We start from the raw sequence: 57,671 nt of genomic DNA on the forward strand, positions 1-57,671 counted from the left end.
TCGTAATACTTGTAATGTTTTTTGACTGATTGGCACTGTTGATTGCCATTGAAATTTGGTATAATCTCGGATTTGTTCCGTTTCCGGATTCCAGATTATTGTTGTTTAGATTAATTCTTCCGATTCCGCGAATGGCATAGTTTGAGCCATCATACCAATCAGAAATACTAATTCCGGTAAAGGGTTGTGTTGTCCCATCAGAAAAATTTACAATGGCATCTACTGTTGCGGCTCCACTTCCTCCCGTTGCAAGCATATATAAGCTTATTGCAGGAATCGGTGTTGTAAAAGCAAGGGTTCCTGAAGTTGTGGTATTGCTGAGACGAAGCGAATTATTCCCTGAATACGAACCTAATTGATAAGATAATCCGGTTGTTGCTGCAACTTCAGAATTAATCAATCCACCTATAGGCAGTCCGTAAGTAAGGGGTGAGTCGGCTGCTGTAAGTTTATAATCTTTAGATACAAATACATAGCTTACTCCGTCTACATCGTTCGTCGTAGAACTTGCTGATGTTCCGACACCGTTGGCAATAACGTCTGCATTAAAGCCACTTTGTACAGGCATAGTTTGATACTGTTGTGCATTTGTCTGATTAAAAAACAAAGCAAATGAAGCCGTTACAAAAACAGAATGTAATTTTCTTTTCATAGTTAATAATTATTGATTTGAATTCTGTGTGCTAATTTACATGATTGGTTGATAACTGTAAGGGATTATGGTGTAAAATTTAATAAATATTTAATTAAATTTTTCAAAAGTAAGTTATTTGATAAAATAGAAAAGACCAGTAAAGGAAATTACTGGTCTTTATTTTATAGTGATTAAAAATATTTATGCTAATCTGGGTTTTAAAAGTTTCGCCACCGTTGCAGTCCATCCTGTCTGATGCGAAGCTCCGACGCCTCTTCCGTTATCTCCGTGGAAATATTCGTAGAAAGTAATATAATCTCTGAAATGCTCATCATAGTTGAATTTGTAATTCCCACCGTTAAAGGCACGCTGTCCGCTTTCGTCTTTCATGAAAATGGAGCATAATCGTCCGCTGATATTCTGAGCAACTTCATCTAAATTTTTCTTTTCTCCACTTCCGGTCGGGAATTCCACCTTTAAGCTGTTTCCGTAATAAAAATGAAAACGCTGTAAACTTTCCACAATCAGGAAATTGATCGGGAACCAAATAGGACCACGCCAGTTACTGTTTCCACCAAACATTCGGCTGTCACTTTCTGCAGGAGTATAATAAACCACATTTTTGTTTCCGTGAACAGTAAAAACAAATGGATTTTCTTCGTAAACTTTCGACATCGCACGAATTCCGTAAGAACTCAGGAATTCTTTTTCGTCGAGCATTCGGTTCAAAACCTTAGTTAGCCTTGTTTTTCTGAGGATACTCATCAAATGTTTTCTTCCGCTTCCTTCTTCTTCCCAATGCGAAACCAAGGAAGTAAGTTCTGGCTTATTTTTTAAAACCCATTCCATTCTTTCACGGAAATTTGGCATTTTATCAAGCAAATGATGATCAATAATCTCTACAGCAAACATAGGAATCAGACCGACAATACTTCTCAATCGTAACGAAACACTTTCTCCGTTTCCTAACTGTAAAACATCGTAGAAGAAACCATCTTCTTCATTCCAGAGTCCCTCTTTTCCTTCTCCCATATTTTCCATGGCTTCTGCAATATAAAGATAGTGTTCAAAGAATTTGATTGCCATATCTTCATACACCTGATAATATTGGGCAAGTTCCATTGCTATTCGCATCATATTCAGCGCATACATTGCCATCCAGCTTGTTCCGTCGGCTTGCTCGAGATGTTCACCATCTTTAAGCTCCATATTCCGGTCAAAGGCACCGATGTTATCGAGTCCGAGGAAACCACCGCCAAAAATATTTTTCCCGTTTTTATCTTTTCGGTTAACCCACCAAGTGAAATTTAACAATAATTTCTGAAAAACTTTTTCTAAAAATAATAGATCGGGCTTTCCGTTTGTTTTTTCATCAATTTTAAAAACCCGGAAGCATGACCATGCATGAACAGGAGGGTTTACGTCACTTAAATTCCATTCATAAGCAGGCATTTGTCCGTTCGGATGCATATACCATTCTTTGGTCAATAAAAGCAATTGGTTTTTTGCAAACTCAGCATCAATAATCGCAAACGGAACACAATGAAACGCCAAATCCCAAGTCGCATACCAAGGATATTCCCATTTATCGGGCATCGAAATGATGTCTTTATTATGAAGATGCTCCCACTCTGTGTTTCTCACATAATTATTAAAATCTCTTGGAGCTTCATGATTAGGATCACCATTCAGCCATTTTCCTACATTATAATGATAGAATTGCTTATTCCATAAAAGTCCTGCGAAAGCCTGTCTCTGAACATTTTTCTCATCATCATTGTAGATATCCTGCTGAATTTCACTGTAAAATTCATTAGCTTCATTTATTCTTGCATTAAAAATATCGTCAAACTGATAAAAAGCGTCATCCATATCATAAGGCGACAATCGGAATTCAAACACTTCGGATTGCTGTGCTTCAATCATTTCATCGATAATAAATGCAGCTTTTGTTCCTCTTTTTTCGGGATTTATTGTGTTTTTTTGTTGAGTAACATAATCATTAATTCCGTCCTTGTAGTATGCGTTTTCTGCAATTGGAGTACCATGTAGCTTCGGATGATTGGTTTCATTGTCACAGAAAACCTGCTCTACATTTTTATTTTTTGAATAAAACTTTTTTATTGGAACACTGTCATGCAAAACATTAATACAGCCATCTTTTCCGGCTTCTACCTGACCTTTGTATTCGTTATAACCCCATTTCCAATTGTTTCTGTACCAGGTTGTAGGCAAAACAACAATCGGAGCAGCTTTATCACTCCGGTTACAGACAGTAACTCTTATTAAAATATCGTTAGCATCAGATTTACAATATTCTATGAAGATGTCAAAATATTCGTCGTTATCAAAAATTCCGGTGTCGAACAATTCATACTCCTGCTCTTTTTTCGAACGTCTTGCGTTTTCAGCAACAATATCATCGTACGGAAATTCATTAATAGGGTATTTGTACACCATTTTCATATAGCTGTGAGTTGGTGTATTATCTAGATAATAAAAAATTTCTTTAATGTCTTCCCCGTGGTTTCCCTGCGGATTACTCAATCCAAAAAAACGTTCTTTTATTCTTTTATCTTTTTTATTCCAAAAAGAAAGGGCAAAACAAAAGAGCTGTTTGGTGTCTGAAATTCCGGCAATACCTTCCTCTCCCCATCGATAAGTGTGGCTTTCTGCAATATCGTGGTTTGCAAAATGCCATGCATTTCCGTTCGGACTGTAATCTTCACGTACATTTCCCCATTGTCGGTTGCTTACATAAGGCCCCCAGTTTTTCCAGTCTTTATCTTGTAATCTTTGCTTTTCGATATTCATTTCCGGTTATTTTCATTGCTAAGTTAATTTTTTTGAAAACGAATTCCAATTTTTTAAATCTGAATAATTCTTAATAAACCCTGCAAAACCTTACCAATATTAAGTTTTTTGATGATTGTTAAATTTTTTTAATTTTTTAAAAGAAAAGTTCTATCTTTGCACCATTCGATCATTCAAATATTGAAAATGTTATCAAGAAAGGTTGAGGGATTAGACCCTGTGAAACCTTAGCAACCCTTTGCGCAAGCAATGAAGGTGCTACGTTCTACCAAAATTATTTTGGACAGATAACTTACTGAAGTTCTTTTCAGCCATTTCCTGTGGCATTTTCAATTGTATTATCAAAAAGTATAATAGAATTGAAAACAGAACTAAACTATATTAATCTTTCGTATCGTACAAATTCCCAAAAGGAATATCATATCCCGTTGAGCTATCAGCTTTTCGGGAAAGACTTGTTTTCTTCACCGATCATTTTAGTTAATCATGCTCTAACTGGAAACTCAGATGTTTCGGGAGAAAAAGGGTGGTGGAAACAATTAATTGGTGACAATCAGGTTATCGATACGACTCAATATACAGTTCTGTGTTTCAATATTCCCGGAAACGGATTTGATGATTTTTTAATTGATGATTACGAAGATTTCACGCCTTCGGATATTGCAAATATCTTTTTACAAGGTCTTGAAATTTTAAATATTAAAAGTTTACATGCCATTATTGGAGGTTCTTTAGGAGGCGGAATTGGTTGGGAAATGTTGGTGAAAAACCCAACTCTTGCCGAAATTTTCATTCCCATTGCCTGCGATTTTAAAACCCACGATTGGCTTCATGCACAATGTCTGGTTCAGAAATTTTTGTTAAATCAAAATGATGAACCATTACAAAAAGCCAGAATTCATGCGATGTTGTGCTATCGAACACCGGAATCGTTAAATGATAGATTTCAAAACAAATACAATCAGGAAAAACATAGATTAGAATCTGAAGATTGGCTCATTTATCACGGAAACGCTTTAAACGAAAGATTTAGTTTGAAATCCTATAAGCTGATGAATCATTTGCTGATGAATATTAATGCCAACGCAGATCATCTGGAGAAAATTCAGGCACGAATGCACTTGATCTCCGTTGATACTGATTTATTTTTTCCTGCTTCTGAAATCCGAATGTGCTTTGAAAAGCTGAAAGAAAAAAAGGAAAATGTTTTCTATCACGAGATCACCTCAATTCACGGGCACGACGCCTTCTTAATGGAATATAAACAATTAAATACTATCATAAAAAATATTTTGTAAAATGAGTAAGATTAATGCTAACGAAATAAAATTTTTAAAAAACAGATCAATCATCAAATTTGAAGGGGAAGATTTCTTAGGAGAAATCGGGATTGACGGACGAATTTTCAAAGCGCTTACTTTGGCGCGAATCAGTGTTGGAGTAATTTCTCAACAGGCCATCGAAAACGGAATTTCTATTCTTGTTCAGGAAAGCGATTCCGAAAAAGCAGTAAATTGTCTGATTGATGAATTTGAAGCAGAAAGAAAATCAGGGAAAGTTTCTCAGATTTACAGCATAAATAACGTGTCGGTTTTGGGTTTTGTTGCTGAAGATTTCAATAAAGTTCTGGCGGAACTGGCAAGAAATAACGTTTTTCCATTGCTTTTAAATCAAATTGCAGCAGAAAAAAGGGTAAATATCGTTGTAACATCTTCACAGGACGAAAAAGCGAAAAATATCATCGAGTCTGAAATTTCTAAAAAACCAAAAACGGTTCATTTAGCAATCATTGGTCACGGTAACGTTGGAAAGACTTTGATAGAGCAGGTTTTACAATCATCAGAAGAAATCAGAAGACGCAAAAAAATTGATCTGAAAGTGGTAGCAGTTGCCAATTCAAGAAAAATTGCTTTCAATAAGAAAGGTTTTGATAACAACTGGAACGATGAGGTTTTGACAGCCGAAAGTCCGTCAAGTGTCAATGAATTAATCAGATTCTCAAAAGAAAATCAACTGGAAAACCTGATTGTTGTTGATAATACAGCGAGTAAAGATTTTGTACATAACTATCATACGTTGGCAGAGAACGGTTTCGATCTGGTTTCTTCCAACAAAATTTTTAACACACTTCCGATCGAAGAATACCGTAAACTAAGATATACGTTGAACAAAAATAACAGACGTTATCTTTACGAAACTAATGTTGGAGCAGGTTTGCCGCTAATTGATACGATTAAATTATTACATCTTTCAGGAGAAAATATCACAAGAATCAAGGGTGTTTTTTCCGGAACATTGAGTTATGTTTTCAATAATTTTTCTTTAAGAGATGATAAATTTTCAACAATCATCAACGAAGCTTTGGAAAAAGGATATACAGAACCAGATCCAAGAGAAGATTTATCAGGAAACGATGTGGCGAGAAAATTATTGATTTTGGCGAGAGAATTAGATTTAATTAATGAATTCGACGATATCAACATCCAAAACTTAGTTCCAGAAAGTTTGCTTTCAGTTTCAAAATCGGAATTCCTTACAAGACTGAATGAACTGGATGAAGAATATCAAAAAATCAAGCAAAACCAAGAATCGGGTCATGTTCTAAGGTACGTTGGAGATCTTCACGGAGATTTGCAAAAAGACAAAGGTGAGCTTGATGTAAAACTAGTTTCTGTTCCTGCAACTTCAGCATTAGGACAGTTGAAAGGTTCAGATTCAATCTTCGAAATTTATACCGAAAGTTACGGTGAAAATCCAATCGTTATCATGGGAGCCGGAGCCGGAGCTAAGGTTACCGCAAGAGGTGTTTTCGGAGATATTTTAAGAGTAAGCGAAACGAAATAATTTTAAAATATAAACAGTCCCGAAGGGACGATTTAATAAAGGATAGGATGCAATCCTATCAACAAATAAATTAAATTAAAAACATAACAATATAGTAACGTATCAATATAATAATTTGAAAAAATCATTGTTAAATTGATGCGTTTCTAAAAAGATAAATAAGTTTATGAGTGATAACATTCAACCAGAAACTAGCAACGAGCAACTGTTAAACTTTGAAACACTTGCCATAAGAACACAAACTGAAAGAACGCAGTTTGACGAGCATTCTACACCATTGTATTTGACATCCAGCTTTGTTTTTGAAGATGCGGAAGATATGAGAGCGAGTTTTGCAGAAGAAAAATCAAAGAATTTATACAGCCGTTTTTCAAACCCGAATGTAACAGAATTCACCGATAAAATTGCAAAAATGGAAGGCGCAGAAGCAGGATATGCTTTCGCAACGGGAATGGCAGCGATTTATTCAACGTTTGCAACATTATTAAATGCAGGTGATCACATCGTAAGTTGCCAATCGGTTTTCGGATCTACGCACACATTGTTCACAAAATATTTCCCAAAATGGAATATTGAAACAACTTATTTCAAAGCCGGAGATTCCGAAAATGTTGAAAAATATATTAAGCCCAACACAAAGATTTTATATCTGGAAACGCCTACCAATCCGGCGATTGAGGTTTTGGATTTAGAATTTTTTGGACAAATAGCAAAAAAACATAATTTAATTTTCATTGTTGATAATTGTTTTGCAACACCATATCTACAGCAGCCCATAAAATATGGAGCAGATATCGTTGTGCACTCCGCAACAAAGTTGATCGACGGTCAGGGTCGTGTTTTAGGTGGAGTAGCGGTTGGTAGAGAAGATCTGATTCGTGAAATTTATCTGTTTGCAAGAAATACAGGTCCGGCAATGTCGCCTTTTAACGCTTGGGTTTTATCAAAAAGTTTGGAAACTTTGGCGATCCGTGTTGAAAAACATTGTGAAAATGCTTTAAAAGTTGCTGAATTTTTAGAAAACCACCCGAATGTAGAATTAACGAAATATCCATTCCTGCCATCTCATCCAAGCTATGAAGTTGCCAAAAAGCAGATGAAATTAGGCGGAAATATCGTCGCATTTGAAATCAAAGGCGGAATTGAGGGCGGAAGGAACTTTTTAGATAAAATTAAAATGTGTTCCCTTTCTGCAAACTTGGGAGACACGAGAACGATCGTGACGCACCCTGCATCTACAACACACTCGAAATTATCAGACGAAGAAAGAAATGAAGTAGGAATTACGGCAGGTTTGGTTCGTTGTTCGGTAGGTCTGGAAAATGTAGAAGATATTATTGCAGATTTAAAACAGGCATTAAATTAATAACGAACCCGAAGGGTTCAACAACAATAGCCATATGTGAAACGTATGGAAAAAGATATTAATCATTAATTCAACGATGAAAAATAAATAAAAATGAAAAATTCAGAACAACTATACAAAGCATTATCCGAAAGAATTTTAATTCTGGACGGAGCAATGGGAACGATGCTTCAGAGATACAAATTCGAGGAAGAAGATTATCGCGGTGATCGTTTTAAAGACTGGGAACATCCGGTGAAGGGAAACAATGATCTACTTTCGCTGACACAGCCTCAAGCAATTGAAGAAGTTCATAAAAAATACCTGGAAGCTGGAGCAGACATCATTGAAACCAATACATTCTCAGGAACAACCATTGCGATGGCTGATTACCACATGGAAGATTTGGTTTACGAACTAAATTATGAATCTGCAAAAATTGCAAGAAAAGTTTGTGATGAATTTATAGTTCAGAATCCTGACAAACCAAGATTTGTAGCAGGTTCTATCGGACCAACCAACAGAACGGCAAGCTTGAGTCCTGATGTAAACGATCCTGGGTACAGAGCCATCACCTTTGAAGAATTGAGAGTTGCTTATAAACAACAATGCGAGGCTTTATTAGACGGAGGCTCAGATATTTTATTGGTAGAAACCATTTTTGATACATTAAATGCAAAAGCAGCTCTTTTCGCAATCGACGAAATTCAGGATGAAAGAGGAATCAAAATCCCGATCATGGTTTCAGGAACGATTACCGATGCTTCAGGGAGAACATTGAGCGGACAAACCGCAGAAGCATTTTTAATTTCGGTTTCACATCTGAATTTATTGAGTGTCGGTTTCAACTGTGCTTTAGGGGCAAATCAGTTGACGCCCTATTTGGAAACATTGGCTCACAATTCAGAATTCCACGTTTCGGCGTATCCTAATGCGGGTCTTCCCAATGCTTTCGGGAAATATGATGAAACACCGGAAGATATGGCGGGTCAGATCAAAGAATACGTGGAGAAAGGATTAATCAATATTATCGGAGGTTGTTGCGGAACAACGCCGGATCATATCAAAGCGATTGCTGATTTGGTAGCACAGTATCCTCCAAGAAAATTGAATGAATTTGTCTGATTTGATAGATTTTTTTTATTGAATTGGTAAAAAAGGAAACGGTTTTTAATATTAACTTTAAATATCACACAAAATTTAAAGAAAATGGAAAAACCGATTTACCTTAAAAATTCAGAGGATGCAAAACTGTTTAATGAACTAAGAAAGAAAGTGAACCAGCGTGTGGAAGCCATTCCCGAAAACAGGGATCTTTATATTCAGATCAAAGCCATTATTTTGCCTTTGGTCTATTTTGGTTTATATGTTTTTGCGCTTTTTAATGTAGATAAACCGTGGATTTACATTTCGAGTTTTGTGCTGATGGGAATTTCTTTGGTTTTGATTTATTTAAATTTAATTCACGAAGCAGCTCACAACAATATTTACAAAAGCAAAAAATTAAACAGTCTGGTGTTGCAGATTTTTGATTTTGTAGGAGCAAATTCCTACATCTGGAAAAAAAGACATATTGCAGCGCATCACGCTTATCCAAATGTGGATGGTTGGGATACCGACATCGAGCAGAGCGGTCTTCTGTTGATTGTTCCCTGGATTAAAGCGAAAGGTGTTCAGAAATACCAGCATTTCTTTTTCTTTCTGGTGTATCCTTTATATCTGTTCAATTGGATGTTTATCCGTGATTTCAGAGATTTTTTCGATAATGAAAGGGTGATTCTGAAAACGCAGGGAGCAATTCCGACAAAAGAAAAAATTAAAATGGTTGCTTTTAAATTGTTTTATTTTTTCTATCAGATTGCAGTTCCGGTTTTGTTTTTTAAAGTATCCATTGGTTTGGCTTTAGAAGCTTGGTTTTTACAGGTTATTGCAGCGAGTATTTTTGCGCTTTTTGTGTTGTTGCCTCTGCATCCGCTTCCTGATAATGCTTTTCCTAAATTGAATGAAAAAAACGGACTGCCTTTCAGTTGGCTTCAACATCAGTTTGAAGTAACCAATGATTTACAGGAAAATAACTGGTTTGTGAGAAATGTATTGGGAAATTTCAACTTTCATGTTGCCCATCACTTATTCCCGAATTACAGCTATTTATATTATAATGAAATTACTGAGGAAATCGAAAAATTTGCCAAAGAACATAATTTGGCGTACAAAAGGTTTCCGATTTTCACCGCTTTGGGCAAACATGTGGATTTGCTGAAGCAAAATGCGAATAACGCATATTTTATTTTAGAAGAATAATTTGATGAAATATTTAAGATTATCGGGGCTTGAGCCTTTGATTATTACTCCGGAAACAAATTTTATCAATGTTGGTGAAAGAACCAATGTTGCCGGATCCAAAAAGTTTTTAAGATTAATTAAAGAAGAGAAATTTTCTGAAGCTTTAGATATCGCAAGAGATCAGGTAGATGGCGGTGCTCAGATTCTTGATGTCAATTTTGACGACGGATTGATCGATGGAAAAGCGTCCATGATTAAATTTTTAAATTTAATTGCTTCTGAACCTGATATTTCAAGAATTCCTTTGATGATCGACTCGTCAAAATGGGAGATTTTAGAGGCAGGATTACAGGTTGCACAGGGTAAATGTGTGGTAAATTCCATCAGCTTAAAAGGTGGTGAAGAAGAGTTTGTCAAACAGGCAAAAGCAGTTAAGAGATATGGTGCGGCAGTAATCGTCATGGCATTTGATGAGGTCGGACAAGCTGATACCTACGAAAGACGTCTCGAAATTTGTGAAAGAAGTTATAAAATACTGACGGAAGTTGTTCGTTTTCCTGCCGAAGATATTATTTTCGATTTAAATATTTTCCCGGTTGCAACGGGGATGGATGAACACCGCAGAAACGCAATCGATTTCATTGAGGCAACGAGATGGGTTCGCCAGAATCTTCCTTATGCTTCTGTGAGTGGGGGAGTTTCTAATGTTTCTTTCTCGTTCCGAGGAAATGATACGGTGAGAGAAGCGATGCACTCGGTTTTCTTATATCACGCTATTCAGGCGGGGATGAATATGGGAATTGTGAATCCCGCATTGCTTGAAGTTTATGATGAAATTAATAAAGAACTTTTAGAGCTTGTAGAAGATGTAATTCTCGATAAAAGAGAAGATGCCACAGAGCGTCTTTTAGATTATTCGGAACGAAATAAATCGGTTAAAAAAGAGAAAGTTGAAGAGCTGGAGTGGCGTAATCATCCTTTACAGGAGAGAATTACGCATTCATTAGTAAAGGGGGTCGATCGTTTTATTGAAGAAGATGTTGAAGAAGCAAGACTACAGTCTGAGAAACCTCTTCATGTGATCGAAGTTAATCTGATGACCGGAATGGGCGTTGTCGGTGACTTGTTTGGAAGCGGAAAAATGTTCCTTCCACAAGTGGTAAAGTCAGCTCGTGTGATGAAAAAAGCGGTGGCTTATCTACAACCATTTATCGAAGCTGAAAAAGATCAGACGCAGAAAGCCAACGGAAAAATTTTAATGGCAACCGTAAAAGGAGACGTTCATGATATTGGAAAAAATATTGTGAGCGTAGTTTTGGGTTGTAACAATTACGAAATTGTCGATTTGGGAGTGATGGTTCCTGCCGAAAAAATTATTCAGGCAGCGATTGATCATCAGGTTGATGTTATCGGTTTGAGCGGATTGATTACACCTAGTTTGGACGAAATGGTCTACATCGCTTCAGAATTGGAAAGACAAAATTTGGATTTTCCTTTGTTAATCGGTGGTGCAACAACTTCAAAAGCGCATACCGCCGTGAAAATCGATTTGAAATATAAAAATGCAGTTGTTCACGTGAATGATGCCTCCAGAGCAGTAAATGTGGTAAGTTCATTGTTGGGTGACAGAAATAAAGAATATGTTGAAGATTTAAAAAGTGACTATTCAGATTTCAGAGAAAAGTTTCTGAACAGACAGGTTGATAAAGATTATGTTTCGATTGAAGATGCCCGAAAAGATAAGTTTAAAATCGATTGGGAAAATGAAGAAATTTTCACACCAAATCAATTAGGAATTCAAGTTTTTGAAAATCAGGATTTGAGAGAATTGTTACCATTCATCGACTGGTCACCGTTTTTCAGAAGCTGGGATCTTCACGGAAAATACCCAAACATTTTAGAAGATGAAGTCGTCGGAGCTCAGGCGAAAGAATTATTCAAAGATGCTCAAGTTATATTAAATCGAATTTTAGACGAAAAATTGCTAACCGCAAAAGCTATTTTCGGAATTTTTAAAGCGAATTCTAATGAAACGGATGATATTTTAATCTTCGATGAAAATGATAAACAGAAAGTGAAATTCCTGACATTGAGACAACAGGCTCAACGTTCGAAAGGAAAAGATTATCTGGCTTTAAGTGATTTTATTGCCCCTCAAAGTTCAGGAAAAACCGATTATATGGGAGCTTTCTGTGTAACAACAGGTTTCGGAACAGATGAATTGGCTGAGGAATATGAAAAAGCAAATGACGATTACAATGCCATCATGGTAAAAGCTTTGGCCGACCGTTTTGCAGAAGCTTACGCCGAATTTTTACATAAAAAAGTAAGAACTGAATATTGGGGGTACGCCAATCAGGAAAATTTAAGCAACGAAGAATTAATTGCCGAAAAATACAAAGGAATCCGTCCTGCTCCGGGATATCCGGCATGTCCCGATCATTTAGAAAAACATGCGATTTGGGATCTTTTAAAAGTAGAAGAAAATATCGGAGTTTACTTAACTGAAAGTTTAGCCATGTTCCCAACCGCTGCTGTTTCCGGATATTATTTTGGAAGTCCGCACGCAAAATATTTCGGGCTAGGAAAAATCGCAGAAGACCAATTGAAAGACTATTCAAAAAGAAAAGGAATTTCATTACAGGAAGCCAGAAAATGGCTGAATCCTAATTTAGCTGACGGAATTTAGTTTGAGATTCGGCGGCGGCTTTGCCGCCGCCGAATCTCAAACTTCAAAATAAATATTAAAAACAAATTATCAAATAGAGCTCGTGATTGAAAGTTTATTGGTTGATTTTTTTTCATCAAAACCAACTAACAACGCTCAACAAGCAACAAAAATATAAAATGAAGATTACAGATCACATAAAAAATGCAAACGGAAAAACTTTGTTTTCCCTCGAAGTTGTTCCGCCACAAAAAGGAATTGGGATTGAAGATTTATATAAGAACATAGACCCTTTGATGGAATTTAAACCGCCATTCATTGATGTGACGACTTCCAGGGAAGAATATATTTACATTGATAAAGGAAATGGCTTGATGGAACGTCGCATTACGAGAATGCGTCCCGGGACATTGGGGATTTGTGCGGCAATTCAACATAAATATAATGTAGATACTGTTCCGCATTTGCTTTGCGGAGGGTTTACAAAAGAAGAAACAGAATATCTTTTGGTGGATTGTATGTATCTTGGAATTGATAATATCATGGCTTTGAGAGGTGATGCGATGAAGGGGCATCAGTATTTCGAACCTACTCAGGGAGGTCATGCGAGTGCAATGGATCTGGTACATCAAATTAATGATTTAGGACGCGGGAAATATCTTCATAATCAGGATGAAGAATGTGAAGAACATAATAAATTCTGTATTGGAGTTGCTGGTTATCCCGAAAAACACATGGAAGCTCCTTCAATGAATTATGATCTAAAATGGTTGAAGCAAAAAGTAGATGCAGGTGCAGATTATATCGTAACGCAGATGTTTTTTGATAATAAAAAATTCATTGAGTTTGTAACTAAGGCTAGAGAAATGGGAATTACCGTTCCAATTATTCCTGGAATTAAGCCGATTGCGACAAAAAAACATTTAAAAATTTTACCTCAAATTTTCAAAATTGATTTACCGGAAGATTTAATTAATGAAGTCGAGAAAGCAAAAAATAATGAAGCTGTAAAACAAATCGGAATCGAATGGGCCATCAATCAATGCAGAGAATTGCTGGATTTCGGAGTCCCTGTTTTACATTTTTACTCGATGGGTAAAAGTGATAATATTAAGAAGGTAGCGGGAGAGTTGTTCTAATTAAGTAAAAATTATATTTGATTTGAAGCTTTGTCGAAAGACAAGGCTTTTTTATTAGATATTTTAAAGTTTCGGAGGCGGCTTTGCCGCCTCCGAAACTTTAAATCATAACATCGGGTGCCTCTCAAACTCCTTATTCCTGTCAAAAAAATAACGATAAGTCGCCAATTTCCTCGTCACCGTTGTATCAAGATTTTCAGCAATTTTAATCATCTTCGGATTAAAATCACCGATCCACTGCATTTCTGTGACTTTAAAATCGGTGTGTTTTCTTAAATGTTGAGTGCCCTCCCAGATCATATATCCTTCCAGACCCTTTTTTTGCCATTCAGGAACAACTCCGAAAACGAGTCCGATCATTTTTTCGTTTTTCTTAAACCTTTTAATCCAAATAAATTTTAGCTTTTCCCAGATTCCAAATTTTCCGTTTAAATATTTAAACCATTGATTGGTATCAGGAAGATTCATCCACATGGCAACAGGTTTTTCATTTTCGTATACAAACCATGAAATATGCTCATTAATGATAGGCTTCATCATTTTAAACATTTTCAGAACCTTAGCTTCTTCCATACATTTTCCTTCTCCGTGAGAAGCCCAGGCTTTATTATAAATTTCAGTAAAATCTTTAGCAAATTTCTCCAGTTTATCCTTAGTCATTGGTTTTGCGGAGATTTCAGGATTCTTGCTGTGTTTCGCATGCATCACAGTGAAAACTCTGGAAACCTCTGCAAAAATCGGTCGCGAAAAACAAAGCTGTTCAAAATAAACTTTAAAACCGTAGTTTTCAAAAAGATCTTTGTAATACGGAAAATTGTAATTCATTCCATATAATGGTTCGATAAAACCTTCAATTACAAGACCCCAAAATTTATCCCGTTCTCCAAAGTTGATCGGGCCATCCATCGCTTCTATTCCTTTTTCCTGAAGCCAGTTTTTACAATAATCAAAAATGAAATTGGCAGTTTCTTGGTCATTAATACAATCAAAAAATCCTATTCCGCCGGTTGGTTGGCTTTGTTCGTATAAATTATTGATGAAAACAGCTACTTTTCCAACTGTTTTAGAATCATTTTTAAATAGAAACCTTGCACATTTGCCATCTTTATAAAATTTGTTTTTTTCAGGGTTGAAAATATTTTCGATGTCTTTGTCTAAAGGCCTGATGTAGTTTTTGTCGTACTGATAAAGTCTTGCCGGAAAATCGAGGAATTCCTTTTTTTGATGGGTATCTAAAACTTCTTCAACAGTAATCATAGCTTCTTTACTCAGTATAAAACCGAAAGGTAATATTTTTAATTATAAATTGAAATACATGAAAAGATTTTATCCGTATTTTTGTTGCAAAATAAATAAAAAATGGTTGATTTTACCGATAACGACGATGATATTTTCACAGGAAAAGAACATACGCCTATACGAGATGATGCTTTTGAAAAATCACCAGAAGAAAAAATAGAAAAAATTACCGGACTTTTTGCAGAAATTATGGAAACGCTTGGTCTTGATATGACCGATGATTCTCTTAAAGATTCTCCAAAAAGAGTCGCAAAAATGTATGTTAATGAGATCTTTGGCGGACTTCTTCCTGAAAATAAACCGGGAATTTCTACCTTTTCAAATAAATATAAATACCGCCAGATGTTGGTAGAAAAGGATATCACAGTATATTCATTCTGCGAACACCATTTTTTGCCGATCATTGGAAGAGCGCATGTTGCATACATTTCAAACGGTGAAGTGATCGGATTATCAAAAATCAATAGAATCGTCGATTATTATGCGAAGCGACCACAGGTTCAGGAAAGACTGACGATGCAAATTGTTAATGCGCTAAAAGAAGCTCTAGGAACAAAAGATGTTGCCTGTATCATCGATGCAAAGCACCTTTGCGTAAATTGCAGAGGAATAAAAGACACTGCAAGTTCAACAATTACGGCTGAATTGAGTGGTATTTTCAGAACCAATCCGATTACGAGACAGGAATTCCTTCATTATGTGGGAAGCCATGCGAAATTGGATTATTAATTAAGAGAATATAAGTATGGATTATCAGATTCTCAAGAATATTGTGAACGAAGAACTTCAAAGGTTTGAAAATATTTCGGAAGAAGAATGGTCAGCAAAAATTTTGCCTGAAAAATGGTCGAAAAAAGAAATTTTAGGTCATCTTTGTGATAGTGCTTTATCAAATATCAGAAGATTTGTAATCACTCAATATAAAGAAAACGAGAATATTGTTTATGATCAGAATTTTTGGGTGAAAGCTCAGAATTATCAGAATACTCCGACTTCAGATATTATTAGTTTATGGAAATTTTTGAATTTTCAGATAGTAAATACTGTTGAAAATATTCCTGACGAAGCTCTCCAAAGAACTTGTGATATGACAAAAACGGAATCTCAGATTTTCACTTTAAAATTTATTATTAATGATTATATTGGTCATTTACAACATCATTTAAAAGCTATTTAGTAATGATAAAATTTAAAAAAGTTTCAGATAAGATTTTTGTAGCCACAATTATTTGTTGTTAAAAACCTTTATAAAAATTTTGAATCTTAAATCTTAAACTTTGAATTAAATTATGCAATTAAAAATATACAACTCGCTTGCGGGAGAAAAAGAAATATTCAAACCCATTTTAGAAGGAAACGTAGGAATGTACGTTTGTGGACCAACGGTTTACAGCAATGTGCATTTGGGAAATGTGCGAACTTTCCTTTCTTTCGATTTTATCTATAGAAGTTTGATGCATTTGGGTTATAAAGTTCGTTATGTAAGAAATATCACCGATGCAGGCCATCTTACAGACGATGGAGATGTGAATAACGATCGTTTCGTAAAACAAACCCGTTTGGAAAAACTTGAACCAATGGAAATCGTACAAAAATATACCGTCGATTTTCATAAAGTTCTGGATATGTTTAATTTATTGCCTCCGAATATCGAACCGACTGCAACAGGGCATATCGTTGAACAAATTGAATTGACTCAAAAATTAATCGAAAAAGGATTCGCTTACGAAAGCAATGGTTCTGTATATTTCGATGTTTTGGAATATAACGCAAGAGGTCTTAATTATGGTGAATTATCAAAAAGAAATATAGAAGAACTTTTCGCAAATACCCGTGATTTAGACGGACAAGGCGAAAAGAAAAATCCACAGGATTTTGCATTGTGGAAAAAAGCTTCTCCGGCACATATTATGAGATGGAATTCGCCTTGGGGAGAAGGTTTTCCGGGATGGCATCTAGAATGTACTGCGATGAGTACAAAATATCTTGGAGAAACTTTTGATATTCACGGAGGTGGAATGGATTTGAAATTCCCACACCACGAATGTGAAATTGCACAAGGGAAAGCTTGCAATGATACCGCTCCGGTAAATTACTGGATGCATGCCAATATGTTGACAATGAATTCCCAGCGTATGAGTAAGTCAACAGGAAATTATATTTTGCCGATGCAGTTGGTTTCAGGTGAAAATGATTTTTTCGAAAAATCATTTCATCCTGCGATCGTTCGTTTTTGTTTTTTACAGGCGCATTACAGAAGTGTTTTAGATATTTCAAATGAAGCAATGTTGGCAAGTGAAAAAGGTTTCAGCAGATTGATGGAAGCCTTGAAAATTGTTTCGAATTATGAATTTCGGCTTTCGGATTTGTCATCATTCGATTTGAAAGGTTGGAAACAGAAATGCTATGACGCATTGACGGACGATTTCAATTCTCCGATTCTGATTTCGCATCTTTTTGAAGCTGTCAGTTTCATATTTAAATTAAAAGAAAATAAAGAAACGATTTCAGCTCAAGATCTGGAAGATTTAAAATCTACCTTAAATGCTTTTGTTTTTGATGTTTTAGGTTTACAGAATATGGAAGAGAATAACAATCAAAAATTAGATCAAACTTTGCAGGTTTTAATTGAACTGAGAAATCAGGCTAGAAAATCGAAAAACTTTGAACTTTCAGATCAGATCAGAGATAAGCTTTTAGCAGAAGGAATTGAATTAAAAGACGGAAGAGACGGAACTTCTTACGTTTTGAATTAGAACGTAAAAATATTTACTTTAGACTCTCACATTTTGTGGGAGTTTTTTTATGCATAAATTGTCATTTCGACGAAGGAGAAATCCATTTTCAATCTTTAACTTAAATATTAATCTCAACCTAAAAAAAATTATAATCCAATCCGAAAATTATGTAACTTAGTCATACTAAAATGATTAAAAATTAAAACTTACCTATTATGAAAAAACATTTATTCCCTATTGTCTTATTATTACTTGGAAACACAATCAGCGCACAGCAGGATTTTTTTGCACTAACAGGAAAAAACTCTCCCGGAATTGAATTCAGTGATTTTCGTGCAATGAATTCAGACGGAACATCCGGAGAAAGTATTTTTGGTGTTTCTTCAGAAGCAAAAGTGATTTCACAGGCGAGAAAATCGGCAATTACAGAGGTTAAGAATTCTTATAGTAATTCTCAGGCAACAACTTTAGCGACATTAGCATTTGATGCTTCAGGAAACAATTTGGTGTATATGCCAATGTTTTCATCCAATATTTATGTTTTAAATCAGAAAACAAAAGAAATTACTTTGGTCGAAAATACAGTTGCGAGAGTTAGTTCTTGTGACATCAATTCGCATATCACGAGAATGGCAACCGGATATGACGGAAATATTTATGCGATCAACAATGCAGGAACGCAATTTCTTCAGATCAGCAAAAAACACGATCAATACACTGTCAGTGATCTTGGAATCATTAAAGATGATGCTTCCAATGGTAAGAATTCGTTTACGGCAATGGAGACGGGTTTTGGTGGTGATATTATTGCTGATGCAGATAATAATTTCTACGTTTTTTCGGCTTCAGGAAATGTGTTTAAAGTTTCAACTAAAGAACTAAAGGCTAAATTCGTAGGGAAAATTACAGGTCTTCCTGAAAACTATTCCGTAAACGGGGCAGCTGTAAATTCAAAAGGGAATATTGTTGTGGCAAGCGCAAAAGGTGCTGCTTTATATGAATTGAATCTCAATAGTTTAGAAGCAAAACAGCTTCCGGGAGAACAAAGTCTTCACATTTATGATTTGGCGAGTAAGTATTTTGCAAATGACAGAGTTGCAGCAAACAATACTTTTGCGAATATAGATATTTATCCTACAAAAGTTGAGGATCAGACAATAACGGTAAATGTGAATGATAAATCGGTGAAAGGAAATATTAAAGTGAATATTTTTGATATTTCAGGAAAATCCGTCATGTCTTCCAATCTCTCAGTAAAAGATGGTAATCTTAATCAGCAGATTCAGTTAAGAAATTTGGTGACCGGGGCGTATTTGGTGAATATTACTGAAGAATCCGGGAAAACATTACTTTCAAAGAAAATCCTCGTAACAAAATAACTGACTTTTTTTATAATATTTTAAGACCTTTTCTCAGCTTTGAGGAAAGGTTTTTTAATGAATATTTGATATTACAACAACTTGTTTTTCAATTTTTAAACGTATTTTTAAGAAAAATATGCATAGATGAAATTATATTTTAATATAGAATATCATACAAAACCCGGCGAAAAATTAGAATTAATCATCGATGAAAAAGATTCAGCTCCTCGAAGTCACTCAATGTTTCATACCGAAAATGGTTTGTGGAAATGTGAAGTCGATTATTTTTCAAAATCAATAGATTATAAATATCAGCTTACAGATGACAGAAAAAATGTTTTGCGGGAAGAATTCGTAAAACATGGTTTAAATTTTCCACACAACTATAAAGAATTTTTAATTTTTGATGAATGGAATAATAAAAATTTTCCCGAAAATTATCTGAACAATAAAATTCTTCGAAATAAATTCACTCAGCTAAAGCCGCAAAAACTTCCGAGTTTAAAAAAACACACCCATTTATTCAGAATTGAAGCACCCATTTACAATCATGATTGGGAAATAGTTCTTGTGGGAAATACCTCTTCATTAGGCAACTGGAGCTACGAAAACTTCATTCATCTTTCCCAGACAGATTTTGGAATTTGGGAGGCTTCGGTTGAGATTCCGGAAGTTCAGTTGATTCAGTATAAATATGCAATTTTTGATAAAGCACAGCAAAAAATAGTAGATATAGAAAGTGGTGCAAATCGATCAACAGTTCCGAATACACAGAAAGATGTTTTGCAGATTGTTGTAGATCATTATTTTAAATTTAAGTCTTATCAGATGTATCATGATGCGGGAGTTGCTGTTCCGGTATTTTCGTTGAGAACTGAAAATGGCTTTGGTGTCGGTGAATTTTCAGATATTAAAAAACTAGGAGATTGGGCAAATGAAACTTCCTTAGGAATTATTCAGATTTTACCAATTAATGATACAACGGCAAATTATTCATGGACAGATTCTTACCCTTACGCCGCAGTTTCTGTCTACGCTTTACATCCGCAATATATTTCTATTGAAAATCTTGATTTTAAATTACCGAAGGATTTAGTTGATGAATATCAAGCTGAAAGAAATGAACTGAATGCTCTTGAATTAGTTGATTATGAAAAGATGATTTCCGCAAAATGGAAATATCTTAAAATCATTTTTAATACTGAGAAAGAAAGCATTTATAAAGACAGGAGTTTTAAAAAATTTATAAAAGATAATGAAGAATGGCTTTTGCCTTATTCGGCTTTCTGTGTGTTGAGAGATAAATATAAAACCCCAAATTTCAACACTTGGAAAACCCACAAAAAATATATCGCAGGAAAAGTTGCTCCCTTTTTCTCTGCTAAAAATAAAGATTATGATGCATCTATGCTTCATGCTTGGGTGCAGTTTCAACTTCATAAACAGTTGAAAGATGCTGTGGAATATGTTCACAGTTTGGGAATTTCGTTAAAAGGAGATTTGCCAATAGGAATTTATAGATATTCTGTTGAAGCTTGGACAGAACCTGAATTGTTCGGAATGGATTTTCAGGCTGGAGCTCCGCCTGATCAGTTTACAGAGATCGGGCAGAATTGGGAATTTCCAACTTACAATTGGGAAGCCATGAAGAATGATAATTATCAATGGTGGAAAAATAGATTCAAAGCATTGGAACAGTATTTTGATGCGATGAGAATTGACCATATTTTGGGTTTTTTCCGAATCTGGAGAATGCCAATTTCTGCGACTCAAGGTATTTTAGGTTATTTTTATCCGGCAATTCCTGTGGTTTTGGATGAATTTAAAGCAAGACATATTCCTTTTGATTTTGACCGATATTGTAAACCCTTCACCAATGATCAGATTTTGTGGAAATATTTTGGAGAAGAAAATTTCAGAGCATTAGAATTTTTGATTAAAAATCCAGACGGAACTTATCAGTTTAAAGAAGAGTTTGATACACAAAGAAAACTTACTGATCATTTCAGCAAACTTCCCAAAGATGAAATTGCGGAAAAACTCATTTCATTATGTGCAAATGTTTTGTTTGTAACAGAAGAAAAGGATGGTGAAACGGTTTATCATCCCAGATTCAATATTTTAAAGACAGAATCGTATCAATATCTTTCGGATTGGGAAAGAGAATCAATTTACGAGCTTTATCAAGATTATTTTTACAAAAGACAAGATCATCTTTGGAAAGAAAAAGCAATGGAAAAACTTCCTGCTATTTTGAGTTCTACAGATATGTTGATTTGTGGTGAAGATTTGGGTCTGGTTCCTGATTGTGTTCCCGAAGTGATGGATGAATTAGCAATTATTGCCCTAAAAGTTCAACGAATGCCTCCCGGAAATCTTTCTTTTTACAATCCTAAAGAAGCAACTTATCTGAATGTTGTTACGGCTTCTTCTCACGATAGTTCCACGCTTAGACAATGGTGGAAAGAAAATGAAGTTTTAAGGCAAACGTATTTTAATCAACAATTAAATCAATATGGAAAAGCGCCGGATGATTTGAAACCATATTTGGCTGAAATCATCATGAAACAGCATCTTTACAATGATGCAATGCTGGCAATTTTTCCGATTCAGGAATTTCTGGCAACTGATGAAAATCTTGCAAATCCCAATATGAACAGTGAAAGAATTAACGATCCTGCAGTGTTTCCGCATTATTGGCGATACAGAATGCATTTAAACGTCGAAAATTTAATTGAAAATTCAGCTTTTAATGATAAAATTTCAAATTGGATCAAAGACAGTGGTAGAAAATAATTGAAATTATTTAATTGAAAATCAATTGTTTAAAAATATTTTAGAAAGAAGTTTTATCTCCGGATTTAACTTCTTTTTTATATCTACATCAAAAAGACAGGAATGAGAATTCTTACATTAACCAATTAATGATTATCGAAATGAAAAAAATATTTATAGGATTTGCACTTGGATTAGCAACGTTGACGTTTGCACAGCAATATCCAAATAAGGGTTGGGATAATGATGGATATTACGGAAATAACGACGGATATTATAGTGATGAGGATGATAGAAATTATTTCCCTGATGATTATTATTACAATTATCCACAAGATTATTATCCGTCAGATTATTATCAGAGTTATTACAATGATTACAGACAGAGTATTATCAATATCAACTGGAACGGGTTTTTTGTTCAGAACAGATTAAACCGATGGCAGATTGACCAGATTTTATATCTGAATAATCTTTACGCAAGTTTTTCAGCTTGGAATAACTTCTATAGATACAATCCGGACAGATGGTATTATGACAGATTCTATGCAATGGAAAGAATTTTAGGACCAAGAGTTTTTGTGGTTTTCCAGAATAATTATTATCACGGCTCAAGCCCGATCGTGTATTTCCAGAATTACAGAAGAACGCATTATGTTCCGAGATTCAGAGTCACTCCTAGATATAGAAATGTAAACATCAATATCTATAGAGTAGACAGAAACAGCTTTAGAAGAAATGATAATCCTACTTTGAATGTTGTAAGAAACTCAGGATTCAGAAACGGAAGTAACAATTCGGGAGGATTCAGAAATGAGAATGGAGTGAGATCAGGAAATAATGGAGGATTCAGATCAGAAACTCCGAGAACAGTTTCTCCGAGAGTAGAAAACAGTTCACCAAGAAACAACGGAAACGGAGGATTCAGGTCTCAGCCGAGAAATGAAAATTCAAGTCCGAGAATTCAGAATAATTCGCCGAGACAGCAAAACAGGGGAGGTGAAGGAAGAGGTTCTGGCTTTAGAGGAAATTTAGTTAGCAATTAGTTTTCATATATTATATTTGAGTGGTGTGAGAGTAGGTTTAATTATCTACTCTCTTTTTTATTTTAAAAATGTTTAAATATTTAATAATAAAATTTAACAAAAATTATGAAATTCATTTTTAACTTCTCGTGAAATTCAGCATCAAAAAGATATAAGAAACCAATTAATAATTTTAAACACATGAAAAAATTAGTACTAGCCGCAGCATTTATCGTAACAGGAAGTTTTGCAATGGCACAACAGGTAAATCCTCAGGATAAAAAAATCAATAGAGAGGAAATGCATAAAAAAATGGAACAAAAGCAGCAAGAAAGAATGGCTGAAATGCAGAAAGAATTAAACCTTAATGAATCTCAGGTTGCAAAAATTAAAGATCTTCAGGAGAAGCGTAAAGCAGATATGAAAGCTGAATTTGAAAAAAACAGAGGTGAAAGACAGGCGAAAATGGAGCAGATGAAAGCAAAAAGACAGCAGATGGATAATGAAATGAAGAACATCTTGTCTCCAGACCAATATGATAAATGGCAGGCTTCAAGAAAAGCTAAGATGGAGGAAAGAAAAACGATAATGAAAGAAAAAGGGCTGAAAGGAGAGAGAAGAATGATGAAGAAAACACAGTCAGGAACTTCTATATAAGCTGATGAGAGGTTTATGATTTTGATTTTTAATGTTGGAAGGGCAGAGTTTTCTGCCCTTTTTGTATTCAATCTAAATCTAAATTTAAGCGTTTGTTTTTCCTTTCGACCGATAATCCGTAAATTTGAGTATAAATTTTTATTATGGTAAGTGAAAAAATTGCACAGTTAATAAACGAACAAATCGCACACGAGCAATATGCGGCTCAATATTATCTTTCGATGTCTGCTTGGTTTTCAGCAAAAGATCTTGACGGAATTGCCAATTACTTCAGAGTGCAGAGCAAAGAAGAATTGATGCATGCCGATAAAATGTTTGATTACTTAAACGATGTCGGAGGCGAAATTGTATTGGGAGAAATTCCAAAACCGCCTCACACTTTTGAAAGCGCAACCGATATTTTCGAAAAAGCTCTGGAGCACGAAAAGAAAGTGACAAGAAGTATTTTCAACATTGTGAAAAATGCTAACGATGAAGGCGATTTTGCAACAACTTCTTTCTTGCAGTGGTTTATCAACGAGCAGGTAGAAGAGGAAGCGAGTGCTTCTCAGTATGTAACAAAAATTAAAATGGTTTCTGATAACCCTTCTGCATTATATCTTTTTGACCAGGAATTGGCGAAAAGAGTTTTTGTGGGAGATCCAACAGCGTAAATTATTTTTAATATCATTAAAAAATTTTCGGCGGCACCTTTGGTGCCGCCGAAAATTTTTTAGCTTTATATAAACAGCAAATTACAAATAAATCAACTGCGTTTTAATCACTTTCATTCCCAGATTTTCTAAAACCGATTTATAGGTTTCAATTTGTTTGTCGTTCTTTTCGGTCTCCATTCCGGTTTTAAAATCGACAATAATGTAGCCTTCATCGCCTTTTAAAATTCTGTCGGGACGATAAATTCTGCTGATGCCTCTTTCCGAAATCATGATGTCTTTTTCATTGATTACTTTCCATTTTTCATCAAAGAATTCAGCGTATTGGCCGATGATTTTTTTTAAGTCTTCTTTAATATTTACTTTTTCATCAAGCGTAATCTGACCTTCCAAAACATAGGTTTCCAAAACTTTATCAATATCCTTTTCGGTGTTGATTTTTGAAAGTAATTCGTGTACGAAAAGTCCGATTCTTACTTTTTCGTTTCTCACCTGATAATTTTTTGATGGTGTTGCAATTTTTATCGAACTTGTATTTTCATGTTCGTTTCTTAGGTTTTCAATACTTTTGGTTTTAAACTCAGAATTTTTATGACTGATCTGTTTTTTCAGCATTTCAGGATGAGTTTTGTATAAGTCGAATTCATCCAAATCCTGCAGGTTTTTAGACTGAACAAATTCCAGAATTTCTAAATTATTTGAAGTTTTATTCTGTTTCTGAAGATAGAAAAACAACTGTTCTACAGGCCGCGTTGTTGCAACATATTGCAGACATAATCGGTCGACAAGATTCTTATAAGAGTTTTCAAGGTTAAATTTTTGGATACCTTGGTCGTAGACTTCAAGATTTTTATTAAACTGATTGATGTTGACTGATTTTAAAGGCGAATTTTCATCATTTTCAAACCAGTTGGTAAATTCAGAATCTCGGTTTTTATTCATCATCGGAATGAAAACAACAGGAAACTCAAGTCCTTTTGCTTTGTGAATCGTCATAATCTGAATGGCGTCAATATTTTCTGAAGCCTGAATGGTGTACGTGGAAGCTTCTTCGTCCCAATATTTCAGGAATTCTTTTGTGCTTGCTCCAGCATTCTGAGTGAAATTGAAAAGCATTTCCAAGAAGTTGAGCAGAAAGTCGGTCTCCTTATTTTCAATCGAAAATTCGTTGATATAATATTCAATAAAATTATAAAGATTAAATTTCGGAAAATGGTCTTGCTTAAGCTTTACATGATATTTTTCTTCAATAAACTGAATGATTTCTTCATGCTGTTCCAAAGCCAGAATTTCTTTCATTCCTAAAGTAAAATCCGGCATACTGATTCTTTTGAGTCGGTTCAGGTAAAACATCATCATGATCAGATGAGGTTTGTTTTTCGGATTGGTTTCCCATTTCAGAAACTCCACAATTGCCTTTAAGGTATCCGATAATTCTAAGGTTAAACCTTTATCCGAAATCGTTTTAATATTGGTTTCTTCACCATGATAATTGACTTTCAGATTCCCTAATTTTTGCGAATAAGAGAAAATGTCAAAATTTCCACGACAAAGAATCGTAATATCTGAAAATCTGAATCCGTTATCAAGACATTCCTGAATATCTTTCTGCATTTTCTCAGAAACATCGTTATAAAAATCTTCATTGGTTAGATTTTCAATAAGATTAACCTTTACACGTCCTTCAATACCCGATTTTGTGGTTTGTTCGCCATCGGTTCCGAAAATATGCTGATGCTCTTCTTCAAGATTTAAAGAATGAAAATGATACAGTTCATTATTAAACTGAACAATATTTTTTGCACTTCGCCAATTGTCTTTTAACACTAATAATTCCGCTTCTCTCGGTGCAAATTCTTTTTTATTAATGATATCCAGCATCAGTTTGCTTTCACCGCCTCGAAATCGGTAAATACTTTGTTTCGGGTCTCCCACTAAGGTAAAAGAAGTGTTTTCTGTCGAAATACTGTGATCTCTCAATGGAACAAAATTCTGCCATTGTAATTCTGAAGTATCCTGAAATTCGTCAAAGAAATAATGCTGAAACTGCGATCCTACTTTTTCGTAAATAAAAGCTGAAGGCTCATTTTTAAGATTTTCATTAATTAAAATATTAAATTTTGAAAGCAGAACCAAATCATTTTCTTCTTCAATTTTTCTCAGCTCATCCTGAATGTCTTTATTCACTTTCAAAGGCAGCAAGGCGGAAAGAATTTTCTCTTTTTTTTGCGTTTCGATGAATAAAAGAATCAGCTTCATTCTGTTTTCCAAGAGCTGTTCTAATATTTCTGAAATTTCGGATTCTTTATGTTTTGATTTTGCAGCAGCTCCTTTTCTGTATTTTTCAACAACAGATTCTTCTGTCGAACTTGGAAATGGGAAACCAGGTCTTTTTTTCTGATAAAATTCTACCACTTTTGGGAAGAATCCACCCAATCCGTTTTTTCCCTGTGCAAAATCTTCAATTTCAATGTTTCTGGATTTGAATAAATCAATCGAACTTAAAGCAAGCTCCAATGATTGTTTTTTATTGGAAGTAATTTCTTTTCTTAATGTGTTTTTGATGTTTTCATAATTCGCATCGTCAAATTCTTTGTTGTCTTTCAGATGTTCATAATGAATATCCTTTACAAATTCTTTCGCTGAATCGTATAGATTTTTATTAAGATTAATTCTCTCATTGTTTTCCAGACTGTAATCTACATAATCCATGAATGAATTGGAAATATTTTCATTTTCCCCAATCTGGTCAAGCATTTTGTCAACTGCTTCAATTAAAAATGGCTCTGCATCAATTTCAAGATTAAAATTTTTAGCCAAACCTAACTCATAAGAAAAGCTTCGCACCAATCGGGAATTAAAACGGTCAATCGTTCCGATATTTAAGGTCGAATAATTATGAAGGATATAATCTAAAAGTTTTTTTGAACGATAATGAAGTTCATCAATGGTTATTTTTAAGCCTTCTGTTTCAAATGCTTTTTGGATGTTTTTTAAATCGTTGTTTTCGACGTAATTCTCTGCTGTAAATTTATTTAGCCAAGAAAGAATTCTCTCCTTCATTTCATTGGCGGCTTTGTTTGTAAACGTCAATGCCAAAATATTTCTTATTGACGATTGTTGATTGGGATATCTCAGACAAATCATCAAAAGCCTCTGTACAAGAGCGTAAGTTTTACCGGAACCGGCCGATGCATTGATTACTGTATAAGAGTTTGACATTTTTAGCGAAAGATTTTATGCAATTTAGATAAAATTTAATTTAAAATTTAACAAATCGGAGCCTATATTTTAACAGTTTTCAACTTTAAATTCAAAAAAAATATTAAATCGCGTTAAGTCTGGTTAAACTTATAACAGAATTAAAAAATAACTTTAGTTTTGTTACATAAAACAATAATCTGTGAAGTTTAAACTACTCTTTATTTTATCATTCATTTTTTATATCCAAATTAATGCTCAAAGCTATATTTTTGGAAAGATCTCTTCAGAAGACCTTACCGAAGTTCCAGCCGTTACAGTTATTAATATACGAACTAACGAACAGGTTCTTACCAATAGAGACGGTCATTTTATGGTTTCCGGGAGAGAGGGTGATATTCTGCGTTTTTTTAAAAGCGGCTATGAAAGAATTGACCGTAAAGTCTCCAAAGAAAATTTAGTATCGCCAATGAATGTCCAGTTGACGAGAGCTGCTCAATTAATTGCTGAAGTCGAAATAAAAAAAGGACTCAGCGGAGATTTAAAGATTGATTCTAAAACGTTTAATCCACCAAAAAAAGTTGAAAAACTAAAAGCGGAGATCAATAATTATCTCAAGCAAAAATCTGATCCGAGAATTTTAGCGGCAAGACCAGGAGAATTTGTACAACCAAAAGGACAAGGTTTTTCAATTGGAAAAGTGAAAAATAAATGGGATGACCTTGATTTGTCTAATTACCTGGCTTATGCTCTTGGAGATCAGTATTTTGCAGACTTAAAAATAGAAAAACCTTTCATTCATCATTTTATTACCTATATCCTTACGGGAGGTTTCGAAAGGCAAAAAATACTGAAATATGGTTTTGTAAGTGATGCCGATTTAAGAAGGTTTCAGAATGCTGTTCTTATGAGAATTGATTCTTACAAAGCTCCACAAACTCAAAAATAAGTCTAATGAAGAGAAATATTTTTGCGGTATTTTTCTTTCATGTTATGACACTTTTTTTCTGCCAGCAAAAAATTTCGGGGACTATAATGAGTGAGAATGATATGATAGTAACCTCAGTTTTAGTTGTGAATATGACTAATGATAAGAACGTTTACAGTAATTCTTCCGGGGAATTCTCGATTGAAGCATCAGAAAAAGACGAGATCAGATTTGTGAAAAAAGGTTATGAAAGAGTTTCCAGAAAGGTTTATAATGTAGATGTTCCGATGAATGTTGTCCTGATAAGAATACCTGAGGAAATTGAAGAAGTAGAAATTGTTTCTGTAACAGGTGATCTGTCCAAAGACTCAAAAAGACTTACGAAAATTGATAAAAAAGACCAGCTTCAAAAAAATATTGGTTTGCCTAAGCCTAAAACAGGAGAGAAACCTCGTGAAGTTCCGGCTGAAATAAAAAGAGTTTTATTTGCTGCAGCTCTCGGGAATCTTGATGTTCAGGGTGTATATGATTTGATTAGCGGAAAAGCAAGAAGACAGAAAAGATGGTATAAGTATGAAGATGTACAGAAAGATATTACTTGGATCCGAAAGAGAATTGCTGACGAAGATTTTGTAAAAGATGGAGTTCCGGCCGAGAAAATTTCAGAGTTTTTGGAATTCAGTTTTATTGTTAAACCGGATGTGAGAAAATATGTACGAGCTAAAAATGTTTCAGGAGTGATGTTTAGTCTGGATGAGGTGATTCCTGTTTATGTTGAAAGACTTAAAGAAAATATGAAATCGAAAGAATAAATGAATGTTTTATTTAATGATAAACAATATCGTAAATCTCGTCTTTTACTTCTTTTAAATTTTCCGGGAAATAATTAGCAAGAAGCCAAAGCTGAAGGCTGTTTTTACCTTCGCCGTAACTTGGCTGTACATACATTTCATCAATGAGATTAAAGCCATTTCTTTGATAAAACGAAAAACGTCGTTTAGAATCTTCGTTCAAATGTTCAGGTTCGATTTCTAAGACAATTCTCGGATGATTTTTAAACAAATAATCTGTGATATGAGAACCTAGTTTTTGGTTTCTGAATTGAGAAAAAACTTCAAAATGCTCTACAAAGATATGATTACTCAATTCCCAAATGATGAGGTAACCGATGTTTTCAGAATCATGCAAAACCGAAATTACTTTTACTTTCGGATGCTCAAATAATTGTAGAAACTTATACCAATCCCGTCTTTCATCTTCCGGAAAAGAAGTTGAGTAGGATTTGTAAATCTGTTGCACGCGATAATCATCGGGTGAAGTAATCTGTAGAAATTCCATGGTTAAAGGTCAAAAACGCTTGGTCTTCTGGTAATGAAAATATCTTTGATCCAAAGTGTAAAGGCCAAACCGAGATAAATTAAAAAGAAAAAACCTGCCGTCGCAAAAGTTGAATAAATGAAGAAAACTCTCAGTTTAGAAACCGGAATTCCCAGTTTAGCACCCATTCTTGTGAGTACACCAAACCATTCGCGTTCCATTTTATGACGTAGATTATCAAACATTATTTACGATTCTTTTAAAATTTTAAATCCGATACCGCAATTTAAGCAATTTTTCGTTTCGCAACAGTTTTTAGAATGATAAATCAGACTCTGGCTTTCTAAAGAGTTTCTGACTTTTAAGCCTAATTGTTTCCATTGGGCAATAACCGAATTCTTTTCAGCCTGAATTTCATTGTAAAAAGTAAGGATTTCATCATTGATGTTTTCGTTTTGATGCTTATGATAGGTGAATTTTATTGGTAAAATGGTATTTAAAATAATCAGTTCAATGAAATCTTTCGTTAATGTTTTTGTTTGATTAGCAGGAGATGTTTTTCCGAAATTAAAATGATTATCCCAATATTCTGATGCTTTTATTTCTTTAAAAATTTCAATTAAACCATTTGTATTCTGTGCTGATATGATTTTAGCAAATATATTCTGATGCTGAAAATACAGATCAGCGAGTTGTGATAATCTGATTGTCGGGAAATTAGGAGGTCTTAATCTTAGAAATTTAGGGTAAATCTTAACATCGGAAATATTGTATTTGTTTTTAATAAAATCAAATTCTCTTTTCCATAACTGTATTTGTGGGTCTTGTGGGGTTTCTAGCCATCCGGAAACTCCGAAAAATAAAGCTTCAAGCTGTGTTTTGTTTTGCCGTATTTTGTTGATAAAGGTAAAGTCAATACTTTCTGCAATTTGCTTGAAAATAGAAGCGTTGACTTTCAGACCAAAGGAGTAGGCGAGATGGTGAAATAATACGGCTTCATAATTGTTTTTATAGCGCTGTAAATCGGTTTCTATCTCTATTGATTTTTCCTCAAGTTTTTTCAATAAATTTTCTTCGTGAAATTGAACTGGAATTTTCTTGGTACTGAAAATCTTTTCACATGGAATAAACTGACTTTCTTTCAGCAGATTTTCATATTTCTCAAAAATATTCTTATCGATATGGTCTTTCAATTCTAATGTCGGAATATTCTGATTTTTAAATTCTTCTATGTCAATATCATTCTTATAAACTACGTGTAGAATAATATTTTGATAAGCAGGATCTTTGGTGTGATTGTGAAAAATCCAATCTGAAGCTTTTACGTGAAGCTCGATATTTCCAGCAAGAATAACATTTTTAATCTTGATCTTTGCCATCAGAAAATCCGGACCGGAATCGGTGTTCCACTTTCCGAAATTTAAAATTTCAACAGGATTTCCTTCGGTATCTGTAAAATTGTAATGGATAAATACTTTGAAGTTCCAAAGGTATTGAAGCAATTTTTCATTCATCAGCTGTGATTTTGTGTGACAACTAATTTAGTGAAAATTATTTTTGTTGAGATTAAACTTTATAACGTTTCTGTGTCGCACCTCCGGAGCTCGTGTTTTGTGGTGATAATTGGTTTTCTATAAAGGTTGCGCTCCTACGGAGCGCGCCAATCGGCTGTCAATTATTTCTTTGCTAAAGGGTCCGGCTCCGAAGGAGCCGAACCTAAATTTTCAGTAAAACAAAAAAAATCAGAGCCAATGCCCTGATTTCTTTGTTTATTTAAATAAGTTTTAAGCTTTTGTTAGCGCGCCTTTAAAATTCTCAATCGTTGTTTTATACATATCTTCATAAATAGGAAGAATATTTTTCAGATCAAATCTGATGGCCTGTTCTTTAGCATTGACTTTCATCTGATTGAGAAGCTCATCATTGCTTAATAATTTAATACAATAATTACTCATCGCTTCTACATTTCCGATTTCTGCTAAAAAACCGGTTTCTCCTTGAATGTTCACTTCTGGAATTCCGCCTGCATTTGAGCTGATTACCGGAGTATTTGCCGCCATTGCTTCCAAGGCTGCCAAACCGAAACTTTCCTGCTCGGAAGGAAGTAAAAAGACGTCTGAAAGCTGAAGAATTCTGTACAGATCATTTACCTTTCCTAAAAGTCGGATCTTTGAAATTAAATCAGGATTTTCTTCCAAAAACTGGTTGACTTTTTCCATATCGGGACCTTCACCGATGATAATCAGTTTAGATTTAACCTTTTTCTCAACGTTTTTAAAAATCTGAAGAACTTCTTCTACACGCTTTACAGGACGTAAATTGGAAACGTGAATCAATATTTTTTCGTCAGGATTCGCAAACTGTGTTCTCTGGCATTCATTACAATCATCAAATTCAGAGTTATCGATGAAATTGGTAATCACCTGAATCTCTTTTTTAATATTGAAAAACTGCAGCGTATCTTTTTTAAGACTTTCAGAAACAGATGTAATCGCATCAGATTTATTAATCGAAAACTCAACCGCATGTTTGTAACTCGGATGTTGCCCAACTAAAGTGATGTCTGTTCCGTGAAGTGTCGTTACCAAAGGAATATCATTATTGTCTTCCTTCAGCATTTGTTTGGCTGTAAAAGCAGCATAAGCGTACGGAATGGCATAATGAGCATGAAGTAAATCTAATTTATAAAGGTTTACAACACGGTAAATCATCGAGCTTAATGCAATATCGTAAGGCTGATATTGGAAAAGAGGGTAGGTCTGAACATTAACCTTGTGGAAGAAAATATTTGGATTGGTAATATCTAATCTAGCCGGAAGTGCCGAACTGATGAAGTGTACTTCATAGCCTTTGTTTGCCAAAGACATTCCGAGTTCTGTTGCCACGATTCCGCTTCCGCCGTATGTTGGGTAGCAAAGTATGCCTATTTTCATCTTTTATTTTTTATTTGATGTCAATTTATTTTGTGTGGGAAACTTTTAAATCGATTCCCATACCTGGTTTTAATTTTTCGTTGACTAAAACGGGAAGTCTCCCCGAAATTTTAGTTTTTCCGTTGATTGCATCTGCAGTTGCTGTCATCGAGTCATCATTACTCTCATAAGAAACCAAAACGGTCGAAACTTTAGAAATATCAATGTCTTTTAAAGCATAAGCGCTTCCGAAGACATTAAGAATCACATTTTGATTTTTACTCAGATCAGCTAAAATCTTTTTTGATTCTGATGAAATTTTGTAAGGTTTGTAAGCTGTAGAATTATCTTTATGGAAACCAACAATCACCGTAGAATTTGCAGGAATTGAATTGATTTCAGAAGCTTTTTTAATGATAATTTTTGAATTTATATTTAACTGATTTGCAAAAGTCTGATAAGGAGCTTCTTCCAGCGGAACATAATAGTAAGTCGTGTTTGAATTTAAAGGAAGCAATTTTTTTTCGTCTTTCAATAATGTTAATGCATTAGCATAAAGATTTTGAACCAGTTTTGTATGCGACTCATTATTAATATCGTAGATTACATTGTCAGGATTTTTTGGTTTGTATTGATTTAAACCTAAAAAATACTTAGTTAACAAAATCTTCTTTACACTTTCCTCAACTCTTGACTGAGAGATTTCACCTTTATCAATCGCCTTTTGAATCAATTTTTTACCTTCTGCAACACCTTGCGAAAAAAGCATAATGTCATTTCCTGCTTTAAAAGCTAAAGCATCTAATTCACCTGGTTTGTATTTGTTGGCAACAGCGCCCATGTTTAGAGCGTCGGTTATAATTAAACCTTTATATCCTAATTTATCTTTTAGTAAATCTGTGATAATCTTCTTTGATACTGAAGCCGGAATTCCTTTTCCTGATTCAAGGCTTGGAACGTATAAGTGTGCAACCATCACACCGCCAATTCCTTTATTCATTAAAGCTTTGAAAGGAGCAATCTCAATTTTATTTAATCTTTCTAAACTGTGAGAAACCACCGGAAGATCAAGGTGTGAATCTGTACTGGTGTCACCATGCCCCGGAAAATGTTTAATGGCAGCAAGAATATTGTTGTCCTGCAAACCATTAGCGTAAGATAGAGCAGATTGTGTTACATTAGAAACCTCAGAACCGAAACTTCTGTTTCCGATAATTGGGTTATTCGGATTTGTGTTTACGTCAACAACCGGCGCAAAATCCCAGTTAATCCCCATTCTTTTGCAGTCTTCCGCAATTTTTGCAGCCATTTGATAAATCAGATCCTTATCCTGGATAGCTCCTAAAGTCATTGCCCAGGGAAATTTGTGAGCGGTATTGATTCTTTGGTACAATCCCCATTCTGCATCCATCCCGATCATTAAAGGAACTTTAGACTTCTGCTGAAATTCATTCACGAGATTAATTTCTCTTGCTGCGTCATCCTGCATTAAAATCAATCCGCCAATTTTATCATTTGTGACAATATTTCTCACCTGGCTGATATGGTTGTCGTCTTTATTGGTGTACAGTGCAACAATAAAAAGTTGTCCCAATTTTTCGTCCTGAGAAAGACTGTTGTAAGTCTGGTCAACCCATTGATTTGCTTTCTTAATATCTGCCCTGGAAATATCTTTAGGCTGATATTGCGCCGAAAGATCGGAAGCAGAAAAAGCTATAATTAAGAGAAAATTAAAAACTAATTTCTTCATGATGTATTGAATATGAACAAAAATACGATTAAAAAATGATGAGTGACAATGTTTTTATAATTTTTGGTATATGTTTTGATTCGGCATATTCAATAATAATAATCTTAAAATTTATATAATGAGAAAGTTTTTCCCAATTTTAATGCTTGCTTTTGTGAGTTTATTTACTTACAGCTGCGATAACAATGATGATGAGGTGCAGTATGTCGATAATGATACATATTCCGGAGTTTTAGAAATTACAAGAAGTTTTCAATATAATAGTTCGACTCAACAACATTTTATTAATCAATCTTTAACTTCTTATGGTATGCTGGATTCTGATATGGTTTTAGTTTATAGACTAAAAGCTGTTTCAGGAACTAATGATATTTGGGAGCAGATTCCTAAAACAATATATCTAAGTAACGGGAATGAAATAGACTATGATTTTGATTTCACAAAAAATGATGTACAGATTTATCTTAGCGGAACTTATGACGTAACTACAACTCCTGCATATTATAATAATCAAACCTTTAGAATTGTTCTGGTTCCTGCAGGATTTTTAAATAAAGGAACTGCGCCAAAAGTAGATTATAGCGATTATAATGCTGTTATTAAGTACTACAACATTGATGATTCAAAAGTTGTAAAAATAAAATAAGAATATCTTTTCAAATTTTTATAACAAAAAAGCTCCGGAACTTAGTTTCGGAGCTTTTGATTTTATTAATTTTCATTGTCATCTAAGAAATGACCGAAAAAATCTTTTTTAGTTTGAAGATAACCTCTGCTGATCTCATTTGCCGGAATTTGTAAAGGCACTCTTGAGTTTAAATTGATATTGCTTTCCTGTACAAACTTTACTTTTTCAGGATTGTTGGTTAAAAGATTGATGCTTTCAATTTTTAACTGGTTCAGTATCTCAATGGCAATACCAAAATTTCTGTCGTCTGCAGGTAAGCCTAATTCTAAATTTGCCTGTACCGTATCTAATCCCTTTTCCTGTAGAGAATATGCTTTAAGTTTATTGATGATCCCGATATTTCTTCCTTCCTGACGAAGATAGATGATGACACCACCATTCTCGTGCATATATTTCATAGCTGCATCCAGCTGTTGTCCGCATTCACATTTTTTAGAATGGAAAACCTCTCCGGTAATACACTCAGAGTGAAAACGTACATTGACAGGTTGAGAAAAATCAGTATTTTCTGCAACGATTGCCATGTGTGGCATCCAGTCATTTTGATCTTCTGAGAAGGCTATCATTCGGAAATTACCGTGTTCTGTAGGAACATTGGCTTCCGCCTGAATTTTTATCATTGAATTGTATTGTTTATTTTTTTCCGTTTATGGAATCTTCTATTACAGTGACGTTTGTTTTTAATCTTACCAAATATCTGTTTAGAACCTCATCTTCGTCTTTTTTAAGATTTTTTCTAAGCTTCTGAATTTTCTTATAAGATTTTTCTAAGTTGCGGATTGTTTTATTTTTTCCTGCTTTGTTCCCGGATTCTATCGCATAAAGATAGTTTTGGAGCGTGTATTTAAGATTACTGGTCTCTTCGTTCAATGCCGGATTTGAAAATTTAGGAAAAGAAGAAATCAGATTCGTGATTTCTGATGCATTAACGTTTTCTGTAATGTTTATGCTTATACTTTTATTGTCAGATTCAGTTTTTGCGTCACTCGAAAAACTACCAGATACAGGTGACATATTCAGTTTTTCAGTGGCACATGAAGAAGTGATTATTAACAGTATTCCAAGAAAAAATAGTCGTTTCATTTTTGCTCCTTTTGATAAAGGATTGGGTTAAGACTTTCATCGTTGTACATTTTCATTTGTTTGTACACTTTCATCTTAACATCACCGTTTTCAATATCATTAAGCAATTGAATGATTGAAGCACATAGATCTTCTTTCTGGGTAAGCAATACGTCTAATTTTTGCTGACAATTATAACGGTGCTCTTCAGAAGCAGATTCGCGATTTGCTTCTAACGACATATGATAAACCTTTAATGCTAAAATAGATAATCTGTCGACAGCCCAAGCTGGAGTTTCAGTATTAATCTTAGCGTCAGATTTTGGAGTAATATCTTTGTATTTATCTAGAAACCAGCTGTCTATAAACTCTACCAAATCTGTTCTTTTCTGATTTGATGCGTCTATTGTTCTTTTTAATTGAAGAGCTTCAACAGGGTCTATATTTTCATCTCTTATTATATCTTCCAAATGCCATTGAACGGTATCAATCCAGTTTTTAGCATACAAAATCCGTTCCAAAGTATCACTTTCAAACGGGTTTTTAATAGGAGTTTCAACGCTGTCTAATATATGATAATCTTCAATAGACTGGTTGAAGATTTTCCAGGCAGTATCGGTAAAATTCATTGAAATAAAGAAGTTTTAGTGGCTAGCTGGATTATTGTTGGAAGAATTGTTGTCGGTTGTTTTTGAACCCGGTTTTTCTTCTTCTTTGATAGCGTCCTTAAATTCTTTAATTCCGGAACCCATACCTCTCATCAATTCAGGGATTTTTTTACCTCCGAAAAGTAATAAAAGGATGATGGCAACGATAAGGATGTGTTGCCAAGATAAGGCTAATATTGTTAATGTATTCATTTCTAAATTTTTTGCAAAGTTAATCTTTTTTTAATACGAAACCCAACCCAATGGGTCAACTGCCTGACTTCCGTTCCATATCTGGAAATCAAGAGTGTAAGTGCCGTCAAAATCCTGTGCGACACTACCTACAATCGTACCTGCAGAAACCTGCTGGTTTTTTGAAACGGTATTGCTGCTAAGATTAGAATAAATGGTAAAATAATCACCATGTTTAATCATCACAGTTTTAGTACCGTCTGCAGAAGGAATTACCTGCGAAACGGTTCCTGGGAAAACCGCTCTTGCCGAAGTTCCTTTCGCTACGGAAATTTTGATTCCGTTATTTTCTTCCCAAATATTTTTAAAGACCGGATGCTGCTGTTTTCCGAATCTGTGCGTAATCGTTCCTGAAGCAGGCATTGAAATTCTGCCTCGGTTCGCGGCAAAATTACTTCCTGCGGAAGGTGCAGAAACCCCAAAATTGGTCATCGCTTTCGATTCTGCAGCTTTTTTATCATCTTCTTTTTTCTTGGCTAATGCTGCTTCAGCATCTCTTGCGGCTTTCAGTTTTTCTGTTGCTTCTCTTGACTTTTCATTAGCTTCATCCAGAGCTTTCTTTGCTGCTATTTTTCTGGCTTCATCTTTTGCGCTTGCTTCTGCTTTTGCAGCTTCAGCGGTACGTTTTCTGTCTTCTTCCTCGCGTTTAGCAGCAAGTTCTGATGCTTTTTTTGCCTCGACTTCAGCTAGCTTTCTTTCTCTTTCTAATGCTTCAGCTTTCGCTTTCGCTTCAGCATCAATTCTTGCTTTTTCTCTTTCTGCAGCAATTTTTGCCAAACGGATTTTTTCAGCTTCTGCTTTCTTTTTCGCTTCCTCTTCAGCTTTTGCAATTCTAAGCTCTTCAGCAATGATCGCTTTAATCTGTCCTTCTAAAGCTTTAGACTGAGATTGTTTTTGCTTAAGCTCACCAGTTAGTTTAGATTCGTTTTTCTTGAACTCTGTTACCAACTGTTCTTTTTGCTGACGTTCAACGGTAATAGTCGTTAAATCTTTCTTCTGATTAGCAAGAAGGTTTTCTTTCTCCACTGCCGATCTTTTTTTCTGTTCTACTGATTTCTTTAATTCTACCGCAGTATTGGTGATTTCAGCTGCTTTTTTATCCTGATAATCAGAGTATTGTTTTAAATATTGCACTCTTCTAAGCGCTTCACCCAAACTTTTTGATGAAAGAATGAAGGTTACTTTATTCTGAACGCCTTTGTTTTTATAAGCATTCACCAAAACCTGAGCGTAGTTTTTTCTTAAAACTCCCAGTTCTCGGTTCTGACGGTTTATTTCAAGCTGACGAAGATAAATCTCATCCTCAATAAATCTTTTTTCTTTCTGAGTATTGTTGTAAACCTTTTCTCTAAGCGCTAATTTTTTATTAACGTTATTTAAATATGATATTGATAATTTAGATTCATTTCTGGTTTTTGCCAGATCTGAATTTATTTGAATGATCTGTTTTTTTAGATCAGCATTTTGCTTTTGTAACTGTTCCTTATTTTGTTGGGCATATTGTAATCCGAACAGCAAAATACCTATTAAAAAGCTAATTTTTTTAATCATTTAATCTCAATTTTCTTATAATTGGCTGGAACTGAATAGGGTGTTTCCATCCTCGAAAAGTCAAATTTCGTGTTTTCCAGTAAAATTTGGCTGGATTTTGAGCCTTTTATAATTATTTTAACATTTTTAGGGAGTTTTACCTCGTTCGGAAAGGTTTCCCAGTTTTCATATACGATTTCAATGGCATCATCGGATTTTACATCCTGCAATTTTATCCAAGTAAGATTAAAATCATTCGTGTACTGCGTTTCAACTTTATATTCACGAATTACATCATTGGTGACGATTTTCTGATTGGTGATTGAGCTGAGCTGATAGCCATCAGAATTTTTTACAATCTTAGAATTGCTGTTTGAAATAAGTAGAAATGTACGACCCATCAAGAGTTTTTCTAGTGTTTTGTAATCGATAAAATTTACATTCAAAAGGTTATTCAGATAATCAAAATCAGAATCAATGTAGTTTTTGTTGTATCGGTCGATTGCCTTTATTCCTTCAGGGGTAATTATCGCTCTTGCAGCAGGAATGATCAGGAAAGAAATGTTTGCCCAGATTTTTTTATCATTTTCAATATAAATAGTTGCATCCAGCGGACTTACTCTAAGATCGCTTGCCGTGATTTTGCTGTTTATTTTTACATGATCGAATTTAGGATGAATAAGTATTTTCTCATAGAAAGTTATTCGATCCTGAATATTTTTGGCATCTTTCGGGTCATTCTTATTGCCGGAATTTTCTACCTGAATACTGTCATTTTTAGAAGAATTCTGGTTGAGTGCTTTTCTGCTTTTACAGGAAAGAATGGTGAGTGTGATCATCAATAAGATAGCCCAATTTCTCATATGTAAATTTTAATAATCTTTTACAATATTAACGCCAAACCACACAAATGGGATTGTGTGGTTTTTCTCAACGTTATTTATTTAAATTTATTTCGATAAAAAATCTAAAACTGAGAAGTCTCCCAGTGAAATCTCTCTTGCAACTCCGAAATACTGAGCCGAACTTCCGATCATCGAGTTGGATAGGTTTCCGTGGTCAATAATCGTTTTTTCCTGAATTAGAGAATTATCGATATTTGAATTAATCACTTTTGTACCTTTTCCTAAAGAAACATAAGGTCCGATTTTAGAGTTTGAAATTTCAACGCCTTCACCGATGTAGCATGGCTGAATGATAAGAGAATTCTGAATATTAGCCGATTGAGGGAATTCTGTGAACTCATCTTTTTCGTATTCTAAAATTTTACCATTGGTTTCTACTGTGGCATTTTTGTTTCCGCAATCCATCCAGTCGTCTACTTTTCCTAAAGAGAATTTTGCACCTTTCTGACGAAGATTTTCCAAGGCAGTTGTCAACTGATATTCACCACTTACTTTAATATCATTATCCATAATGTGGTTGATTTCATCCATCAGTTTTTCACCCGAATTAAAATAATAAATTCCGATAATTGCCAAATCTGAAATAAACGTCTGTGGTTTCTCTATAAAATCGGTAATGAAGCCATAATCATCAAGCTTTACAACCCCAAAAGCAGAAGGATCATCTACTTTTTTCACCCATATTACACCGTCAGAATTGGTGTCTAAAGTAAAATCTGCTCTGAATAAAGTGTCTGCAAAAGCTACCACTACATTTCCTGTCATAGAAGCTTCGGCGCATTTTATAGCATGTGCTGTTCCCAATGCAATATCTTGAGTATAAATGCTTGCTTTTGCACCAAGATTTTCCGCAATTTTGATCAAAGAAGCTTCAACTTCAGCTCCGAAATCTCCAATAATAAATGCTACTTCATCTATTTTTTCTCCTGCAACTTTAGCAATATCTTCTACTAATCTCTGTACAATTGGTTTTCCTGCAATAGGAATCAATGGCTTTGGAACCGTTAATGTATGAGGTCTCAATCTTGAGCCTTTTCCTGCCATCGGAACAATAATTTTCATATATAATTGTTATTTTTTATATTAATGTTTAGTTTTTTCTAAGTATTTTGTTGATCATCGTTCTTTCATTATACGCTAAAAATGCGATGAATAATAAAAACAGACCGTTTCCGATAAAATAATTTTCTCTGAAATACAAAAATGAAACCAGAGAAATTGCTATAGATAATGAAAGGTAAATAAGGATTTTTTTTATGTTATAATGAATGGGATACTGTGCTCTCCCCCAAAAATACGAAATAATCATCATACTTGTGTAGGTAATCAATGCTGCAAAAGCACTTGCCCAATATCCGTATTTGGGAATAAATGTAAAGTTGATAAAAATGGTAATCGCTGCTCCAATCAGAGAAATGTATAATCCCACTCTTGTCTGGTCTGAAAGTTTATACCAAATCGAAAGATTAAGATAAATTCCTAAAAACAATGCACCCAGCATTACAAGAGGAATGATTTCGATTCCTTCAAAATACTGAGCATTTCCCAAATATCTTTCAGCAATCCATTGAAGATTGACCATTAATCCAATATAAATAAGACAGTTACAGATTACAAAAACATCCATCAGAACAGCGTAAGTCTTATGATTGTTTTTGTCTTTAAAACTTGAGAAAAAATAAGGCTCAATTCCCAATTGATAAGCCTGTCTGAAAACAGTAATAAAGGTTGCAATTTTATAAACTGCACCATACACTCCGATCTGATGTTTTGCTTCTTCTTTGGGAAGCCCAAATTTCAAAAATTGTCGGTCTAAAGTCTGATTGATAATTCCTGCCAAGCCTGCTACCATTACCGGCCAGGAATAATTCATAATTCTTTTCCAGAGATTAAAATCAAACTTTTTAAAGCTGAAGTTTACAAATTCCTTTCCTACAATAAGTAATGTTATGATACTTTGTACCAAATTAGCAATGAAAACGTAGCCTACACCAATTTCAGGATCATATTTAATTCCTAAAATACCATTTGGATAATTGGGAAGCCATTTTATAAAAAATACAACAAGAAAATAATATGCTAAAGCTCCGATTACTTTTGAAAGCATATATTGAACGGGTTTGCCTTCAAGTCTTAATATTGCCGAAGGAATTGTTGCAAATGCATCGATCGAAAGCATAAAAAGGAAAATGACAAGATAATTAACCTGATCAGGAGTTTCAAAAGCATTTGCTAAATCTTGTCTGAATACATACCCAAGAATTAAATAAATAAAACCAGCAGATAAAATACTTAAGGCACACGTAGAAACTAAAGTCTTTTTATCAATATCTCCTTCCTGTGCAAAACGGAAAAAAGAAGTTTCCATCCCATGAGTCAGAAAAACGGTGATAACTCCGGCAATTGAATACCAATCTACGAATGGTGACGAAGCAGATGGTCCGAAAGCTTTTGTAACAATAGGTGCAATAAGAAAAGGGAAAATTCTTACCAATACCGAACTGAGCCCGTAAACCGCAGTTTGTCCAAATAATTTTTTATACAATTTCAGGTTTTTAAAATGCAAATGTAAATATTAGAATTCACAATTTTCTGAGTTATGCTTAAAAATCATTTTTGAAAATATTAAATTTGTGCAATATCAATCTAATTTTTTTAAAGCAATACATGAAAATCCTGATAAAAAATGCCCAGATCGTCAACGAAGGAAAGATTATTCAAAGCGATATTCTGATTGAAAACGATTTGATTTCCAAAATAAAACCTAATATTTCTGAAGAGGCAGACCAGATAATCGATGCTTCCGGAAAATATCTTTTGCCTGGAATTATTGATGACCAGGTTCATTTTCGTGAACCGGGTTTGACGCACAAAGGCGATATTGAATCTGAATCCCGCTCTGCAATTGCAGGTGGAACGACTAGTTTTATCGAACAACCAAACACTGTTCCCAATGCGGTTACCCAGGAGTTATTGGCTGATAAATATCAAATCGCTTCTCAAAAATCGTTTGCCAATTACGGTTTTATGATGGGAGGAACGAATGATAATCTGGAAGAAATATTAAAAACAAATCCAAGAAACGTTCCCGGAATTAAATTATTTCTAGGTTCTTCGACTGGAAATATGTTGGTTGACAATCCCGAAACTTTAGAAAATATTTTCAGCAATACCAAAATGCTGATTGCGGTTCACTGTGAAGATGAAGCGACAATCAGAGCCAATACACAAAAATATCTGGATGAATATGGTGAAGATATTCCGGTAAAATTTCATCATTTAATCAGAAGTGAAGAGGCTTGTTATAAGTCTTCCTCAAAAGCAATCGAATTAGCAAAGAAAACCGGAGCAAGACTTCACGTTTTCCATCTTTCAACAGCCATTGAGACTGAGCTTTTCAGAAATGATATTCCTTTAAAAGATAAAAAAATTACAGCGGAAGTTTGCGTTCACCACCTGACTTTTACGAATGAAGATTACGAAACAAAAGGCGGATTAATCAAATGGAATCCTGCAGTAAAAACTCAAAAAGACAAAGACGGACTTTGGGAAGCGCTACTGGATGACAGAATTGATGTGATTGCAACCGATCATGCACCACATACTTGGGAAGAAAAACAGAATGTTTATACGAAATGTCCTTCCGGAGCACCTTTGGTTCAGCATTCTTTGGTGGTGATGCTGGAGAATTACAAAAACGGAAAGATTTCTTTGGAAAGAATCGTTGAAAAAATGGCTCACAATCCTGCAATTTTGTTCAGAATTGAAAAGCGAGGTTTCATTAAAGAAGGTTACAAAGCAGATTTGGTTTTGGTTGATTTAAATGAAAACTGGACCGTTGAAAAAGAAAATATTCTTTACAAATGTGGTTGGAGTCCGTTGGAAGGAACTGAGTTTCATTCTAAAGTAACCCACACTTTTGTCAACGGAAATCTGGTTTACGAAAACGGAAAAATAAACGAACAGAAATTCGGAGAGCGATTGCTTTTTGAAGTTCAGGAATAAATATTACAAACAAATTATCAATAGGAACGGGCTAAAGCCCGTTTTTTTATTTAAGACAATCTAGCCAAAACTTATTCATTATTCTCGCAGATTTGGCTGATTACGCAGATTTTTTAACACAATCATCTGCTGAATCTGGTTGATCAGCGAGAGAAATAATTTGAAGCATTTTTAATAATACCTTAAAAAAATCCTTGTCAAGGCTCGAAACCTTGACAAGGATAAATTTCACTAACACTTTAAAAAAATTAATCTATAGTAATGCCCTCAATCGCCTTTTCCAAAGAAGTTTCCTGAATCCCCGGAATTGCTAAACCTTCCGCACGGAAAACGCTAACGTCTGTAACGCCATAGAAACCAAAAACATTTTTGATATAAGGAACATTAGAGTCATAAATCTGATAAGGTCCTTCTGAATAAATATTTCCTGATGTAAAAGCAATATAAAGCTTTTTGTCATTCAACAAACCTTTCGGTCCGTTTTCATCATATTTAAAGGTATATCCTGCTCTTGAAGTAAAATCAAAATAAGCTCTTAAAGTTGCCGGAACTGAAAAATTGTACATCGGAGAATCAATAACAATAATATCCGCTTCCTGCAATTCTGAAATTAGTCCTGTTGAATATTCATTAATTTCGGCTTGTTCAGAAGAATGACTTTCTGCCGGAGAGAAAAAAGTATTGATGTGAACTTCCTCCAAAAGCGGAACTAAATTTTTCGTCAGGTCGCGTTCTTTTACAACAGCATCAGCATATTTTTCCTGAATTTTTTCGATAACGGCATTTCCTAATTTTCTGCTTGCAGATATTTCAGCTCTTGGACTTGAAATAATGTGAAGTATGTTTTTCATAAATAAATATTTATTTTTTTAATGTCGTATGGAATCGCTTCGTTTACGATTTCATTTTTTTTAATTAAAATTTCTTCAGCAAAATTATGTACATTTGCTTATCAAAAGTTAGTAGTAAACAAAAGGTTAGTAGTAACCTTTGGGTTAGTTAAGAAATGAAGTTTATGGAAAATACGATAGTTTTGGAAGAACCTATAACAGCTCAGAAATGTTCCGAAAATCTTTCCTCTGTTGAAGATGCAATTTATGTGATCGGTGGAAAATGGAAACTGAAAATCATTATTGTCCTGCAGGAAAGCGGGAATATTCGTTTTAATGAATTACAAAGAAATATTCAGGGGATTTCAGCAAGAGTACTTTCTAACGAATTGAAAGATCTTGAATTAAATGGTTTTGTTAAAAGAGTCGTTCATGCCGAGCAAACACCGGTTGTGGTAGAATATATTTCGACGGATTACAGCCGAACGCTTAAGCCTGTTATCATGGCGCTTTCACAATGGGGAAAAACACACAAGCGAAAGATTAAAGAAGATTTTTAATAATCAAAAATTCCAAAATGCAGTCTTTTATTTTATTTCCTACAGATTTCTCAGATAATCATGTTTAAAAAAAATCTGCGTAATCTGCAAAATCAGCGAGAGCTTATTTTAAGAATTAATTAAAAGACTGCCGAAATTCTAAAGGCGACATATTTGTTTTCTTTTTAAAAAGCGTCGAAAAAGACTGAGAATGCTCAAATCCCAGTTCATACGCAATCTCACTTACCGATAATTCAGTCGTGGAAAGTTTTTCTTTCGCTTTGCTAATCAGCTTTTCATGAATATGTTGCTGCGTGTTTTGTCCGGTATGAACGCGCAATAGGTCACTCAGATAGTTCGGGGAAAGATTCATTGCTTCTGCAATTTGATGAACGGTCAACAAACCTTTCTCAGAAGATTCTTTATCAAAATAATTGTTCAGAAAAGTTTCAAATTTAGTTAAAAGCTGATGATTCCCGCTTTTTCTGGTAATAAATTGTCTTTCATAAAAACGCTTCGAATAATTCAACAGCAACTCAATTTGCGACAAAATAATTTCCTGAGTGTGATGGTCGATATGCGCGCACTCTTTATCGATTTTATTTAAAATTTCAAGTAAATCGTTTTCCTCATCTTCAGAGAGATGCAACGCCTCATTTACGGCATACGAGAAAAATCCGTAAGACGAAATCGTATTCGCCAAAGAATGTTTTAGCAGAAAATCCTCATGAAAAATCAAAAGGTAGCCCGTATTTTCACAATCCATCGTCTTCAAATCGAGATATTGCACCTGGTTCGGCGCCGTAAAACTCAGGACACCTTTATCATAATCGTAATGTTGCTGTCCGTATTTTATTTTTCCGGTCGCATTTCGTTTCAGAGCAACGCAATAATAACGGCTCACAAATCCCTTCCACATATCATCTTCAATGAAAACACTTTCCGAAAGATTCACAACACTCACCATCGGATGCTTTGGTTCGGGAAGCGAAAGCAACCTGTGAAAAGCCGAAATAGATTTTATCGTGTTCATAATTTGAAATTCTAAATTCTAAATAGTAAAGGTAATAATTATTGAGAGCCATTTTAACTTCATCGAATTAAAGTTTTTATTTTTTATGGCGCTGATTTCCGTCTTCCACTCCCGCTTTTTTGCTCCACTTTGTTCCACAAAAAGAGCTCCGTTCAAGCCGGGGCGCAATCGTATTACGTTTTAGATATAAACCTCATAGGTTTCAAAAACCTATGAGGTTTATAAGCGGATTGTCATTCTGAACGAAATGAAATGGAGTGAAGAATCTCTAAAAATAAAGTTGAGATTCTTCCTTCGTCAGAATGACAAAATGCAAATAAATTAATTTTAGAAAAGATTAATAATCTAAAAGTCCCATACTAAATTCGTCATAAGGTGCACCCGTATCCGTTCCCAAAGGTACAATGCTTTCCAACTTCTGAATCTCAGATTCACTCAGAACTATTTTACTTGCTTCAATATTCTGTTCAACATACTTTCTGCGTTTTGTTCCCGGAATTGGTACAATTCCTTTGCTGATAATCCACGCCAAAGCCAATTGTGAAGACGTGATATTTTTTTCTTTCGCCATATTTTCAATCGCTTCTACCAATTCGATATTCTTTTGGAAATGTTCTCCCTGAAAACGCGGAATTCCTCTTCTGAAATCATTTTCCGGCAAATCGTCAATGCTTTTAATATTTCCGGATAAAAATCCTCTTCCGAGTGGAGAATACGCTACAAAACCAATTCCCAAATCATTCAATGTTTTGATGACGCCTTTTTCTTCAACCGTTCTTTCAAACATAGAATATTCACTTTGTACTGCAGAAATCGGATGAACTTCGTGCGCTCTTTTCACGGTTTCAGAAGAAACTTCCGACAAACCGATGTAACCGATTTTCCCTTCTTTTACCAAATCGCTCATTGCTCCTACGGTTTCTTCAATCGGAACATTTTTATCAAGACGATGCATATAGTAAAGGTCGATGTAGTCTGTTTTTAGATTTTTCAGAGAACGTTCAACCGATTTTTTTACATAATCTTTTGTCCCATTGATTTTCCACGTGATTTGTTCATTATCATCAATTTCCCACCCGAATTTTGTGGCAATAATGTATTGGTCTCGATTTCCTTCAATTGCTTTTGCAATGAGCTGTTCGTTTTTGAAAGGACCATACAAATCGGCAGTGTCGAGAAAATTTCCACCCAGTTCCAAAGAACGATGAATGGTTGCGATGGCTTCCGTTTCATCAGTTTTGCCGTACATGTCGGCATCGCCAAAACCTGTCATTCCCATACATCCCAAACCAATATTGGGAATAATTAATCCCTGACTTCCTAATTTTACCTGATTTAATTTCATATCGTAAATTTTATTGATACAAAATTCCGCAGAAATTAAGAATAGAATGTATGCAAAATGAAGATTGTCGTATGCAAAATACGGATTGGTTTTTATTTAAAGATTTAATTATTTTGAAAAAACAATCTGCGTAATCAGCAAAATCAGCGAGAAAAAATCAGCGTTATTGTCATTTCGAAGAAGGAAAAATCTGTAATATAAGAATAGATTCTTCACTCCGCTTTCGCTCCATTCTGAATGACAAGCCACACATAAATTCTTTGTAAAATTCGTGTAAAATATTTGTGTAGTTTGTGTTTAAACAAAATTATTTTTTCGCTTTAGAACTCATATAAAAACTCAATTTTCCGCCGTTCATAATATCAGAATGTTTCAGCGTAAAATTTTTAATTTCCTTTCCATTTAAAAGAACTTTCTGAACATATACATTCTTCGGACTTTGATTGATGGCTTCAATTTCGAATGTTTTTCCGTTTTCCAAATTTAAAATTGCATGATCAATAGCCGGACTTCCAATGGCGTAATCTTCCGAACCCGGAGCAACAGGATAAAAGCCAAGTGAACTGAAAATATACCAAGCACTCATTTGTCCCGCATCATCATTTCCGCCCAATCCATCCGGACTTGCTTTGTATTGCATTTCCAAAATCCGTCTGATTTGTGCCTGTGTTTTCCAAGGCTGTCCTGCCCAATTGTAGAAATAAGCTACATGATGTGCAGGTTCGTTTCCATGAACGTACCCACCGATAATTCCTTCTCTTGTAATGTCTTCTGTATCTGCGAAAAATTCGTCAGGTAAATGCATGGTGAACAATTCATCCAGTTTGGAAGCAAATTTTTTCTTTCCACCCATTAATTGGATTAATTCATCCGGATTCTGAGGAACAAAAAAGCTGTAATTCCAAGAATTTCCTTCAATAAACCCTTGTCCGTGAGTGCTTAAAGCATTAAAATCTTTCTTAAAACTTCCATCCGCCAAGCGAGGACGCATAAATCCGACAGATTTATCAAAATTATTTTTCCAGTTTTCAGAACGTTTGATGAATTGATTGTAAATTTCCGTTTCACCTAAATGTTTTGCCAATTGAGCAATCGCCCAGTCATCATAAGCATATTCCAGGGTGTTGGAAACCGAAGTTCCGTTTTTTTCAGCAGGAATATATCCCAAATCAATATATTGCCCGATGCCTTCGTAATCTCTTTTGTTTGCTGTTTCTACACATGCTTTCAAGGCTTCTTTTACATCACCGTTGTAATTTCCTTTTATAATCGCATCTGAAACGACACTTACGCTGTGATAACCACTCATGCACCAATTATCATTCGCATAATGCGACCAAATTGGTAACATTTTCATGGAAAACTGATCGTAATGAGCCATCATCGATTTCACCATATCTCCGTTTCTTTTAGGCTGAATGATATTAAAGAAAGGATGAAGCGCACGATACGTATCCCAAAGTGAAAAAGTCGTATAATTTGTAAAATTTTCTGCTGTATGAATGTTTTGATCTAAACCTTTATATTCTCCGTTCACATCATTATAAGTTGTGGGATTGATAAAAGTATGATACATAGCCGTATAAAAATTCGTTTTTTCAGTTTCTGAACCTTTAATGACGATTTTGTTTAATTCTTTATTCCAGTTTTCCTGAGTTTGAGCTTTTACCTGATCGAACGATAGATTTCCTGCCTCTGTTTCTAAATTTTCTAGAGCATTGATTTGACTGACCGGAGAAATTGCCAACTTAACTTCAATGGCTTCATTTTCATTGGTGTCAAAATCAAAATACATTTTCAGATTTTTTCCTGCGATTTCCGGAAAGTTTTTAGTCTGATCGAATTTCCTCCAAAAGCCATTGTAAACCTGCTTCCCATCAAAGTTTTTCTGACCGTAAGATTTAAATGGTTTTGAAAATTTCATCGCAAAATAAACCGTTCTCGTTCTTGCCCAACCGTTTGTTTGTCGGTAACCAGTGATCGTATTTCCGTTTTCTACACGAACGTAAGTCCAAACGTTTTTACCATCATAATTGTAAATTCCGGCCATCAGATCCAAAATGATATGAGCCTGATCAGATTTCGGAAAAGTATACCGGTGAATTCCAACTCTGGTTGTTGAAGTCAATTCAGCCAAAATATGATAATCATCCAGTTTTACTTTGTAATATCCGGCTTCTGCAGTTTCGTTTTGATGAGAAAAACGGCTTCTGTATCCGCTTTCAGGATTCGTTGCTGTTCCCGGATTGAGTTGTAATTTTCCAACAGTCGGCATTACTAAGAAATCTCCTAAATCGGAATGTCCTGTTCCGCTGAAATGAGTAGAACTAAATCCTACGATCGTTTTGTCTTCGTATCGATAACCGGCACAGTATTTATATACTTCACCGTTGTATTTTCCGTTGAGTGAATAAGAAATTGTATCGGTTTCAGGGCTGAGTTGAATGGCTCCGAAAGGTGCAGTTGCTCCGGGATAAGTGTGTCCCATTTTTTCTGTTCCGATTAATGGATTGACATATTGATAGAGTTTTTCGAATTTTTGAGCTTTAAAATGTAAACCAAAAAATAAAAGAAATAGAAAAATGGAAGTTCCTGACCTTTTCATGGATGAATATTTTCGAAAAGTAAATTTATTTAAAATTGAACAATAATTGTTTATCGTTTTTTATTGTTTAAAATAAATTGATTTTTGGTCTTCGCAAAGGCGCAAAGATTTTTAATTAAAACAGTGCGTTTTAAGACGCAAGGATTTTATCTTTGACCTAATTCTTTGCCGAAATCTTTGATTTTCTTGCGTCTTAAAAACATTCGAATAATTAAAATTTTTGCGCCTTTGCGATTTGCCAACAAATATTAATATTGCTATTTCTCAGAAAAACGGAAACCAATCCCATGAATATTTTCAATCACAATATTGTTTTCTTCGGCAAAAATTTTGCGTAATCTCGATATAAACACATCCAGACTTCGCCCCATAAAATAATCATCGTCGCCCCAGATTGCCTTTAAAATATCTTGTCTTTTTACAACAGAATTTTTGTGACGGATAAAATAGAAAAGCAAATCAGATTCTCGTTGAGTAAGCGTAATGATATTTTCGAAATCGTTTAAAGTATAATTTTTAGGATCAAAATCATATTTTCCAACTTTATATTTTTGAGCAACGGATTCTGTTTTTTTTGAACGTTTTAGAAAAACTTCAATTTTTAAAATTAATTCTTCGATGCTAAAAGGTTTTACCAGATAGTCATCGGCTCCGATTTTTAAACCTCTAATTCTGTCTTCTTTCAGTGCTTTTGCCGAGGTGAAAATAATAGGAACTTCTGAGTTTTTATTCCGTATCTGTTCTGCCAAATCAAATCCGTTCATTCCCGGCATCATAATGTCTAATAGGCAGATGTCAAAATCTTTACAGTCGAAGGCTTCAAAAGCTGATTTTCCGTCAGAATGATGTTCAATGTCATAATAATTCTCCAGACTGTCCTGAATCAGGAAAGCGATGGTTGGATCGTCTTCTGCATATAAAATTTTAGATTTTTCCATTATGACGCAAATTAATTAAAACGGGATAAATAAAGTAACCGTAATTCCTTTATCAGTATTGTTTTCGACAAAAATTTTCCATCCATGCTGCTGTACCACTTTCTTTACATAAAACAAACCCAGTCCAAACCCATTGATTTCGTCACTTTTATTGGCATTAACTCTATAGAATTTATCGAAAATGTGATTGATGCTCTTCGCAGGAATTCCCATTCCGTTGTCTTTAAATTTTAAATATAAACCTTTTGAATCTTTATCTGAAGAAATAATAATTTCCGGCTTTGTTTCGCAATATTTGATGGAGTTTTCAATCAGGTTAAAAATAATATTGGTAAAATGGAATTCGTCTGCCACAACTGAAATATGATCTTCAATATTTACTATGATTGATACATTTTCATTTTTCTGCTTGATATTTTCAGCAATTTCCTCAATAAAAGGCAGCAAAATAATTTTTTGTGGTTTTAATGACAAGCCTGAAACATCATTTTTAGCAATATTCAATATCTTTTCGATATGATTATTCAGTTTAAAACTTTGATTGATGATGATTGAAGTGTATGTTTTTAATTTTTGATTTTCCTGTACAATTTCCTGTTTATTGAGTGATTCTGAAGCTAAAAGTATGGATGAAAGGGGAGTTTTAAATTCATGCGTCATGTTATTAATAAAATCACGCTGTAATTCTGAAAACTTCTTCTGTTGAATAATGGTATAGATCGAATAAACATATACCAACAATATAATGATCAACGCAAAAGTCAGAAGATACCAAAAACGAAGCGAACTGATAAGATACGTGGTTTTATCAGGAAAACGAATAGAAAAATAATACGTAAGATTTTTATGTTTGGGAAACTGAATTACTTTTTCACTCGGTTCTTCCTGATGTTGGGTCATATATTTCCCATAAATCATCTGGTCACTGTGGCAATTGTATAAAGCATAAACATAATCTGTATTGATTTGGAATCTCGTAAATTCCGTTTTCAGATAATGTTCTAAAACCGAAGGGTGAAATTCATTGTTGATATTGACCACATAATAATCATTCGCAATAATCTGAACCGGATTTTCCGTAAAAGAGGTTTTTCCTTCAGACATCTTTTCGACAACCTCCATCAAAGCGATGTTTACTTTCTGATTGAATTTTCTGTCCTCAAGATTATAGGCTTGTTTGGTCCATAACAACTGAGCTATCAAAATCCCGATGATAGCAACCAGACCAAGGCTTATAACAATATTAAGTTTCTTGATTTCCATTTTCAGAAGCAATATTATCCAAAAATATCTATAATTTTTTATCATTAACAACTCGTTAACAAATGTTTGATAACGGTTAACAACTTACAATCATTTTCATGTCTACATTTGTTATAACAAAAAATAATATTTGATTTAAAATTTACACTATGAAAAATTTAAAAATTACAGCGCTTCTTGCAGTTATGGCATTTTCTCCGTTTTATGCAAATGTACTTCCTGTAGCTCCGAATCCTATCGTAAAAACAGTTAAAGCTGCAATTACATGGAAATCAGAATCGATTGATGTAGGTAATATTCCTCAAGGAAAACCAAAATTAATCAGATTTGAATTTACAAACACCAGTTCAAAACCAATTATCATCGAAAATGTAGCGCCATCTTGCGGATGTACAACTGCAGATTACACAAAGACTCCTATCCAGCCAGGAAAAAAGGGCTTCGTTGAGGCAAGTTATAATGCTGCTTCAGCTGGAGCATTTATGAAGACGGTAAATGTTACGACAAGTGACAGCAAAACTCCTAAAACACTTTCTTTCAAAGGAGTTGTGAAATAATTTTAATTTAATCTTGTTCAATATAAAACTGCCTGACAAATATTTTTGTCAGGCAGTTTTATTTTTATTTGGAGCTATTTTGACTATGTCGATTGCTTCTAAGAGCAATTCTCGCTTTCCGTACTCGCAATTTTTTGGTTCGGGGGCGCGGCGAAGCCGCGCCCCCGAACCAAAAAAATGAGCTCAAACAAATGCTGCAATCGAGGCTAGGGTTGCAGTCATTATTTTCATGATTTGAAAATATCCACTAAGTTTATCATCTTTTAAAGAATCTAAAAAAAACAATTCTACCATTTTATTTTTTGCAAACTTTTGAATTCCTTTAGCACTGTAAAATCTTTTGCGGTAAAAAAAATTAAAGAATTACATACAGACAAAACCTAAGATGTTCAAAATCTACAAAGTTTCTCACCCTTTTTCTCGATCATTTCTTTTGGATATTTAAGTGAAAAAATAAAACAATTATTTGCAGCATTATTTATACATCTATTTTAGAGCATTACGTTTTAATATTTATTATTTTTAAGAAAAAATAAAATTATGAATCTTTATACACAGCCAATGTTGCGTGAAGACGCTCTGAAAGATAAAGTTGCTATTGTAACGGGTGGCGGAAGCGGATTGGGAAAAGCAATGACCAAATATTTTCTTGAACTCGGTGCAAAAGTGGTGATTACTTCCAGAAATTTAGAAAAACTTCAGGTTACTGCGAAAGAATTGGAGGCGGAAACAGGCGGAAAAGTTTTTTGCGTTGCTTGTGATGTAAGAAACTGGGATGAGGTCGAAGCGATGAAAGAAGCTACCATAAAAGAATTCGGAAAAATTGATATTTTACTTAATAATGCAGCCGGAAATTTTATTTCACCAACCGAAAGATTGACGCATTCTGCGTTTGATTCTATATTAGATATTGTTCTAAAAGGGACAAAAAACTGCACACTTTCCATCGGAAAACATTGGATTGATTCTAAAACTCCTGGAACAGTTTTAAATATTGTTACAACGTATGCTTGGACGGGTTCTGCTTATGTCGTTCCTTCTGCCTGTGCAAAAGCAGGCGTTTTGGCGATGACAAGATCTTTAGCAGTTGAATGGGCGAAGTACGGAATCCGCTTTAACGCCATTGCTCCGGGACCTTTCCCAACAAAAGGAGCTTGGGACAGATTGCTTCCGGGAGATTTGCAGGAAAAATTTGATATGAGAAAAAAAGTTCCGTTGAGAAGGGTAGGAGAACATCAGGAATTGGCAAATCTTGCTGCGTATCTCGTTTCTGATTATTCAGCTTATATGAATGGTGAAGTTGTGACAATTGATGGAGGAGAATGGCTTCAGGGAGCAGGAGAATTTAATATGCTCGAAGATATTCCGCAGGAAATGTGGGATGCTTTGGAAGCTATGATTAAAGCGAAAAAGTCGAATTAAATTTAAACTGTATAATTCGAAAATTATTTACAATATAATCATCACAATAAAGCTTCTCTGTAAAAGAGAAGTTTTATTTTTGTATTCAATTAAAATTAAACCCTAATGAATTTCAGATTTTCAGCTTTGTTAATGCTTGTCTTTGCGTGGAGCTTTTCTCAGAATTTAAAAGTAATGTCGTTCAACATCAGACTCAATGTAGATTCTGACAAAGAAAACTCTTGGACGAACAGAAAACAGGATGCACTCGATCTTTTAACGTATTATCATCCTGATTATTTCGGGGTTCAGGAAGCACTTCCCGAACAGATGAAAGATATTAAAAACGGATTGAAAAATTACGATTACGTAGGAGTTGGTCGTGAAGACGGAAAAGAAAAAGGAGAATTTTCTGCCATATTTTATGATACAGAAAAACTACAAATCGTAAAATCAGGAACGTTTTGGTTGTCTGAAACACCCGAAAAACCATCAAAAGGTTGGGATGCTGCTTTGAACAGAATCTGTTCGTGGGCAATTTTTAAAGATAAAAAATCGAAGAAGGAATTTTTAGCGATGAATATTCATTTTGACCACATCGGAAATGTGGCGAGAGTAAAATCATCCGATTTAATTCTTAAAAAAGCGAAAGAATTGAACCCGAAAAGCTTACCAATGACTTTAACAGGTGATTTCAATTTAACGGAAGATACAGAGCCTGTACAGATTCTTTCAAAAAATTTGGATGACACATTTTATAAATCAGAAACTAAGCATTACGGCCCTGTTGCAACGTTCACCGGTTTCAACGTAACCGAAGTTCCGAAAGAAAGAATCGACTATATTTTTGTGAAAGGTTTTAAAATAAAATCTCACAGACACATCAACGACAGAAGAGAAAATCTGCTGTATCCGTCGGATCATTTCCCTGTTTTGACTGAGCTGCAGTTTTAAAAAATTATTGCTCCGGAAAATCAATTTCAAATCCAATTCCTCGCAGGGATTGGATTTTTATTTCAGGATCATGTTGGAAATATTTCCGCAACCGACTGATGAAAACATCAAGGCTTCTTCCTGTAAAATAATCGTTGGTTTCCCAAAGATTATCGAGAATATCGTCACGTTTTATAGTTTTATGATTGAATTTTAAAAGATAAAGCAGCAGTTCATTTTCACGGATGGTCAACCGTATTTTCTCTTTAGGATGAATGAGCAGAAGCTTTTCCGTATCCAAAATATAAGTTCCGATTTTGTATTGAGTTACTTTTTCTGAAACTATTGTTCTTTTTAAAATATTTTTGATTCTTAAAATTAATTCTTCAGGATCACAAGGTTTAGAAATATAATCATCGGCTCCGATTTTCAGTCCGGTCAAGCGATCGATTTTCTGATTTTTTGCGGTTAAAAACAAAAGTGGAAAATCAGGTTTAGCTTTTAAAATCATTTTTGCCAGAGAAAAGCCGTCAATATTGGGCATCATAATGTCTAAAATTCCAATTTGAAAATTAAAATCAGTTTCTAGAACTGATACAACATCTTCAGGATTCTGAAACCATGAAACTTCAAAATCTTCCAGCTCAAGATACTGTTTTAGAATCATCCCAAAGTCTGAGTCATCTTCTACCAATAGAATTTTAATCTTCATAAGGAATAGAAATTTTAAAAGTTGTTCCTTCTTTTACTTTACTCAAAACGTCTATTTTACCGCTATATTTTTCAATAATTTTCTTCACAAAAAATAAACCCAAACCTAAACCTTTGCTGTTGTGAATATTGTTCGATTGTATTCTGTAGAATTTTTCGAAAATATTTTTCAGCTCTTTTTGTTCGATTCCGTTTCCGTTGTCTGAAATGTTGATTTCAAATTTGTTTTGAATCGTTTTCAAATCAACATTGATTTTTGAAGCTCCGTATTTTACACTGTTTTCGCACAGATTTTTAATTACCGTTTCCATTAATTCTTTATCAAACGGAAGCTCTGTTGAAACTGAATTATTCATTTCAAAATCAGCTTCAGGATAAGTGAATGCCAAATCTTTTATGAAGAAATCCCAGTCTTTTGGTTGTATTGATGGATTTTCATCTTCGGATTCTTCAGCATGAAGCTGCAGCATGAGATCCTCGAGTCTCGAAATTTGTCTGTCGATTAAAGGGAAAATATCTTGATTATATTCCTTTTTTAATGTTTTTGAAGCAATTTTAAGGGTTGCAATTGGGGTTTTGAATTCGTGCGAAATATTGTCGACAACGGCATGCAAAACCTGAACCTGTTTTTGCTGTTTAATCAAATTTTTAATTGTGAAAATATATAAAAGCAATACGCTTAAGAGTAAAGCAATACAGCATAAAATAAGTAAAGTGAGTTCTTTAAAAACAATGTGATTGATATTTAAAATCTCAAAATCTGTCTGACTTTTTACAATAAAAGAATCATTTCGTTCAGGCTTTTCTGATTTGTCTGAAGTAGAGGTGGATGAGGTTTCCCATTTTCCAGTTTCTGAAATTCCCGGCCTCAGAACTTTATTTCTCGTTTCGTAAAGTACAATTGGTTTATCAATCAATTTTGTGCTGTCGGGCAGAGAGATTACCGACAAATAAACCACTCTTATAGCAACTTTGTAATCATTTTTTTCAAATTTCTGGTCGATGTAATTACTTAAATTATTTTTTGTTGACTTTTTATACTTTTCAAAGTAATCTACAAGTTCCTTTTTAGTAATTTCCTGATGAGTAAATTTTACAAAAATGTCTTTTGACTCATTGCTTCCATGTTGACTAAGCTGTCCCAGATCTTCTAAATTATCGATGTAAGTTGTGATTTTTTTGTGTACATCGTTATAAATTTCACGCTTTTTTACCTGATACGTCTTGTACATGAAATAAACCTGAATTCCCAGCAAAAGCAGGAACAGACCGGCAAACAGCCAAACCAGATATTTACTCTTAGAAATCATTATGGCAAATATATATAATTAGTAAATGCGCTTTTATCATTAACCTCTCATTAACCTTCCATTAACCCAAATTCTCGGTTTCAATAAAGACTTTTGTACCAGTAAAATATCAAACACAATTGATTTAAACTTAAAACTTACAAAAATGTATAAATATCTTTTACTTCTTCTCTTTCCTGTTTTTGCTTTTTCGCAGTCGCAGAAAATTTCGGGAACTGTTTTTAATACCTATAAAGAAAAACTCGATTCTGTGAAAGTTGAGTTGTACAGTGCTGAAAATGTTTTGATTAAAAGCTTATTCACCAATCCCGAAGGAAATTTTTCATTTGAAAATCTTTCAGAACAAACATTTAAGCTAAAAATCAATGATGAAAAATATCTTTCATTTGAAAAATCAGTTGAAGCTAAAAGGGATCATGAAATTTTAAATATCATTTTAAAGAGCAATCAGAAAGATATTGAAGGCGTAACTGTACTCAAGAAAAAACCTTTGGTTAAAAGAAAAGTAGACCGGCTGGAATTTAATGTTGAAAACTCCAATATTTCATCACTTAACGCCTGGGAAATCTTGAAAAAAACACCACAGGTTACTATCAATAATGATATTTTGGCTGTAAAAGGCGGAACTTCGGTTTTGGTGACCATCAATGATAAAAAAGTGATGATGTCGGGTGAAGAGCTCAAAAATTTTCTTGAAAATACACAAGGTGATGACGTGAAATCTGTAGAAGTTATTACCAATCCGCCCGCAAAATATGAAGCTGAAGGCGGAGC

General features: G+C 34.4%; 49 protein-coding genes and 1 riboswitch (2 of these 50 cut by a window edge). Of the genes, 24 read left to right on the forward strand and 25 right to left on the reverse strand.

Going from position 1 to position 57,671, the window contains the following annotated elements; all coding sequences use genetic code 11:
* Both BM371_RS08635 and BM371_RS08640 read right to left on the reverse strand, forming a co-directional pair.
* Positions 1-652: the start of a T9SS type A sorting domain-containing protein gene (locus tag BM371_RS08635; RefSeq protein WP_034678087.1), read on the reverse strand. 1,034 nt of this gene lie to the left of the window's left edge; the window shows 652 of its 1,686 coding nt (coding positions 1-652); its start codon is at positions 650-652; its stop codon lies beyond the left edge, outside the window.
* 183 nt (positions 653-835) lie between these two features.
* Complete coding sequence (locus BM371_RS08640) at positions 836-3,448, reverse strand: MGH1-like glycoside hydrolase domain-containing protein (RefSeq protein WP_034678088.1); 2,613 nt, start codon at positions 3,446-3,448, stop codon at positions 836-838.
* A gap of 186 nt (positions 3,449-3,634) precedes the next feature.
* Positions 3,635-3,742: riboswitch (SAM riboswitch) on the forward strand.
* 65 nt (positions 3,743-3,807) lie between these two features.
* On the opposite strand from BM371_RS08640, the gene BM371_RS08645 reads away from it, so the two are divergent.
* From BM371_RS08645 to metF, 7 genes are all read left to right on the forward strand, one after another.
* The gene (locus BM371_RS08645) at positions 3,808-4,746 is read left to right on the forward strand and encodes an alpha/beta fold hydrolase (RefSeq protein ID WP_034678089.1); all 939 of its coding nucleotides are present in this window, start codon (positions 3,808-3,810) and stop codon (positions 4,744-4,746) included.
* 1 nt (position 4,747) lies between these two features.
* A complete protein-coding gene (locus BM371_RS08650) occupies positions 4,748-6,292 on the forward strand; it encodes an ACT domain-containing protein (protein ID WP_034678090.1) in 1,545 nt (514 codons plus the stop codon).
* A 166-nt stretch (positions 6,293-6,458) separates the two neighbouring features.
* Positions 6,459-7,658 carry an O-succinylhomoserine sulfhydrylase gene (locus tag BM371_RS08655; RefSeq protein ID WP_262486424.1) on the forward strand — a complete coding sequence of 400 codons (1,200 nt, stop codon included), beginning with the start codon at positions 6,459-6,461 and terminating at the stop codon, positions 7,656-7,658.
* 93 nt (positions 7,659-7,751) lie between these two features.
* The gene (locus tag BM371_RS08660) at positions 7,752-8,762 is read left to right on the forward strand and encodes a homocysteine S-methyltransferase family protein (RefSeq protein ID WP_034678091.1); all 1,011 of its coding nucleotides are present in this window, start codon (positions 7,752-7,754) and stop codon (positions 8,760-8,762) included.
* A gap of 84 nt (positions 8,763-8,846) precedes the next feature.
* Complete coding sequence (locus tag BM371_RS08665; protein WP_034678092.1) at positions 8,847-9,938, forward strand: fatty acid desaturase family protein; 1,092 nt, start codon at positions 8,847-8,849, stop codon at positions 9,936-9,938.
* Between the two features lie 4 nt (positions 9,939-9,942).
* On the forward strand, positions 9,943-12,609 hold the full coding sequence (metH, locus tag BM371_RS08670) for a methionine synthase (RefSeq protein WP_051882922.1): 2,667 nt from the start codon (positions 9,943-9,945) through the stop codon (positions 12,607-12,609).
* 158 nt (positions 12,610-12,767) lie between these two features.
* Positions 12,768-13,727, forward strand: coding sequence for a methylenetetrahydrofolate reductase [NAD(P)H] (gene metF / locus BM371_RS08675; protein ID WP_034678309.1), 960 nt, complete (start codon positions 12,768-12,770; stop codon positions 13,725-13,727).
* A gap of 105 nt (positions 13,728-13,832) precedes the next feature.
* Here the strand turns inward: metF and BM371_RS08680 are convergent, their stop codons facing one another.
* Positions 13,833-14,984 (reverse strand): hypothetical protein, encoded by a 1,152-nt coding sequence (locus tag BM371_RS08680; RefSeq protein ID WP_034678093.1) that lies wholly within the window; start codon positions 14,982-14,984, stop codon positions 13,833-13,835.
* Positions 14,985-15,086: 102 nt separating this feature from the next.
* Between BM371_RS08680 and folE the strand changes: the two genes are divergently transcribed.
* The 8 genes from folE to BM371_RS08720 all read left to right on the forward strand — a co-directional run bounded on the left by folE (position 15,087) and on the right by BM371_RS08720 (position 24,235).
* Positions 15,087-15,755 carry a GTP cyclohydrolase I FolE gene (gene folE / locus BM371_RS08685; RefSeq protein WP_034678095.1) on the forward strand — a complete coding sequence of 223 codons (669 nt, stop codon included), beginning with the start codon at positions 15,087-15,089 and terminating at the stop codon, positions 15,753-15,755.
* A gap of 16 nt (positions 15,756-15,771) precedes the next feature.
* Complete coding sequence (locus tag BM371_RS08690) at positions 15,772-16,203, forward strand: DinB family protein (RefSeq protein WP_034678097.1); 432 nt, start codon at positions 15,772-15,774, stop codon at positions 16,201-16,203.
* A 112-nt stretch (positions 16,204-16,315) separates the two neighbouring features.
* Complete coding sequence (gene cysS, locus BM371_RS08695) at positions 16,316-17,782, forward strand: cysteine--tRNA ligase (RefSeq protein ID WP_034678099.1); 1,467 nt, start codon at positions 16,316-16,318, stop codon at positions 17,780-17,782.
* A 197-nt stretch (positions 17,783-17,979) separates the two neighbouring features.
* Positions 17,980-19,143, forward strand: coding sequence for a T9SS type A sorting domain-containing protein (locus BM371_RS08700; RefSeq protein WP_034678100.1), 1,164 nt, complete (start codon positions 17,980-17,982; stop codon positions 19,141-19,143).
* A gap of 126 nt (positions 19,144-19,269) precedes the next feature.
* A complete protein-coding gene (locus tag BM371_RS08705) occupies positions 19,270-21,921 on the forward strand; it encodes a 4-alpha-glucanotransferase (RefSeq protein WP_034678103.1) in 2,652 nt (883 codons plus the stop codon).
* Positions 21,922-22,061: 140 nt separating this feature from the next.
* Positions 22,062-22,946 (forward strand): hypothetical protein, encoded by an 885-nt coding sequence (locus BM371_RS08710; protein WP_034678310.1) that lies wholly within the window; start codon positions 22,062-22,064, stop codon positions 22,944-22,946.
* A gap of 180 nt (positions 22,947-23,126) precedes the next feature.
* A complete protein-coding gene (locus tag BM371_RS08715; protein WP_034678105.1) occupies positions 23,127-23,582 on the forward strand; it encodes a hypothetical protein in 456 nt (151 codons plus the stop codon).
* Between the two features lie 143 nt (positions 23,583-23,725).
* A complete protein-coding gene (locus BM371_RS08720; RefSeq protein ID WP_034678106.1) occupies positions 23,726-24,235 on the forward strand; it encodes a ferritin in 510 nt (169 codons plus the stop codon).
* Positions 24,236-24,316: 81 nt separating this feature from the next.
* On the opposite strand, the gene BM371_RS08725 is transcribed toward BM371_RS08720, so the two are convergent.
* A complete protein-coding gene (locus tag BM371_RS08725) occupies positions 24,317-27,457 on the reverse strand; it encodes a UvrD-helicase domain-containing protein (protein ID WP_034678107.1) in 3,141 nt (1,046 codons plus the stop codon).
* A 181-nt stretch (positions 27,458-27,638) separates the two neighbouring features.
* On the opposite strand from BM371_RS08725, the gene BM371_RS08730 reads away from it, so the two are divergent.
* Both BM371_RS08730 and BM371_RS08735 read left to right on the forward strand, forming a co-directional pair.
* Positions 27,639-28,385, forward strand: coding sequence for a hypothetical protein (locus BM371_RS08730; RefSeq protein ID WP_034678108.1), 747 nt, complete (start codon positions 27,639-27,641; stop codon positions 28,383-28,385).
* An 86-nt stretch (positions 28,386-28,471) separates the two neighbouring features.
* On the forward strand, positions 28,472-29,176 hold the full coding sequence (locus tag BM371_RS08735) for a carboxypeptidase regulatory-like domain-containing protein (RefSeq protein WP_228376786.1): 705 nt from the start codon (positions 28,472-28,474) through the stop codon (positions 29,174-29,176).
* 13 nt (positions 29,177-29,189) lie between these two features.
* Here BM371_RS08735 and BM371_RS08740 read toward each other — a convergent pair whose 3' ends face one another.
* The 5 genes from BM371_RS08740 to BM371_RS08760 all read right to left on the reverse strand — a co-directional run bounded on the left by BM371_RS08740 (position 29,190) and on the right by BM371_RS08760 (position 34,343).
* The gene (locus BM371_RS08740; protein WP_034678112.1) at positions 29,190-29,702 is read right to left on the reverse strand and encodes a GNAT family N-acetyltransferase; all 513 of its coding nucleotides are present in this window, start codon (positions 29,700-29,702) and stop codon (positions 29,190-29,192) included.
* Positions 29,703-29,704: 2 nt separating this feature from the next.
* Positions 29,705-29,926, reverse strand: a complete 222-nt coding sequence (locus BM371_RS08745; RefSeq protein ID WP_034678114.1) for a PspC family transcriptional regulator — start codon at positions 29,924-29,926, stop codon at positions 29,705-29,707.
* Between the two features lie 3 nt (positions 29,927-29,929).
* Positions 29,930-31,195 (reverse strand): DUF2851 family protein, encoded by a 1,266-nt coding sequence (locus BM371_RS08750; protein ID WP_034678116.1) that lies wholly within the window; start codon positions 31,193-31,195, stop codon positions 29,930-29,932.
* 270 nt (positions 31,196-31,465) lie between these two features.
* Positions 31,466-32,614: an N-acetyl-alpha-D-glucosaminyl L-malate synthase BshA gene (gene bshA, locus BM371_RS08755; RefSeq protein WP_034678117.1), complete on the reverse strand. Its 1,149-nt coding sequence runs from the start codon at positions 32,612-32,614 to the stop codon at positions 31,466-31,468.
* Between the two features lie 25 nt (positions 32,615-32,639).
* Positions 32,640-34,343, reverse strand: a complete 1,704-nt coding sequence (locus BM371_RS08760) for a glycoside hydrolase family 3 protein (RefSeq protein ID WP_034678118.1) — start codon at positions 34,341-34,343, stop codon at positions 32,640-32,642.
* 118 nt (positions 34,344-34,461) lie between these two features.
* Here BM371_RS08760 and BM371_RS08765 point away from each other — a divergent pair, with 118 nt between their 5' ends.
* Positions 34,462-34,989 (forward strand): hypothetical protein, encoded by a 528-nt coding sequence (locus BM371_RS08765; protein WP_034678119.1) that lies wholly within the window; start codon positions 34,462-34,464, stop codon positions 34,987-34,989.
* A 65-nt stretch (positions 34,990-35,054) separates the two neighbouring features.
* Here BM371_RS08765 and ribA read toward each other — a convergent pair whose 3' ends face one another.
* The 8 genes from ribA to BM371_RS08805 form a co-directional block, all read right to left on the reverse strand.
* The gene (gene ribA / locus BM371_RS08770; RefSeq protein ID WP_051882923.1) at positions 35,055-35,651 is read right to left on the reverse strand and encodes a GTP cyclohydrolase II; all 597 of its coding nucleotides are present in this window, start codon (positions 35,649-35,651) and stop codon (positions 35,055-35,057) included.
* Positions 35,652-35,664: 13 nt separating this feature from the next.
* Positions 35,665-36,045 carry a hypothetical protein gene (locus BM371_RS08775; RefSeq protein WP_228423577.1) on the reverse strand — a complete coding sequence of 127 codons (381 nt, stop codon included), beginning with the start codon at positions 36,043-36,045 and terminating at the stop codon, positions 35,665-35,667.
* A gap of 65 nt (positions 36,046-36,110) precedes the next feature.
* On the reverse strand, positions 36,111-36,722 hold the full coding sequence (locus BM371_RS08780; protein WP_034678122.1) for a DUF4254 domain-containing protein: 612 nt from the start codon (positions 36,720-36,722) through the stop codon (positions 36,111-36,113).
* A gap of 15 nt (positions 36,723-36,737) precedes the next feature.
* Positions 36,738-36,953 carry a twin-arginine translocase TatA/TatE family subunit gene (locus tag BM371_RS08785; RefSeq protein ID WP_034678124.1) on the reverse strand — a complete coding sequence of 72 codons (216 nt, stop codon included), beginning with the start codon at positions 36,951-36,953 and terminating at the stop codon, positions 36,738-36,740.
* A gap of 30 nt (positions 36,954-36,983) precedes the next feature.
* Positions 36,984-38,543, reverse strand: a complete 1,560-nt coding sequence (locus BM371_RS08790) for a murein hydrolase activator EnvC family protein (RefSeq protein ID WP_034678126.1) — start codon at positions 38,541-38,543, stop codon at positions 36,984-36,986.
* On the reverse strand, positions 38,540-39,385 hold the full coding sequence (locus BM371_RS08795) for a lipoprotein insertase outer membrane protein LolB1 (protein ID WP_034678127.1): 846 nt from the start codon (positions 39,383-39,385) through the stop codon (positions 38,540-38,542). Before BM371_RS08795 ends, BM371_RS08790 begins: the two co-directional genes overlap by 4 nt.
* An 87-nt stretch (positions 39,386-39,472) precedes the next feature.
* On the reverse strand, positions 39,473-40,489 hold the full coding sequence (locus BM371_RS08800) for a sugar phosphate nucleotidyltransferase (RefSeq protein WP_034678129.1): 1,017 nt from the start codon (positions 40,487-40,489) through the stop codon (positions 39,473-39,475).
* Positions 40,490-40,517: 28 nt separating this feature from the next.
* Positions 40,518-41,972: a lipopolysaccharide biosynthesis protein gene (locus BM371_RS08805; RefSeq protein ID WP_034678131.1), complete on the reverse strand. Its 1,455-nt coding sequence runs from the start codon at positions 41,970-41,972 to the stop codon at positions 40,518-40,520.
* A gap of 122 nt (positions 41,973-42,094) precedes the next feature.
* Here BM371_RS08805 and BM371_RS08810 point away from each other — a divergent pair, with 122 nt between their 5' ends.
* The gene (locus BM371_RS08810; protein WP_034678133.1) at positions 42,095-43,432 is read left to right on the forward strand and encodes a dihydroorotase; all 1,338 of its coding nucleotides are present in this window, start codon (positions 42,095-42,097) and stop codon (positions 43,430-43,432) included.
* 248 nt (positions 43,433-43,680) lie between these two features.
* Here BM371_RS08810 and BM371_RS08815 read toward each other — a convergent pair whose 3' ends face one another.
* A complete protein-coding gene (locus BM371_RS08815; RefSeq protein WP_034678134.1) occupies positions 43,681-44,283 on the reverse strand; it encodes an FMN-dependent NADH-azoreductase in 603 nt (200 codons plus the stop codon).
* Positions 44,284-44,447: 164 nt separating this feature from the next.
* Here BM371_RS08815 and BM371_RS08820 point away from each other — a divergent pair, with 164 nt between their 5' ends.
* Complete coding sequence (locus BM371_RS08820) at positions 44,448-44,822, forward strand: winged helix-turn-helix transcriptional regulator (RefSeq protein ID WP_034678135.1); 375 nt, start codon at positions 44,448-44,450, stop codon at positions 44,820-44,822.
* Positions 44,823-44,937: 115 nt separating this feature from the next.
* On the opposite strand, the gene BM371_RS08825 is transcribed toward BM371_RS08820, so the two are convergent.
* From BM371_RS08825 to BM371_RS08845, 5 genes are all read right to left on the reverse strand, one after another.
* Positions 44,938-45,834, reverse strand: a complete 897-nt coding sequence (locus BM371_RS08825) for a helix-turn-helix domain-containing protein (RefSeq protein WP_034678136.1) — start codon at positions 45,832-45,834, stop codon at positions 44,938-44,940.
* Positions 45,835-46,171: 337 nt separating this feature from the next.
* Positions 46,172-47,179 (reverse strand): aldo/keto reductase, encoded by a 1,008-nt coding sequence (locus BM371_RS08830; RefSeq protein WP_034678137.1) that lies wholly within the window; start codon positions 47,177-47,179, stop codon positions 46,172-46,174.
* A gap of 307 nt (positions 47,180-47,486) precedes the next feature.
* Positions 47,487-49,784, reverse strand: coding sequence for a GH92 family glycosyl hydrolase (locus BM371_RS08835; protein WP_074958653.1), 2,298 nt, complete (start codon positions 49,782-49,784; stop codon positions 47,487-47,489).
* 257 nt (positions 49,785-50,041) lie between these two features.
* Positions 50,042-50,722 (reverse strand): response regulator transcription factor, encoded by a 681-nt coding sequence (locus BM371_RS08840; RefSeq protein WP_034678139.1) that lies wholly within the window; start codon positions 50,720-50,722, stop codon positions 50,042-50,044.
* A 15-nt stretch (positions 50,723-50,737) separates the two neighbouring features.
* A complete protein-coding gene (locus BM371_RS08845; protein WP_034678141.1) occupies positions 50,738-51,985 on the reverse strand; it encodes a sensor histidine kinase in 1,248 nt (415 codons plus the stop codon).
* Between the two features lie 149 nt (positions 51,986-52,134).
* On the opposite strand from BM371_RS08845, the gene BM371_RS08850 reads away from it, so the two are divergent.
* The 3 genes from BM371_RS08850 (at position 52,135) to BM371_RS08860 (ending at position 54,897) form a co-directional block, all read left to right on the forward strand.
* Complete coding sequence (locus tag BM371_RS08850) at positions 52,135-52,542, forward strand: DUF1573 domain-containing protein (RefSeq protein WP_034678144.1); 408 nt, start codon at positions 52,135-52,137, stop codon at positions 52,540-52,542.
* A gap of 540 nt (positions 52,543-53,082) precedes the next feature.
* Complete coding sequence (locus BM371_RS08855) at positions 53,083-53,964, forward strand: SDR family oxidoreductase (RefSeq protein WP_034678146.1); 882 nt, start codon at positions 53,083-53,085, stop codon at positions 53,962-53,964.
* Between the two features lie 105 nt (positions 53,965-54,069).
* On the forward strand, positions 54,070-54,897 hold the full coding sequence (locus BM371_RS08860) for an endonuclease/exonuclease/phosphatase family protein (protein WP_034678147.1): 828 nt from the start codon (positions 54,070-54,072) through the stop codon (positions 54,895-54,897).
* Between the two features lie 4 nt (positions 54,898-54,901).
* On the opposite strand, the gene BM371_RS08865 is transcribed toward BM371_RS08860, so the two are convergent.
* The gene (locus tag BM371_RS08865; RefSeq protein ID WP_034678149.1) at positions 54,902-55,588 is read right to left on the reverse strand and encodes a response regulator transcription factor; all 687 of its coding nucleotides are present in this window, start codon (positions 55,586-55,588) and stop codon (positions 54,902-54,904) included.
* Positions 55,578-56,897, reverse strand: a complete 1,320-nt coding sequence (locus BM371_RS08870; RefSeq protein ID WP_034678151.1) for a sensor histidine kinase — start codon at positions 56,895-56,897, stop codon at positions 55,578-55,580. The genes BM371_RS08865 and BM371_RS08870 overlap by 11 nt, the downstream gene beginning before the upstream one ends.
* A 145-nt stretch (positions 56,898-57,042) precedes the next feature.
* Here BM371_RS08870 and BM371_RS08875 point away from each other — a divergent pair, with 145 nt between their 5' ends.
* A protein-coding gene (locus tag BM371_RS08875; RefSeq protein ID WP_034678153.1) for an outer membrane beta-barrel family protein crosses the window boundary here: on the forward strand, positions 57,043-57,671 show its 5' end (the start). Its footprint extends 1,744 nt past the window's final position; the window shows 629 of its 2,373 coding nt (coding positions 1-629); the start codon lies at positions 57,043-57,045; its stop codon lies beyond the right edge, outside the window.

The sequence above is a fragment of the Chryseobacterium formosense genome, assembly GCF_900116415.1.
GTDB classification, from domain to species: Bacteria; Bacteroidota; Bacteroidia; order Flavobacteriales; family Weeksellaceae; genus Chryseobacterium; species Chryseobacterium formosense.

Coding starts and splice junctions, on each gene's coding strand:
- BM371_RS08810 (WP_034678133.1), top strand. CDS start 42,095: ATGAAAATCCTGATAAAAAATGCCCAGATCGTCAACGAAGGAAAGATT.
- BM371_RS08850 (WP_034678144.1), top strand. CDS start 52,135: ATGAAAAATTTAAAAATTACAGCGCTTCTTGCAGTTATGGCATTTTCT.
- BM371_RS08820 (WP_034678135.1), top strand. CDS start 44,448: ATGGAAAATACGATAGTTTTGGAAGAACCTATAACAGCTCAGAAATGT.
- BM371_RS08795 (WP_034678127.1), bottom strand. CDS start 39,385: ATGAGAAATTGGGCTATCTTATTGATGATCACACTCACCATTCTTTCC.
- BM371_RS08830 (WP_034678137.1), bottom strand. CDS start 47,179: ATGAAATTAAATCAGGTAAAATTAGGAAGTCAGGGATTAATTATTCCC.
- BM371_RS08745 (WP_034678114.1), bottom strand. CDS start 29,926: ATGTTTGATAATCTACGTCATAAAATGGAACGCGAATGGTTTGGTGTA.
- BM371_RS08640 (WP_034678088.1), bottom strand. CDS start 3,448: ATGAATATCGAAAAGCAAAGATTACAAGATAAAGACTGGAAAAACTGG.
- BM371_RS08710 (WP_034678310.1), top strand. CDS start 22,062: ATGAAAAAAATATTTATAGGATTTGCACTTGGATTAGCAACGTTGACG.
- BM371_RS08660 (WP_034678091.1), top strand. CDS start 7,752: ATGAAAAATTCAGAACAACTATACAAAGCATTATCCGAAAGAATTTTA.
- metH (WP_051882922.1), top strand. CDS start 9,943: ATGAAATATTTAAGATTATCGGGGCTTGAGCCTTTGATTATTACTCCG.
- BM371_RS08790 (WP_034678126.1), bottom strand. CDS start 38,543: ATGATTAAAAAAATTAGCTTTTTAATAGGTATTTTGCTGTTCGGATTA.
- BM371_RS08780 (WP_034678122.1), bottom strand. CDS start 36,722: ATGAATTTTACCGATACTGCCTGGAAAATCTTCAACCAGTCTATTGAA.
- BM371_RS08860 (WP_034678147.1), top strand. CDS start 54,070: ATGAATTTCAGATTTTCAGCTTTGTTAATGCTTGTCTTTGCGTGGAGC.
- BM371_RS08815 (WP_034678134.1), bottom strand. CDS start 44,283: ATGAAAAACATACTTCACATTATTTCAAGTCCAAGAGCTGAAATATCT.
- BM371_RS08865 (WP_034678149.1), bottom strand. CDS start 55,588: ATGAAGATTAAAATTCTATTGGTAGAAGATGACTCAGACTTTGGGATG.
- BM371_RS08855 (WP_034678146.1), top strand. CDS start 53,083: ATGAATCTTTATACACAGCCAATGTTGCGTGAAGACGCTCTGAAAGAT.
- BM371_RS08775 (WP_228423577.1), bottom strand. CDS start 36,045: ATGTCACCTGTATCTGGTAGTTTTTCGAGTGACGCAAAAACTGAATCT.
- BM371_RS08705 (WP_034678103.1), top strand. CDS start 19,270: ATGAAATTATATTTTAATATAGAATATCATACAAAACCCGGCGAAAAA.
- BM371_RS08760 (WP_034678118.1), bottom strand. CDS start 34,343: ATGAAGAAATTAGTTTTTAATTTTCTCTTAATTATAGCTTTTTCTGCT.
- BM371_RS08735 (WP_228376786.1), top strand. CDS start 28,472: ATGAGTGAGAATGATATGATAGTAACCTCAGTTTTAGTTGTGAATATG.
- BM371_RS08665 (WP_034678092.1), top strand. CDS start 8,847: ATGGAAAAACCGATTTACCTTAAAAATTCAGAGGATGCAAAACTGTTT.
- BM371_RS08650 (WP_034678090.1), top strand. CDS start 4,748: ATGAGTAAGATTAATGCTAACGAAATAAAATTTTTAAAAAACAGATCA.
- BM371_RS08870 (WP_034678151.1), bottom strand. CDS start 56,897: ATGATTTCTAAGAGTAAATATCTGGTTTGGCTGTTTGCCGGTCTGTTC.
- BM371_RS08800 (WP_034678129.1), bottom strand. CDS start 40,489: ATGAAAATTATTGTTCCGATGGCAGGAAAAGGCTCAAGATTGAGACCT.
- BM371_RS08690 (WP_034678097.1), top strand. CDS start 15,772: ATGGATTATCAGATTCTCAAGAATATTGTGAACGAAGAACTTCAAAGG.
- cysS (WP_034678099.1), top strand. CDS start 16,316: ATGCAATTAAAAATATACAACTCGCTTGCGGGAGAAAAAGAAATATTC.
- BM371_RS08785 (WP_034678124.1), bottom strand. CDS start 36,953: ATGAATACATTAACAATATTAGCCTTATCTTGGCAACACATCCTTATC.
- BM371_RS08825 (WP_034678136.1), bottom strand. CDS start 45,834: ATGAACACGATAAAATCTATTTCGGCTTTTCACAGGTTGCTTTCGCTT.
- BM371_RS08720 (WP_034678106.1), top strand. CDS start 23,726: ATGGTAAGTGAAAAAATTGCACAGTTAATAAACGAACAAATCGCACAC.
- BM371_RS08740 (WP_034678112.1), bottom strand. CDS start 29,702: ATGGAATTTCTACAGATTACTTCACCCGATGATTATCGCGTGCAACAG.
- BM371_RS08655 (WP_262486424.1), top strand. CDS start 6,459: ATGAGTGATAACATTCAACCAGAAACTAGCAACGAGCAACTGTTAAAC.
- folE (WP_034678095.1), top strand. CDS start 15,087: ATGGTTGATTTTACCGATAACGACGATGATATTTTCACAGGAAAAGAA.
- metF (WP_034678309.1), top strand. CDS start 12,768: ATGAAGATTACAGATCACATAAAAAATGCAAACGGAAAAACTTTGTTT.
- BM371_RS08715 (WP_034678105.1), top strand. CDS start 23,127: ATGAAAAAATTAGTACTAGCCGCAGCATTTATCGTAACAGGAAGTTTT.
- ribA (WP_051882923.1), bottom strand. CDS start 35,651: ATGATAAAAATTCAGGCGGAAGCCAATGTTCCTACAGAACACGGTAAT.
- bshA (WP_034678117.1), bottom strand. CDS start 32,614: ATGAAAATAGGCATACTTTGCTACCCAACATACGGCGGAAGCGGAATC.
- BM371_RS08700 (WP_034678100.1), top strand. CDS start 17,980: ATGAAAAAACATTTATTCCCTATTGTCTTATTATTACTTGGAAACACA.
- BM371_RS08750 (WP_034678116.1), bottom strand. CDS start 31,195: ATGAATGAAAAATTGCTTCAATACCTTTGGAACTTCAAAGTATTTATC.
- BM371_RS08845 (WP_034678141.1), bottom strand. CDS start 51,985: ATGGAAATCAAGAAACTTAATATTGTTATAAGCCTTGGTCTGGTTGCT.
- BM371_RS08725 (WP_034678107.1), bottom strand. CDS start 27,457: ATGTCAAACTCTTATACAGTAATCAATGCATCGGCCGGTTCCGGTAAA.
- BM371_RS08680 (WP_034678093.1), bottom strand. CDS start 14,984: ATGATTACTGTTGAAGAAGTTTTAGATACCCATCAAAAAAAGGAATTC.
- BM371_RS08765 (WP_034678119.1), top strand. CDS start 34,462: ATGAGAAAGTTTTTCCCAATTTTAATGCTTGCTTTTGTGAGTTTATTT.
- BM371_RS08835 (WP_074958653.1), bottom strand. CDS start 49,784: ATGAAAAGGTCAGGAACTTCCATTTTTCTATTTCTTTTATTTTTTGGT.
- BM371_RS08840 (WP_034678139.1), bottom strand. CDS start 50,722: ATGGAAAAATCTAAAATTTTATATGCAGAAGACGATCCAACCATCGCT.